Source organism: Collinsella sp. BA40 (assembly GCF_008014645.1).
Lineage (GTDB): Bacteria > Actinomycetota > Coriobacteriia > Coriobacteriales > Coriobacteriaceae > Collinsella.
Window position 1 is genome coordinate 1 of sequence record NZ_VOWY01000002.1, and the last position, 57,671, is coordinate 57,671.

Annotated in this window: 42 protein-coding genes, 2 tRNA genes and 1 pseudogene (1 of these 45 running past the window's edge); 10 read left to right on the forward strand and 35 right to left on the reverse strand. The window is 66.1% G+C overall.

The window, feature by feature from the left end; translation table 11 throughout:
- Positions 1-454 precede the first annotated feature (454 nt).
- The gene (locus E4J93_RS01165) at positions 455-2,206 is read right to left on the reverse strand and encodes a hypothetical protein (protein WP_147587663.1); all 1,752 of its coding nucleotides are present in this window, start codon (positions 2,204-2,206) and stop codon (positions 455-457) included.
- A 283-nt stretch (positions 2,207-2,489) separates the two neighbouring features.
- Positions 2,490-3,530, reverse strand: coding sequence for a branched-chain amino acid aminotransferase (locus E4J93_RS01170; RefSeq protein WP_255431858.1), 1,041 nt, complete (start codon positions 3,528-3,530; stop codon positions 2,490-2,492).
- A 224-nt stretch (positions 3,531-3,754) separates the two neighbouring features.
- Here E4J93_RS01170 and cysE point away from each other — a divergent pair, with 224 nt between their 5' ends.
- A complete protein-coding gene (gene cysE, locus E4J93_RS01175) occupies positions 3,755-4,498 on the forward strand; it encodes a serine O-acetyltransferase (RefSeq protein WP_147587665.1) in 744 nt (247 codons plus the stop codon).
- A gap of 164 nt (positions 4,499-4,662) precedes the next feature.
- Here the strand turns inward: cysE and E4J93_RS01180 are convergent, their stop codons facing one another.
- The 6 genes from E4J93_RS01180 to E4J93_RS01210 all read right to left on the reverse strand — a co-directional run bounded on the left by E4J93_RS01180 (position 4,663) and on the right by E4J93_RS01210 (position 12,086).
- Positions 4,663-6,546, reverse strand: a complete 1,884-nt coding sequence (locus tag E4J93_RS01180; RefSeq protein WP_187231564.1) for an ABC transporter ATP-binding protein — start codon at positions 6,544-6,546, stop codon at positions 4,663-4,665.
- Between the two features lie 61 nt (positions 6,547-6,607).
- Positions 6,608-8,341: an ABC transporter ATP-binding protein gene (locus E4J93_RS01185; RefSeq protein ID WP_147587666.1), complete on the reverse strand. Its 1,734-nt coding sequence runs from the start codon at positions 8,339-8,341 to the stop codon at positions 6,608-6,610.
- A 125-nt stretch (positions 8,342-8,466) separates the two neighbouring features.
- Positions 8,467-8,922 carry a MarR family winged helix-turn-helix transcriptional regulator gene (locus E4J93_RS01190; RefSeq protein ID WP_147587800.1) on the reverse strand — a complete coding sequence of 152 codons (456 nt, stop codon included), beginning with the start codon at positions 8,920-8,922 and terminating at the stop codon, positions 8,467-8,469.
- A 188-nt stretch (positions 8,923-9,110) separates the two neighbouring features.
- Positions 9,111-9,407, reverse strand: coding sequence for a CDP-alcohol phosphatidyltransferase (locus tag E4J93_RS01195; protein WP_147587667.1), 297 nt, complete (start codon positions 9,405-9,407; stop codon positions 9,111-9,113).
- A gap of 228 nt (positions 9,408-9,635) precedes the next feature.
- Complete coding sequence (locus E4J93_RS01200; protein ID WP_147587668.1) at positions 9,636-10,274, reverse strand: DedA family protein; 639 nt, start codon at positions 10,272-10,274, stop codon at positions 9,636-9,638.
- Between the two features lie 753 nt (positions 10,275-11,027).
- The gene (locus E4J93_RS01210) at positions 11,028-12,086 is read right to left on the reverse strand and encodes a YeiH family protein (RefSeq protein WP_147587670.1); all 1,059 of its coding nucleotides are present in this window, start codon (positions 12,084-12,086) and stop codon (positions 11,028-11,030) included.
- A gap of 195 nt (positions 12,087-12,281) precedes the next feature.
- Between E4J93_RS01210 and E4J93_RS01215 the strand changes: the two genes are divergently transcribed.
- The 3 genes from E4J93_RS01215 to E4J93_RS01225 all read left to right on the forward strand — a co-directional run bounded on the left by E4J93_RS01215 (position 12,282) and on the right by E4J93_RS01225 (position 15,552).
- On the forward strand, positions 12,282-13,235 hold the full coding sequence (locus E4J93_RS01215) for a LysR family transcriptional regulator (RefSeq protein WP_255431860.1): 954 nt from the start codon (positions 12,282-12,284) through the stop codon (positions 13,233-13,235).
- A gap of 200 nt (positions 13,236-13,435) precedes the next feature.
- The gene (locus tag E4J93_RS01220) at positions 13,436-14,560 is read left to right on the forward strand and encodes a LacI family DNA-binding transcriptional regulator (RefSeq protein WP_147587671.1); all 1,125 of its coding nucleotides are present in this window, start codon (positions 13,436-13,438) and stop codon (positions 14,558-14,560) included.
- Between the two features lie 128 nt (positions 14,561-14,688).
- Complete coding sequence (locus tag E4J93_RS01225) at positions 14,689-15,552, forward strand: asparagine synthase-related protein (RefSeq protein WP_147587672.1); 864 nt, start codon at positions 14,689-14,691, stop codon at positions 15,550-15,552.
- A gap of 156 nt (positions 15,553-15,708) precedes the next feature.
- Here E4J93_RS01225 and E4J93_RS01230 read toward each other — a convergent pair.
- From E4J93_RS01230 to hypB, 6 genes and pseudogenes are all read right to left on the reverse strand, one after another.
- Positions 15,709-16,743 (reverse strand): annotated as a pseudogene (locus E4J93_RS01230) (ROK family protein).
- Positions 16,744-17,027: 284 nt separating this feature from the next.
- Positions 17,028-17,103, reverse strand: a tRNA-Arg gene (locus E4J93_RS01240).
- Positions 17,104-17,283: 180 nt separating this feature from the next.
- The gene (locus E4J93_RS01245) at positions 17,284-18,636 is read right to left on the reverse strand and encodes a M18 family aminopeptidase (RefSeq protein WP_187231551.1); all 1,353 of its coding nucleotides are present in this window, start codon (positions 18,634-18,636) and stop codon (positions 17,284-17,286) included.
- Between the two features lie 134 nt (positions 18,637-18,770).
- On the reverse strand, positions 18,771-19,130 hold the full coding sequence (locus E4J93_RS01250; RefSeq protein WP_147587675.1) for a hydrogenase maturation nickel metallochaperone HypA: 360 nt from the start codon (positions 19,128-19,130) through the stop codon (positions 18,771-18,773).
- A gap of 144 nt (positions 19,131-19,274) precedes the next feature.
- Positions 19,275-22,070, reverse strand: a complete 2,796-nt coding sequence (locus E4J93_RS01255) for an FAD-dependent oxidoreductase (RefSeq protein WP_187231565.1) — start codon at positions 22,068-22,070, stop codon at positions 19,275-19,277.
- A gap of 244 nt (positions 22,071-22,314) precedes the next feature.
- On the reverse strand, positions 22,315-23,001 hold the full coding sequence (hypB, locus tag E4J93_RS01260; RefSeq protein WP_147587676.1) for a hydrogenase nickel incorporation protein HypB: 687 nt from the start codon (positions 22,999-23,001) through the stop codon (positions 22,315-22,317).
- Positions 23,002-23,174: 173 nt separating this feature from the next.
- Between hypB and E4J93_RS01265 the strand changes: the two genes are divergently transcribed.
- Both E4J93_RS01265 and E4J93_RS01270 read left to right on the forward strand, forming a co-directional pair.
- Positions 23,175-23,807: a TetR/AcrR family transcriptional regulator gene (locus E4J93_RS01265; protein WP_147587677.1), complete on the forward strand. Its 633-nt coding sequence runs from the start codon at positions 23,175-23,177 to the stop codon at positions 23,805-23,807.
- A gap of 137 nt (positions 23,808-23,944) precedes the next feature.
- The gene (locus tag E4J93_RS01270; RefSeq protein WP_147587678.1) at positions 23,945-24,919 is read left to right on the forward strand and encodes a DUF5692 family protein; all 975 of its coding nucleotides are present in this window, start codon (positions 23,945-23,947) and stop codon (positions 24,917-24,919) included.
- 306 nt (positions 24,920-25,225) lie between these two features.
- Here the strand turns inward: E4J93_RS01270 and E4J93_RS01275 are convergent, their stop codons facing one another.
- From E4J93_RS01275 to E4J93_RS01305, 7 genes are all read right to left on the reverse strand, one after another.
- On the reverse strand, positions 25,226-29,164 hold the full coding sequence (locus tag E4J93_RS01275; protein ID WP_147587679.1) for a beta-N-acetylglucosaminidase domain-containing protein: 3,939 nt from the start codon (positions 29,162-29,164) through the stop codon (positions 25,226-25,228).
- Positions 29,165-29,417: 253 nt separating this feature from the next.
- On the reverse strand, positions 29,418-31,367 hold the full coding sequence (locus tag E4J93_RS01280; RefSeq protein ID WP_147587680.1) for an FAD-dependent oxidoreductase: 1,950 nt from the start codon (positions 31,365-31,367) through the stop codon (positions 29,418-29,420).
- A 200-nt stretch (positions 31,368-31,567) separates the two neighbouring features.
- Positions 31,568-32,524, reverse strand: coding sequence for a hypothetical protein (locus E4J93_RS01285; protein WP_147587681.1), 957 nt, complete (start codon positions 32,522-32,524; stop codon positions 31,568-31,570).
- 102 nt (positions 32,525-32,626) lie between these two features.
- The gene (locus E4J93_RS01290; protein ID WP_147587682.1) at positions 32,627-33,769 is read right to left on the reverse strand and encodes a YARHG domain-containing protein; all 1,143 of its coding nucleotides are present in this window, start codon (positions 33,767-33,769) and stop codon (positions 32,627-32,629) included.
- Between the two features lie 104 nt (positions 33,770-33,873).
- On the reverse strand, positions 33,874-34,962 hold the full coding sequence (locus E4J93_RS01295; RefSeq protein ID WP_147587683.1) for a zinc-ribbon domain-containing protein: 1,089 nt from the start codon (positions 34,960-34,962) through the stop codon (positions 33,874-33,876).
- Between the two features lie 82 nt (positions 34,963-35,044).
- Positions 35,045-37,813 carry a CAP domain-containing protein gene (locus E4J93_RS01300; RefSeq protein ID WP_187231552.1) on the reverse strand — a complete coding sequence of 923 codons (2,769 nt, stop codon included), beginning with the start codon at positions 37,811-37,813 and terminating at the stop codon, positions 35,045-35,047.
- Between the two features lie 463 nt (positions 37,814-38,276).
- Positions 38,277-38,353, reverse strand: a tRNA-Met gene (locus E4J93_RS01305).
- Between the two features lie 239 nt (positions 38,354-38,592).
- Here E4J93_RS01305 and E4J93_RS01310 point away from each other — a divergent pair.
- Entirely contained in the window at positions 38,593-39,081 is a 489-nt protein-coding gene (locus tag E4J93_RS01310; RefSeq protein ID WP_147587685.1) for a MarR family winged helix-turn-helix transcriptional regulator, read from the forward strand.
- 142 nt (positions 39,082-39,223) lie between these two features.
- Here E4J93_RS01310 and E4J93_RS01315 read toward each other — a convergent pair whose 3' ends face one another.
- From E4J93_RS01315 to E4J93_RS01340, 6 genes are all read right to left on the reverse strand, one after another.
- On the reverse strand, positions 39,224-39,412 hold the full coding sequence (locus E4J93_RS01315; protein ID WP_147587686.1) for a hypothetical protein: 189 nt from the start codon (positions 39,410-39,412) through the stop codon (positions 39,224-39,226).
- Positions 39,413-39,414: 2 nt separating this feature from the next.
- A complete protein-coding gene (locus tag E4J93_RS01320) occupies positions 39,415-40,299 on the reverse strand; it encodes a cytochrome c biogenesis protein (protein ID WP_147587687.1) in 885 nt (294 codons plus the stop codon).
- Positions 40,300-40,431: 132 nt separating this feature from the next.
- Positions 40,432-41,181 (reverse strand): heme exporter protein CcmB, encoded by a 750-nt coding sequence (locus E4J93_RS01325; RefSeq protein ID WP_255431861.1) that lies wholly within the window; start codon positions 41,179-41,181, stop codon positions 40,432-40,434.
- A gap of 2 nt (positions 41,182-41,183) precedes the next feature.
- Positions 41,184-41,921, reverse strand: coding sequence for an ABC transporter ATP-binding protein (locus tag E4J93_RS01330; RefSeq protein WP_147587688.1), 738 nt, complete (start codon positions 41,919-41,921; stop codon positions 41,184-41,186).
- Positions 41,914-44,085, reverse strand: coding sequence for a heme lyase CcmF/NrfE family subunit (locus E4J93_RS01335; protein ID WP_147587689.1), 2,172 nt, complete (start codon positions 44,083-44,085; stop codon positions 41,914-41,916). Before E4J93_RS01335 ends, E4J93_RS01330 begins: the two co-directional genes overlap by 8 nt.
- A gap of 145 nt (positions 44,086-44,230) precedes the next feature.
- On the reverse strand, positions 44,231-44,902 hold the full coding sequence (locus E4J93_RS01340; RefSeq protein ID WP_147587690.1) for a cytochrome c maturation protein CcmE: 672 nt from the start codon (positions 44,900-44,902) through the stop codon (positions 44,231-44,233).
- Between the two features lie 111 nt (positions 44,903-45,013).
- Here E4J93_RS01340 and E4J93_RS01345 point away from each other — a divergent pair, with 111 nt between their 5' ends.
- Positions 45,014-45,781 carry a type III pantothenate kinase gene (locus E4J93_RS01345; protein ID WP_147587691.1) on the forward strand — a complete coding sequence of 256 codons (768 nt, stop codon included), beginning with the start codon at positions 45,014-45,016 and terminating at the stop codon, positions 45,779-45,781.
- A 123-nt stretch (positions 45,782-45,904) separates the two neighbouring features.
- Here E4J93_RS01345 and E4J93_RS01350 read toward each other — a convergent pair whose 3' ends face one another.
- The 4 genes from E4J93_RS01350 to E4J93_RS08305 form a co-directional block, all read right to left on the reverse strand.
- Positions 45,905-46,573, reverse strand: coding sequence for a hypothetical protein (locus E4J93_RS01350; protein ID WP_147587692.1), 669 nt, complete (start codon positions 46,571-46,573; stop codon positions 45,905-45,907).
- Between the two features lie 111 nt (positions 46,574-46,684).
- Positions 46,685-48,436, reverse strand: a complete 1,752-nt coding sequence (folP, locus tag E4J93_RS01355) for a dihydropteroate synthase (protein WP_147587693.1) — start codon at positions 48,434-48,436, stop codon at positions 46,685-46,687.
- A gap of 171 nt (positions 48,437-48,607) precedes the next feature.
- Positions 48,608-49,360, reverse strand: a complete 753-nt coding sequence (locus E4J93_RS01360; protein WP_147587694.1) for an NAD-dependent protein deacylase — start codon at positions 49,358-49,360, stop codon at positions 48,608-48,610.
- A 12-nt stretch (positions 49,361-49,372) separates the two neighbouring features.
- On the reverse strand, positions 49,373-50,257 hold the full coding sequence (locus E4J93_RS08305) for a PT domain-containing protein (protein ID WP_187231553.1): 885 nt from the start codon (positions 50,255-50,257) through the stop codon (positions 49,373-49,375).
- Between the two features lie 226 nt (positions 50,258-50,483).
- Between E4J93_RS08305 and E4J93_RS01370 the strand changes: the two genes are divergently transcribed.
- Positions 50,484-51,323: an exodeoxyribonuclease III gene (locus E4J93_RS01370; RefSeq protein ID WP_147587695.1), complete on the forward strand. Its 840-nt coding sequence runs from the start codon at positions 50,484-50,486 to the stop codon at positions 51,321-51,323.
- Between the two features lie 133 nt (positions 51,324-51,456).
- On the opposite strand, the gene E4J93_RS01375 is transcribed toward E4J93_RS01370, so the two are convergent.
- Genes E4J93_RS01375 through E4J93_RS01390 form a run of 4 tightly spaced genes read right to left on the reverse strand, consistent with a single transcriptional unit; the run spans position 51,457 to position 56,303 of the window.
- The gene (locus tag E4J93_RS01375) at positions 51,457-52,206 is read right to left on the reverse strand and encodes a DUF6580 family putative transport protein (RefSeq protein ID WP_255431862.1); all 750 of its coding nucleotides are present in this window, start codon (positions 52,204-52,206) and stop codon (positions 51,457-51,459) included.
- Positions 52,187-53,689 carry an ABC transporter ATP-binding protein gene (locus tag E4J93_RS01380; protein WP_147587696.1) on the reverse strand — a complete coding sequence of 501 codons (1,503 nt, stop codon included), beginning with the start codon at positions 53,687-53,689 and terminating at the stop codon, positions 52,187-52,189. Before E4J93_RS01380 ends, E4J93_RS01375 begins: the two co-directional genes overlap by 20 nt.
- The gene (locus E4J93_RS01385; RefSeq protein ID WP_147587697.1) at positions 53,686-54,582 is read right to left on the reverse strand and encodes an energy-coupling factor transporter transmembrane protein EcfT; all 897 of its coding nucleotides are present in this window, start codon (positions 54,580-54,582) and stop codon (positions 53,686-53,688) included. Before E4J93_RS01385 ends, E4J93_RS01380 begins: the two co-directional genes overlap by 4 nt.
- The gene (locus tag E4J93_RS01390; RefSeq protein ID WP_147587698.1) at positions 54,576-56,303 is read right to left on the reverse strand and encodes a hypothetical protein; all 1,728 of its coding nucleotides are present in this window, start codon (positions 56,301-56,303) and stop codon (positions 54,576-54,578) included. The genes E4J93_RS01385 and E4J93_RS01390 overlap by 7 nt, the downstream gene beginning before the upstream one ends.
- A gap of 246 nt (positions 56,304-56,549) precedes the next feature.
- Between E4J93_RS01390 and glmU the strand changes: the two genes are divergently transcribed.
- Positions 56,550-57,671: the 5' portion of a bifunctional UDP-N-acetylglucosamine diphosphorylase/glucosamine-1-phosphate N-acetyltransferase GlmU gene (gene glmU, locus E4J93_RS01395; protein WP_147587699.1), read on the forward strand. Its footprint extends 273 nt past the window's final position; 1,122 of the gene's 1,395 nt are visible here — the first part of the coding sequence; it begins with the start codon at positions 56,550-56,552; its stop codon lies off the right edge, out of view.

A 57,671-nucleotide genomic window follows, 5' to 3' on the forward strand; every position in this document is an offset into this window, starting at 1 on the left:
TCAAGGTACGCGCCGGGCGGTCCTCCTCGGAGCCGCGCGGCGGGGATTAATAATGCCATAGCGCCCGGGGGCCGTCCAGGGCGGCGGCGCTCCTCCACGAGACGTACACAACTGGGTGCCCGGGCGTCCCGGAGGGGCTGCGCTGGCCGCCCCTCCCATGCCGGGGGCTGTTCACAGACAGGGGATCCCCGCGCCCGCTAAACCTTCCCCGCCTAGGAGGTCCCTGGCGGGGCGCCCCGGTGCACGGCGCGACCGGGCCCACGTCGCCGCAGCCCCCTTTATGGCGGAACGGGCGCCAGCAAACGAAAGAAAGGGGCCCTCCCGCCAGGAGGACCCCTTCCGTGGCACCGATGTCGCCATCAGCCGCCTATCTATATATATGAAAAACTCCCGTCTGCGATATTGCACGCAGACGGGAGTTCACTGTAAAGACCCTGCGGCAGCTGACGCCTTGCTACGAATGGTCGGCATCGCCTTCGTCGCGGCCCAGGGCGACGGCCGCGGTACCCGCAGCAGAGAGAACAGTGGCTGCGATAGCCGCCACGCCTGCCATGTCGAACGTCTGCGGCAGCGCCTCTGCCCTAGCGACGTCGCTGGCGTCCGGGGCGGGCTCGGCCGCGATCTGCTGCTCGACCTTGGTCCACTTGGCCGCCACATATATATCAGTGGTGACGGGAGCGCTCGGATCGAACTGCTCGCCATAAGTGCGCGTCGCACGGTCGTACAGATACCAGCCATCAAACGCATAGCCCTCATACACCGGAGCCGCAGGCAGCTGATGCGCATCGGCGAACGCGGCATTGCGTGCAACTACGAACTCGGTATTAGGAGTAAGGGGGTCGTAGTCGTCAAATACCACCGCAAACTGCTGAGCGCTTTCGGGGGCGTCTTCGCCGGACTGTTCGGCTCCCGCACCCGGAACCATCTCGACCTCGGGCGTAGGATCGACTTCGGGCTTCGAGGACCCGGCATCATCGCCTTGGCCCAAGCCCTCGCTCTGGCCAGGAGCGTCGGCATCTCCCTGGTCCGTGGGTCCATTTTCGATGTCACCCGGCGTTCCCTGCAAGTCGTTGTCGTCCTGGGGAAGCTCGGGGAGCACGTCGTTTCCGGGGCCGTTTTGCGGACGCTCGGAATCACCCTCGATAGCACCATGATCCTGGCCATCGCCCTCGGGCGCCTCCGTGTCAGTGGAGCCGTTGCCGGCACCGGCATCCGGGGCCTGATCCGTGGCCCCCTGATCCGTATCGGTATTGGCATCGGGATTCTGGGGCGTCTCCGGCTCATTGGGCGTAGGCGGCACGATGGGAGCCTGCTGCTCGGCCTCGTGCTGCTCGACATATCCAAGGCAGACGCGCTTCTCCTGCTTATAGCGATTCACGTAGCCTGCGGCATACGCATGATTTTTCCCTGCTCCCGAGGAGAAGTAATCGATCACGGCGTCGCATAGCGCGGTGACCATCTCGCGGTCGCTCATGCCCTCGTTAAGCTTGGCCGCAGTGAAGAACTTTTGGACGCCGCCCGAGCCATAGAGGTTGCACATACCCCATGCGAGGCCCTTCACGCAGTCCGCACGGCCGCTGATATCGACGCCGTAGGTCGAAGCGAGCAACCGCTCGACGGGCTTGTAGTAGTTATTGTAGGAATAGCCATCCTGCAGTGCGGCGAATTCCTGGGGGTCCGCGGCATAGGCTGCATGCCATGCATCGTTAGCCAAGCGGCCGATCTCTGTAAGGGCCTTGTTCGCGCTGTCGTAGATAGGAGCCGTCTTCAGTTCGTCGCCGCGCTCGACCACGGCTTGGAACATGCTGTACTTGACCGGGTCGTAGCTATAGACCGACTCGATGAACGGCACGAGCGCATAACGGCGATCGAACTGGTAGTACCCCATCGCGTTATAGCCGTCGCCGTATGAAAAGCCCTGATCGTAGTTGCAATTACTCTCGAACCGCGTGAAATACTTCATCTCGTCCGAGATAGCCGCCACGGCGCGGGTGTCCACCGCGGCGAGCTCTATGGCAACCTGCGACATCGAACCGTTATCGAACTCATCCGTACGATCGAAATCGCTCGGAGCCGGCAGGTTGCGCTGCGCAGCATCCTCCGCCTGGCCGCTCGCGGTGGTAGCAAGGGCGGGAACGCTCAGGCATCCAAACGTAAGCGTGAGCGTGAGTCCTGCGACGACCGCTTTGTTGCGGGGCTTTGCCATGTATCCTCCTTGATCTGATCCCCATGGGATCGAGCGTGCTTAAGAGCGTACCCAGGCCATTTTCCCGGACTGGTGTAGACCAGTATGGCAAGAGGCTCCGTGGCGCACAAGAAACAACCCGGCCCGCTCGAAAAAATCCACGGGCACCTTTCCGAGCGCTGGAACGAGGGGGTTCCGACAGCGGCGTCCAAGCCGGCATGCGAAGCGCGGAGCCTCTTTGAGGCGATGGCCCGAATACCCCGGAACCCCGCATGCCGGCCGCGCGCAATCGAGGCAAGCGCTCTTACGAGCAGATGGTGCGGACCCATCCATGCACGTCCTCGATGGTACCCGCCTGAATGCCCGTGAGCGTCTCGCGCAAGCGCCTCATCACCGGACCAGACGACTCGTGCCCATCCTCGAACACAACGACCGTATCGCCGTCGTGGATTTCGCCCACGGGACTAATGACCGCCGCCGTACCACACAGACCGCACTCGACGAAGGCGCCCGAAACCACCTCGGTCCACGCAACCGGTCGCTCGTCCACCGCGATACCCAGGTCCTGCGCCACCTGCACCAGCGAACGGCGCGTGATGGACGGCAGGATGGAATCGGTGTGCGAGACCGGCACCACCAGCACGCCGTCCCTATCCACGAACAGCACGTTCGCTCCGCCGGTCTCCTCCACGTACGTACGGGACTCCGAATCGAGATACAGGTTCTCGGCATAGCCGGCCGCATGGGCGTCCATACCGGGCTTGAGGCTCATCGCGTAGTTGAGGCCCGCCTTGATGTTGCCCGTACCATGGGGCGCCGCGCGATCATAGGGCGATACGCACAGCTTCACCGCCGTGTCACCGCCCTTGAAGTACGGCCCGACCGGCGTCACAAGGATGCGGAACTGGTACTCGGTCGCGGGTTTGACGCCGATGACGTCGCCCGTGGCGATCATGAGCGGGCGCACGTACAGGGTCGCGCCCGAACCGAACGGCGGAACCCAGGCGGCGTTCGCGCGCACCACCTGCTCGACCGCCTCGACGAACCGGTCCTGTGGAAAGGCGGGCATGACCAGGCGCTCGGCTGAATCGGCCATGCGCTGGGCATTCATATCCGGTCGAAAGCACACGATGCGGCCATCTTGCGTCGTATAGGCCTTGAGCCCCTCGAAGACCTCCTGGCAATAGTGAAAGATTCCCGCGCATTCCGAAAGCGCGATGGTATGGTCGCTCGTCAGGGCCCCTTCGTCCCACGCCCCGTCCTTGTAATTGGACACGTAGCTGTAGTCCGTCTTTCGATAGCTGAAATCCAGGCTCCCCCAGTCCAAGTCCTTCTTCTCCGTCATCACAGGTCTCCCCTTCTCATATATACGGGTGCACGGAACGCGCGCCGCCCGACCAACCGTTGGTGGCCATTCTACCCAGTACGCCCGCGCGCGGCGGCATGCCCTTTATTTTGCTAAAGCTGTTTGCGCACCCGAAACATTCGGCAAGCGCGATGCACGCGGCGCGAGGGCTGAGTTGTTAAACCCTAGTGATTCTCTCGACTTTAGAGACATATGTCGCTACCATGGCTTCATTCGAACGAGCCTATAGAAATCGAGACGCGATGAGCTTTATCACCACCATCCGCGAGGACATCAAGACGGTGCAGTCACACGACCCCGCAGCGCAGAGCGCGCTGGTCATCTTCCTCTCCTATCCCGGCCTGCACGCAAAGTGGGCCCATACCCCCGAACACTGGCTGTGGAACCACGGCATGTGCGGCCTGGCGCGGGTGATGTCGCAGCTCACGCGATTCTTCACCGGCGTCGAGATCCATCCCGCCGCGCAGATCGGGCGCCGCCTCTTCATCGACCACGCCATGGGCGTGGTAATAGGCGAGACCACGGTGGTAGGCGACGACTGCGTTCTATACCAGGGCGTCACGCTGGGAGGCACCGGCAAGGAAACCGGAAAGCGCCATCCCACGCTGGGCGACCGCGTCACGGTGGGCACGGGCGCCAAGGTCCTGGGCAACATCCAGATCGGTGACGATGTCAAAATCGGCGGCAACTCCGTGGTGGTAAAGGACGTGCCGGCCGAATCCACCGTGGTGGGCGTTCCGGGGCGCGTGGTGCGCCGCGCCGGCTGCCGCGTGCTGGGCGACACGCTCGACGCGCGCGACCATCGCGAGAGCATGCCCGACCCCGTGCAAGAGCAATCCCTCATCAACCGCGAGTGCATCGCCGGGAACCAGCGCCGCATCTGCGAACTCGAACGCCAGGTGGCCGAGCTCACCGCGCTCGTGCGGCAGCTCGCCGAAGAGCGATAGCGGCGGTCGCGGCGGGCTGCTCGCCCGGCACCTGCATGTCCGGCGCCAGCCACGCAGATAGGCGTATGCGCCAACAACCAACCCATATGCAACGACGGCGCCCGGAATACACCGGGCGCCGTCGTTTGATGCGGCAGATTACTGTCTTGAAACTCAGGGCGCGCCTACATGAACTGCGAGCGATACAGCTCGGCGTAGGCGCCGTCGGCCGCAAGCAGCTCGGCATGGGTACCCTGCTCGATGATCGTGCCCGACTCCATCACCAAGATGAGGTCGGCATCCACGATGGTGGACAGGCGATGTGCGATCACGAAGCTCGTGCGGCCGTGCATGAGCGCCTCCATCGCACGGACAATCGCCTGCTCGGTGCGCGTATCCACGCTCGACGTGGCCTCATCCAAAATGAGGATCTTGGGGTCGCACAGCATCGCGCGGGCGATGGTGAGCAGCTGCCGTTGGCCCTGGCTGATGTTCTCGGCATCGTTGGCCACGTGCGTATCGTAACCGTGCGGCATCGTGCGCACGAAGAAATCCACATGCGCCGCGCGCGCCGCGCATTCGATCTCGTCGCGGGTAGCATCGGGCTTGCCATACGCGATGTTCTCCGCGATAGTGCCGTCGAACAGCCATGCGTCCTGCAGCACCATACCGAAGTTGCTGCGCAGCTCGCCGCGGTCCATCTGGCGCGTATCGACGCCGTCGAGCGTGATATGGCCGCCGTCGACCTCGTAGAAGCGCATGAGCAGGTTGATAAGCGTCGTCTTGCCCGCACCCGTAGCACCCACGATCGCGATCTTCTGACCAGGCTCCGCCGTGAACGATACGTCGCGCATGAGCGGCTTGTCCGGCGCATAGCCGAAGCGCACATGCTGGAAGTCGATGCGCCCCTGCACCGGGCGGCTCACGTGTGCCGCCAACGCGGGCGCGGGCTCGGGATCGATCTCGGGCTCGTCGAGAATGTCGAACACGCGCTCCACCGAGGCGAGCGCGCTCTGCAGCGTGTTGATGGTCATGGACATCTGCGTAAGCGGCTCGGATGCTTGGTTGATGTACTGGAAGAACGCCTGGAAGATGCCGATGGTGATCTGCCCCGCGATAAGCATGCCGCAGCCGATAACCGCGATGGCCACCTGCGACAGACGGCCGATGAATCGAATGGCCGGGCCCGTGGCGTTGGTGAGGAAGTCGGCGCGGCGGCTCGAATCGGCGAGCTTCTGCGCCAGGTCGTGGATCTCTTCGGAGCTCTGGCGCTCGCGGTTGAACGCACGAATGACCACGCGGCCGCTATAGGCTTCCTCCACGGCGCCCGTGAGATGACCCACCCACTTCTGGCGCTCAGCCGCGAGCTCGAGGTTGCGGCGCGCCGTGAGCTTGGTCACCAGCACCGAAAGCAGCGAGAACGCCAGGAAGACGCAGGCCAGCAGCGGACTGTAGACGAACATCATCACCACGGCGCCGGTCACGCCGCCGATAGCCATGAGCAGGCGCAGCAAGCCGGTCTGCAGCACCTCGGACATCTTATCGAGGTCGTTGGTGGCGCGGCTCACCACCTCGCCGGGACGGTGCGCGTCGAAGAACGCCAACGGCAAGCGGTTCATCTTGGCCGCGAGCTTGTTGCGCAACGACAGGTTGAGCCGCTCGGCAAAGCCGGCCATCACGAAGCACTGCACGGTATAGAAGACCGCTGCAAGCGTCCAGACCGCCAGGTAGACCACGATGGCGCGCCCGCCGGTCTCCCAGCCCACGGTAAACGAGCGGCCCTGCGCGAAGGCATCTTGGATGTTCGCCCACAGGATGTCGATGACGCGCGCCGAAAACGCCGGCGCCGCTACCGAGAACCCCGTGTACAGCACGATGGAGATAAGTACGAGGACGAAGCGCCAGTGCTGATCTTTGGCCTCGTGCCACAGCCGGGCCACCGTGCGCTTGATGTCGCGCGGCACCTCGGGCGCATCGTCGTCGGACCGGGCGCCGTCGGCCCCGCCCGTCGACGCGGGCGATGCCTCCTCGCGGGTCTCCTCCGCATGCGCCGCCGCCTCGCGAACCATCTGCCCTTCCAGTTGCTCGACCTGGTCCAGGCCGTTCATCTTGTCGAATTGCTCCGCCACGTTACTCGCCTCCCTTCATCTGCGAACGAGCGATATCTTGATACACCGCGCAGGTCTCCATGAGCTCCTCGTGCGTGCCCTTGCCCTCGATATGGCCGTCCTTCAGCACGATGATCTGATCGGCATGCAGGATGGTTGAGATGCGTTGGGCGATGATGAGCACGGCCGCGTCGCTCGTCTCGGGAACCAAGGCGCGGCGCAGGGCCGCATCGGTCTTGAAATCCAGCGCGGAAAAGCTGTCATCGAAGATATACAGGTCAGCGCGCTTCATGAGCGCACGGGCGATGGACAGGCGCTGGCGCTGTCCGCCCGAGAAGTTGGCGCCGCCCTGGGCCACGGGCGACTCGAGTCCCTGGGGCAGATCGAACACGAACTCGCTTTGCGCCACCGTGAGCGCGTGGCGCATGGCATCCTCGTCGGCATCCTCGTTGCCGTAGCGAAGGTTGCTCGCCACCGTGCCGGAGAACAGCCAGGCTTTCTGCGGCACGTACGAGATGGCGCCGCGCAGCTCGTGCTGCGGCAGGTCGCGAACGTCGGCACCGCAGAAGCGCACCGCGCCGCCCGTCACGTCATGCAGGCGCAGCAGCATCTTGGCGATGGTCGACTTGCCCGAACCGGTCGAGCCGATGATGGCCGTCGTCTGCCCGCGCTTGCAGGCAAAGCTGAGGTCGTGCAGGGTGTCCTCGTCTGCATCGTCGAAGCGGAAGGAGGCGTGGTCGAACACGGCCACGTCCTCGGACGCGCGGTCCGCCTCCGCAGCACCCGCGCGCTCTCCCGCCCCGTCCACGATCTCGGGCTCAAGGTCGATAACGGCGGCGGCACGATCCAGGCACGCCTTGGCGCGCGGCAGCGTGAGCGCCACGATCTGCGCCATCATAACGAAGAAGAGGATGAGCATCGCGTATTCGAGCACCGCCGTGACGCTGGCGATCTGCATCGCATGCGCGCCCACGCGGTTGCCGCCCAGCCACAACAGGGCGACCTCGGCGATGTTCATGAAGAAGAACGCCGAGCAATCAAGCCCCGCGAACAGCAGGTTCACCTTGATGGCGCGGTCGGCATAGCTCGTGAAGACCTCGTCCAGGCGGCGCTCGGCATGGCGCTCCTTGTTGAAGGCGCGGATCACGCGGGCGCCAACGATGCTCTCGCGCAGCACCACGTTCATGCGGTCGATGAGCTTTTGCAGGCTCATGAAGATGGGCGCCGCCTTGGCCACCGTCACCACGGCGATGGCGAGCACGATGGCCACGACCACCGCCAGCAGGATGCCCATCTGGTAGTCGATCATGCACGCCATGACGATGCCCGCCACCGACAGGAACGGAACGGGCAGCACGAGCTGAATCGTGGCGATGATGGACTGCTGGATCACGTTGGCGTCGTTGAGCGTGCGGGTGATCATGGAGCCCGTGCCGAAGCGCTCGAAATCGCTGCTCGAGAACTGCAGCGACGCGTCGTAGACGGCGTTGCGGATGTCGCGCGCCACGTTGGACGCGAGTTTGGCCGCCAGGTACGCTCCGGTCATGGCGCCGCCGCTCGCCAGCAGCGAGGCGCCCAGCATGGCCAGGCCCCCGCGCACGATGTAGTCGAAATCGCCCGTGCCGATGCCCGTGTTGATCATGTCGGCGAGCATCGTGGGCACCAGCAGCGTGCCCACGTTATCGATGAAGAGCACCAGCAGCGTGACCGCCACCAGCGCACGATAGGGTTTCATGAATCGAAATAGCAGCTTCATACGCATCTCCTCCTTGCGGCGGCGCCAGGCGCTCGCCCCTCCCTCTACCTGCGGGCCATGCCCCGCTGCCGCGCGCGCTGCAGCCGATCGAGCCGAACAGCCCGCAGCCGCGCGGATACGGCGCGCTACCCGCGGCCCTCGTTCATGCTCGTGAACTCGGCGTCGAGCGCCTCGGTGTACTTGTGCGCCAGCTCGAGCAGGGTTGCGCGCTCGTCCGCCGTAAGCGTGCAGAAGGCGCGGCGCTCGGCCTCGATGCCGGGCACGATGTTCTCCTTCGCAAAGACCACGCCGGCGGGCGTGAGCGACGCCTGCTTGCTCTTGCGGCTGCCGGGCTCGAACGAAAGCTCGATGAGCTCGCGCGACTCCAGCGACTTGAGCGCCGAGTTGATGGTCTGCTTGCTGTACGACCAGGCGATGGCGATGCTGCGCAGCGATGCCGTACCACCCGCGCACACCAGCTCGTACAGCATCCAGTACGCGCAGCTCGACAACCCGCAGCTCCGGGCGAACTGCCCGTATAGGCGGTCGGCCGCGTTGTAGAGGTAGTCGAGTTGTGCCGGGCTATCGATATCTGCAGCCAAGGTGCTCCCCTTCTCCCAAACCTTCACGTTTTATCCGATTTCGGACATAGAGCAGAATACTACCGCGCAAGAATCTCGGTCAACAACCTGGCAGAGGTTACGCGACGGCAACAAAAACGGCCCCGGTGCCAGGGCACCAGGGCCGAAAAGGGGGGACGAAGCATGCGCGGGCGCTACTCGGGGCGCACTCAGCCTTCCTGGATGGAGGCGTAGAACGTGGCGTCCGGGAAGAGGTCGTGGACGCTCTTGCCGTCGTGCCACGGCAGCTCGATGAGCTCGGACAGCGTGGTGACGAGCTCGGAGCAATCGCTGAAGCGACCCTTGGGGTTGAGCTTCTCGCAATCCTGCACGCGCCAGTACCCATCGGTGTGGGTGACGTAATACTCATGGCCGTCGACATCCATGAATACGCGGGTCTTGGAGCGCAGATAAGTCAGCAGCTCCTCAAACGAAAACGCAAGGGTATCGTCTGCTTTCAATCCCATGGCTGCCTCCTTGGCGTCAGACGCCCGCACGGGCGTGTGGGTAACTTTGCTTACCTCACAGTTAACGCCCGCGCGCTTACACAATCATGATGAAATTGGCAGACGGTATCCCTGTTCGAGCAACGGTAGCAAGACGCCCGCGAACGTAGCGAGCGGCGCCGAAATTATTCCGGCGCCGCTCGCGTAAGGGCAGCTCATTTAGAGATTTGATGCATGTAGCCGCACGGTTTATTTGGTAGTGTCCTTCTCCTTCATGGCGGGAACGATGCGCTTGACGACCCACCAGGCAATAACGGCGACCGCCGCGACGATGATGACGATCTTCACCACGTCGGAAACCCACTCGGCCTGCGCGGTGACCTGCTCCCAGGCGCCGCCGGCCCAAAAGCCCAGCGTGCACAGGATGGCGTTCCACACCAGCGAGCCCGCCAGCGTGTACAGGGCGAAGCGGACCATGTTCATCTTGGCGGTGCCGGCGGGAATGGAGATGAGGCTGCGTACCACCGGGATGCAACGGCAGATGAGCACGGTGATCTGACCCTTGCGGTCGAACCAGCCGATGGCGCTGGCCACGTCGTCGGACTTGAAGCCCAGCATGCGCATGGGCTTGGTGTCGAAGAAGCCCTCGAGGCGCTCCTGCGACAGCAAGCGGCCGATGCCGTACAGGAAGTAGGCGCCCACCACCGAACCCACGGTGGCGAAGATAATGACACCGGGCAGCGTCATGTCGGTCTGCGTAGCCAGGAAACCCGAAAGCGGCAAGATGAGCTCGCTGGGAATGGGCGGGAAAACGTTTTCGAACAGGATGAGCGCGGCTACGGCAAGGTAGCCGAACTGGCTGATAAACGAGAAGAATGCCTCTTGCATGGATGTGCCTTTCGGTCGATGTGCCCGAAATATGATACGTGCCCCATGCGAAAAGCAGTCCACTTTGACGGAAACATGACAATTCGCCTGCAGACTTACCATATCTGCGACGGTGGCGTTCACCGCTTCGAACAAGGCCCCGCAACGGCCGTGCCGCCAATTGAAACCGCAGCGATTTTGCTGCGGGCCGCGGCCGGCCTCGCCCCCCGCCCGCGCCGGCATAGGGGCCAGCGACGCGCCGTTGCCTCAATTTGCATAAGAGTCCAACGTTCGTGCATGCAAAATTCAGCGCTTTGTCCCAGCAGCGCGCATTCTCGCTCGAGAGCGCAAGGCCATGGCAGCAATTGTCGATTTTGAGTCTTCAAGAGGCCCTGCGGGCGCCGTTCACGAGCGGTGCGAGACGGTTGCGGCCCTCGGCACGGTGGAAAAGCCTGGCTCAACGGCCGCCGGTCCCATCATTCGCTCCATTTTTGTTGTCATATGTTTCTTATTCCTCAGGTTGAGCTTTATTCATAGCGGTTTTCACTCTGCCAAAAGACTCAAAACCTGCATCTAGTGACAACAAGGCCAGAGCCCAATCGAGAACCAGCAAAGACGAGCCGCAATCCGGACCGCTGCAGCACAAAAACAGAGGGGCGGACGGCGCCTGCCGGCGCCGTCCGCCCCTCTGCTGGAACCAAATCCGCCACGCAAGTCCACCCTATCGGATGAATCCTCGCCGCGGCACAGCGGCACGAACCGGTGCGGCCCGCGCTACCAGATGCCCAGCATGCTCTGCATGCCCAGGCTTACCAGCGTGATGGCGATCCAACAGCACAGGCCCATGAAGATGGGCTTGCCGCCGGTCTTTACCAGCTTGACCACGTCGGTGTTGAAGCCGATAGCGGCCATGGCCATGACGATGAAGAACTTCGAGAGCGTCTTGATGGGCGCCGTCACCGCAACGGGTAGCGCGAATACCGTGGTGATGATGCTGGCCAGCACGAAGAAGAGGATGAAGAACGGGAAGATCTTCTTGATATCGAAGGTACCGGCCGCCTGGCCCGTGCCCTCACCTGCCTCTGCGGCGCGCTTGGCCTTACGGACCTGCAGGAACGCAAGTCCCAGCGTGATGGGGATGATGGCGAGCGTACGCGTGAGCTTCACGATGGTGGCGTGGTCGAGCGCGTTGGATCCGGGATGCATGCCGTCCCATGCCGCCGCGGCGGCCGTCACCGAGGAGGTGTCGTTGACCGCGGTGCCGGCGAACAGACCGAAGCCCTCGTTGGTCATGCCGAGCATGCTGCCGAGCGTGGGGAAGATGAGCGCTGCGAGAATGTTGAAGAGGAAGATGACGCTGATGGCCTGCGCGATCTCTTCGTCATCGGCGTCGATGACGGGCGCCGTGGCAGCGATGGCCGAGCCGCCGCAGATGGAGGAGCCCACGCCCACCAGCGTGGAGATCTTCGTGGGAACCTTCATGGCACGATGCAGCACGTAGGATACGACGAGCGACGTGGTGATGGTGGCTACGATGATGGGCAGCGACTTCGCACCGACCTTGGCGATCTCTCCCAAGTTGAGGCCAAAGCCCAGCAGGATGACCGCATACTGGAGAATCTTCTTCGACGTGTACTTGATACCCGCCGAGGTGGCCTCGGCCACGCCCGGACGACGGCGCAGAAGGGTTGCCAGCACCATGCCGATGAGGATGGCGAACACCGGGCCGCCGATAACCTCGAACTGCTTACCCAGCAACCATGCCGGCACGGCGATGACCAGCGCCAACGCGACGCCGCGCCACAGGTCTTTGAAATCCTTGATGAGCTCCATGTTTCCATACCTTTCCGGGGCCGCGCCCCCTGCGTTGCGAGATGGGACCCGCCGTCTCGTCATGGCTGCAGCGCCGCCGGGGGATGGGACGGCGGCGCTGCAGCCACGGCGGGCCACGAGCCGTCTATTCAAGCTAGGCTCTATCGTATGACCACGCTTTATAATGGGAAGTATCGTTTTGATTATCGTTGCATCATGATTTGTTATGAGGCGGATATGCTCGACTATCGCACGCATACTTTTTTAGAGGTCTACCGGCAACGGAGCTTCACGCGCGCGGCCGCGGCACTGCTGATCACGCAGCCCGCGGTGTCGCAGCACATCCGGCAGCTCGAAGCGCACTACGGCTGCGAGCTGTTTTCCAAAACGAGCCGCGGCGTCGAGCCAACGCCTGCGGGCGACCTGCTCTACCAGCGGCTCCTTACGATCGAAAACGACGAGGCGCGCATGCGCGACGAAGCTGCGGCGCTCGCGGCGGGCACGGCGTGCGAGGTTACCGCGGACGCGCCGCTGCACTTCGGCTGCACCCGCACCATCGCCGACTACGTGGCTCCGCGGCTCGTGGCGGCGCACCTGCAGGCGCATCCGCACGCGGAGGTGGCGCTGGTTGCCGGCAACACGCGCGACCTGGTGGCGGCACTCGATCGAGGAGATATCGACTTCGCCCTGGTGGAGGGATCGTTTGATCGCGACCACTTCGCGTTTGCCACCCTTTCGAGCGAGCGATACTGCGCCGTGGCGTCGGGTGCGGCAAGCGGGGTCGCCGTCAAGCGGACGTCGATTCGCGACCTGCTGGGCGAGCGCCTCATCCTGCGTGAAGCGGGGTCGGGTACGCGCGAGATCTTGGAGAAGCACCTGGCGGCACGCGACCTCGCGCTCGGGGATTTCGCGGGCATAGTGGAGCTCGAGAGCATTCCCGCCATCAAAGCGTGCGTGCAGGCAGGCGCCGGAATCACGTTTATGTACCGCGTGGCGGTGGAGGACGAGCTGGCCCGCGGCGAGCTTGTTGACATCACGCCGCGCGACTTCCATATCGAACACGATTTCTGCCTTATCTGGCAGCGCGGAAGCCTGTATGGCCCGCGCTACCGCTCCCTGTGCGATGGCTGGCGCGCCGAGCTGACGCAGTCCGATGCGATGCGCGGATAGGCGCCGAGGTCCGGGTGTCGAAAACGGGGCGCGCCCGACAGGGCACAGGGTGTGCCGAAACCGCTCCGCCGGGGCACAAGCGCTCCAAGATAGCGCCAACACGAGGATGCACGCCGACCGCAGGCTGCAGGGCGCTCCGCCCCACCCGTGGTACACTGGATGCGCTATTGAAACGTATCAATATGGGAGTCGAACGCCCTATGGCACACGTCACCATCCAAGATGTCGCGCGCGCGGCCCACGTCTCGCTGGGCACGGTTTCGAACGCCATCAACCATCCGGGCAAGCTTCGCCCCGAGACCCTCGCGCGCGTACGTGACGCCATGGCCGAGCTGGGCTTTCTACCCAACCAGAGCGCGCGCATGCTGGCCGGTGGCCGCAACGCGTCCTTCGGTCTGGTGCTCCCCCGCCTCGACCACGGCTTTAGCCTGCAGATCGCCAACGGCGCGCACAGCGAAGCGCGGCGCCATGGGTACGGCCTGCTCATAGCCAACGCAGACGAGGACCTCGACCTCGAACAGGACTACCTGCGCTACTTCATGGGCACGCAGATGTCGGGCATCCTCGTGCAACCGCTTACCGGCAAGGACTGGAGCCCACGGGCCGGCGTGCTGCCCATCCCCGTGGTGTACCTCGATACCCATTCCGATCTTCCAGGCTACTTCGTTGCCGCGGACAACGTCGCCCAGGGGCGCCTCATCGCCGAACACGCCATCTCCCTGCGTGCCCGTCGCATCGCCGTGGTGGGACAGGCCGAGGACCCCGCCCTCGAGCGACGCATCGAGGGCGTCCGCGAAGTTGCGCGCAAATATCCGGACGTTGACTTTCAGCATCTCGATGAGGGCGCTTGGAACCTCGCGCGCGACGGCTACATGATCGGCAGCCGTTTGGCAGCCGATCCGGAGGACACGCGGCCGGACTTCGTGCTCGCGCTCACCGACGTCCTGGCGACGGGCGTGATCGCGGGCATCCAGGATGCGGGCCTTGCGGTGCCGGACGATATTGCCGTCGCGGGCTGCGACGGCAACCCCCTGGCCTGGAGCGGCGGCGTCCCGCTCACCACGTGCGCCCCCGCCGGCTACGAGATCGGGCGGCGCGGCGTTCAGTTCCTTATCGAGCAGATCGAGCAGCAGAAGGAGGCGCGGGCCGCCGCGGAACGCGACGCCGAGGCCGCGGTAGCTACAACCTCGCGCGAATCGACGGAAGACCCTTGTCGCCGTTCGCTCGTCCGCCCCTTCCTCCTTGCGCGGCAAAGCACCGTCCGAACGAGCGGCGGCACGAAGCCCGCAGCCCAGCCCGGCCTCGATCTTGGCACGTATCTGTAGGGAGCGGGGCGCCCGCGATGCGCCATGCGCGCATGCACGTCCACCCGTATCGGATGTGTGCACCGCCGCCACGCCGGCCGCCTATCATTTTGCTTTTTTCTGCCAGCGTCATCGCGAAGGAACGCACCATGGCGACCCCTGCATCAACAACAACGCTCCACGACGCCGCGCCCTCCGCGCTCCATCCGAAGCTCGATCGGCTCATGGATCACATCCGGGGCCTTGGATCGATCGGCCTGGGCTTTTCGGGCGGCGTGGACAGCACGTTCCTCGCCGCGGTCTGCGCGCGCTGCGCGTGCGAACGCACCACGCTCTTTCATCTTGATACGCCGTTCGCCGGCACGCCCGAAGCCGAGGCGTTCGAACGCTCGCTCGACATGATCGGCCTGCCCGTGGTGCGCATACCGCTCGACCCCCTGGACGACGAGCGCGTCGCACGCAACGAACACGAACGCTGCTACCACTGCAAGCTGCTCGGCTTTCGCGCCATCGTGCGGGCCGCGGCCGAGCGCGGCATCGACGCCGTGCTCGAGGGCAGCAACGCCGACGACATAGAGGAGACGCGACCGGGCACGCGCGCACTGCGCGAACTGGGAGTGCGCGCGCCGCTACGCGAGCTCGGATGGCGCAAGGCCGAAGAGCGCGCTGTGCTGCGTGCCTGGGAATTCGCAAATTGGGACCTTCCGGCAGGCGCCTGCCTGGCCACGCGCGTGGCGTGCGGAGAGCCGTTGACGCGCGCTGCCCTCGATATCGTGCGCGCCTGCGAGGACGAGCTGCACGCGCTCGGATGCCAGCAGGTGCGTCTGCGCCTGCACGCGGGGAGCTCGCATGTGGCCGCCAGCGAGCGCGACCTCGAGCGGCTGCGCGCCACGGGATGCCCGTCCGGAGTCGACGGCGGCGTCGACCTGGCGCCCGGACTGCTCGCGCGCCTGCGCAGCCTGGGCGCACCCGGCCTCGAGGCGCGCGTCCGCCCGTATCGGTACGGCGCGTAGCGCGCGACACGGGCTCGGTGCTCGGGGACGGGATGGCACCCGGCGGCGTGCAATGGCGCTGAAAAACGGCCCGACCTCGACATGCGAGACCGGGCCGCAAACGCGCGATATGAAACCATGGCGCACCAACGCGCCGACGGGTCGATCGATTCGAGCCTACTCCTCGCCCGCCAGGCTCTCGAGCAGCTGAAACGCCTGGTACGCCGCACCCAGCGCGCCGGCATCGTTGCCCAGCGTGGCACGGCGCAGCACATAGCGGCCGCGGACCGCCGGGAACACGCGCTCGGCCAGGCGCTCGGCGAGCGGCTCCATAAGCAGGTCGCCCGCGTGCGACAGGCCGCCGCCCACGATGACCTCCTGCGGATCAACCACGCACATGATGGATGCCAGGCCGTCCGCCAGATAATCCACCGTGATATCGCGCGCCTGCACCGCGAGGGACTCGCCGGCAGCCACCAGGTCGAACACCTCTTTGCCCTCGGTAAAGCCGCGCGGATCGCCCGCCGCGTCGTACAGGTCGTTGGCCGTCTTCACGAAGCCGGTTGCCGAGCAATAGCACTCGAGGCAGTTGGTCTTACCGCAGCCGCACCGGCGCGTGTCGTGGCCCTTCACGGGCATGTGACCCACCTCGCCGGCGCACCCGTGACGGCCGTTGAGCACGCGGCCGTCCACGATGACTCCGCCGCCCACGCCCGTGCCGAGCGTGACGAACACCGCGGTGCCGTTGCTGCAGGTCTCGTCACCGCCCATCCAGGTCTCGCCCAGAGCGGCGGCGTTGGCATCGTTCAGCAGGGTGACCGGCAGTCCCGTGGCCTCGTGCAGGAGCTCGGCCAGCGGCATCTGAGATCACCCCAGGTTGACGGCGCGCTCGACCATGCCTTCGCACACCGGACCGGGCACGCCCACGCCGATAGCGAGGGCCGCTTCGCCCGTCTGGGCGAGCTCGGCGTTCTTCGCCACGAGCTGCGCCGCGATGTCAGCGGGAATCGAGGCGCCGGCGTCCGCCGTGTTCGTGGGGATCGCCCAGTGCTCGCAGATGGTCCCCGCCTCGTCGATCACCGAGAACTTGATCGTGGTTCCGCCCACGTCGACACCGAACACGCACGCCATGCGTACCATCTCCCCTTTACATGAACGGCCGCGCGCCACAGCGGGCAAGCGGCCGTATCGCCGTTGCAGTATGCGCCCCATTGTATCGCCGCCGTTCTTCGATGCGCGCGATGCATGCCGCGGGCGACGATATGCTTCGGCCAGAGCGCATGGGAACGGACTGCGATCGGTCCCGGCGCCAGGAAAGCGCGCAGAGGAGCCGCGCCGCTCAACGAGGATTCGACCAGTCCATCTGGCCCACCACGGCAAAGCCAACCTGTCGTTCGTTATTTCTTTCACCCCTTTTCACCCCACCGAGATGAAGGAGGAAGGATGAATACAAAAACAGGCCAGAGGAAACACGTCCTCTGGCCTGCGATTTTACATGGTGCCCCCGGGCGGATTCGAACCGTCGACACCCGCTTTAGGAGAGCGGTGCTCTATCCCCTGAGCTACGGAGGCAACTGCGGCGACGTATGTCGCGGCATCTGTGTATTCTAACCGTTTTTCGCACGCAAGAACAGGGCGCACGTCAATCTCCCGAAAGCTCGACTCGACGGTAGTCCAGCGGCGACAGGCCGCGCGGACGGCGGCGGCACGCCGGCTCGAAGCGGCCAGACGGCGGGTCGCTGCCGTCCGTCCTTACGCGCTCACCAGCTCGAAGCCATGCGCCCCGTCGATACGGATATCGGTGCCGAAGAACGCCTGCATCGCGCGAATCGTCAGATCGACGTCGCGCGTGCCCGCCGTCTCGTAGGACGAGTGCATCGCCAGCTGCGGGCAGCCCATGTCGACCGCGTGCATGCTCGCCTGCATGTTCGACAGGTTGCCCAGCGTGGAGCCGCCGGCCATGTCGCTGCGGTTCGCGAAGGTCTGGAACGGCACGTCGGCGCGGCGGCACAGAGCCACAAAGACCGCACGGCTGAACGCGTCGCTGCAATAGTGCTGGTTGGCCGCCTCCTTGATCACCGGGCCGCCGTTGAGGACGCAGCTGTTCTGCGCATCGTGCAGGCTCGGGCTGTTGGGATGCAGCGCATGAGCGTTGTCGCAGCTCACAAGCATCGAGCGCGACAGTGCGCGGCGGTATTCGCCCTCGTCCATATCGAGCGCCGCCATGAGGCGCACAAGAACGTCGGGCAGGAAGGTGGACATGGCGCCCTGCTTGGTGTTGGAGCCCACCTCCTCGTTGTCGAAGCAGCAGTACACCGTCACGCACGCGCTGTTCGCCGCCGTGAGGAACCCTTCGAGCGAGGTGTACGCGCACATGAGGTCGTCGATGCGCGGCGAGGAGACGAACTCGTCGGCCGCGCCCCACACGCGCGCCTGCTGGCGGTTGACGAGGAAGAGGTCGGATGCGAGCACCTGCTCGGGCTCGGCGCCCACGGCATGGGCCACCAGCGCGTCGAGGCTGCCCTCGCCCAACACGCCGGCAGAGACCAGCGGGCAGAGGTCGCCCGCCCGATTGGGGGCGAAGCCGCCGTTCACATCCCTGTTGAGGTGGATCGCCACGCTCGGGATGATGGCGATGTCGCGGTCCAGATGGACCAGATGGCTCATCACCGCGCCGTCCTCCTCGACCAGCGCTCGGCCAGCGATGCCCAGCGGGCGGTCGAACCAGGTGTAGTCCATCATGCCGCCGTACGCCTCGACGTTGAGGCGGCGATACTCGGCGGGGCCGGCAAGCTCGCCCGCGCTCTTGATCTTGAACGTGGGCGAATCGCCATGCGACGCGGCGAGCTGGAAATGGAAGCGGTCGCGTACGGCGAGCGCGCGGGCGCCCACGCGGAAGGCGATGATGCTCGAACCGTTACGCGTGACGTAATACGAGCCGCCGGGCTCCACCTCCCAAGAGGCGCCTTCGGGCAGCTCCGTGAAGCCCACGGCCTCAAGGCGCGCAGCGATGGCGGCCGTCGTGTGGAACATGCTGGGACAGCCCTCGATGAACCGCAGCATATCCTGAGCAGCCTGTACCTCGTGAGCGTCGATGGCCTCCATGCCGTCCTCCTGTCTCGCGCCCGCGCGCGACCCGATGTATGCACCTGGTGCAGTTATACAGCAAAAGCCGCTCGCGCGGGCGCGGGAGCGGCTGAAACGAAGGCCTTCATGCAAGCCGGCGCGCGGCCGGCGCCTTAGACGGGTTCCTCGTCCGGGGTGGCGATCTCCTTGATCAGGGTCTCGTTGCCCTGGAGCAGGTAGGTGCGGTCGCTGCTGCAGCGCGGGCAGATGCGCCCGTGCTCGACGGTGCCGTACGCGGCGCCGCACGCCTCGCACCGCGTGATGGCGGGAATCTCCTCGACCACCAGCTCGGCCCCGCGCATAAGGTCCTTCTTATCGCACGCCCAGCGCCAGCAGTCGGCCAGGTAGTCGGGCAGAATGCCGGACACCTCGCCCAGCTCCAGCGTCACGCTGGACACGCGGTGGATGTTGTTCTGGCGCGCCACGTCCTCGACGCTGCGAATGATATGGAAAACGATGCCGAGCTCGTGCATCAACAACTCCTCGTACAACCTCGCTGCGACGGCATACGCCCAGCCGTCAACTGGCAGATACGCCGGACCGACCCGGGCCGGCGGGACGAGGGTCTCAGAAAAGTGCCTGTCCCTTTTCTGAGACCGGGGTCCCGAAACGGCGGGTTACTTCGATCCCTTTTTTCCGAAGCGGATCTTCATCTCGCGCTTGAGGGCATATTTCGCCAGCGACGGAAGCTTCTTCTCGTACTTCACCATGCGGCTGGCCTCGGGATGCTCGCGATGCAGGTGGATCGCGTCGAACGCGCACTTGGTGGTGCACAGGCCGCAGCCGATGCACTTGTTCTCGTCCACGATGGACGCGCCGCAGCCCAGGCAGCGAGCGGTCTCGGCGCGCACCTGCTCCTCGGTGAAGGTCTCCAGGTACTCGCGGAACGGCTCGGCCTTCTCGCGGGCGTAGTTGTGCACGGCGTCGCCACGGCTGGCGGTGTCGTAGCTCTCGAGCTTCACGTCGTCCTTGTTGAGCTCGCGGTAGGCGCGCGGGTTGCGGCCGATGGTGAGCGTGGCGTCCCGCACGAAGCGATGCAGCGAGACGGCGGCCTCGTGGCCGGCGGCGATGGCGTCGATCGCGAACTTGGGACCGGTGTAGACGTCGCCGCCCACGAAGATATCGGGCTGCGCGGTCTGGTAGGTCTTGGGGTCGGCGACGGCACCCTGGCCGCGGCCGAGCTCGACGGCCTCGCCGTCCAGCAGGTTGCCCCACACGATGGACTGGCCGATGGAGAACACAACGCGGTCGGCCGCGACGGTGCGCAGCTCGCTTTCGTCGTACGTCGGGTCGAAGCGGCCCTCGTCGTTGAAGACGCGCAGGCAGCGCTTGAAGACGATCTCCTTCACGCGGCCGTCCTCGCCGGCGCGGACCTCGACCGGGCCCCAACCGCAGGAGATGTGCACGCCGTCCTCGTTGGCCTCCATGACCTCCTCCGTGCTGGCGGGCATGTCTTCGGAGCTCTCGAGGCAGAACATCTCGACGTGCTCGGAGCCCAGGCGTGCGGCGGTGCGGGCCACATCGATGGCCACGTTGCCGCCGCCCACCACGACGGTGCGGCCGGGCATAGGCTCGGCGGTGCCGCCGTTCTCCTGCTGCTCGGCCACGTGGCGCAGGAAGTCAACGGCCACGGACACGCCCTCGGCGTCCTGGCCGGCGATGCCGGGCAGGCGGCCGCCCTGGCAGCCGATGGCGACGTAGAAGGCCTTGAAGCCCTCCTCGCGCAGCTGGGCGAGCGTCACATCGCGGCCGACCTCGACGCCGTAGCGGAACTCGGCGCCCATCTCGCGGATGATGTCGACCTCGGCCTCGATGACGTCCTTCTCCAGCTTGTAGCTGGGGATGCCGTAGGTGAGCATGCCGCCCGGGCGGTTGCTCTTCTCGAAGACCACGGGCTTGTAGCCCTTCTCGGCCAGGTAGAACGCGCAGGACAGGCCGGCGGGGCCTGCGCCGATGATGGCGATCTTCTCGCCGAAGCCGCCGCTGGTGGACGGCGCCACCACGGGCGGGATGTAGCGGGTCTCGGCGTCCAGGTCGCGCTGGGCGATGAACTTCTTCACCTCGTCGATGGCGATGGCGGCGTCGATGCGCCCGCGGGTGCAGGCGTCCTCGCAGCGGCGGTTGCAGATGCGGCCGCAGATGGCCGGCAGCGGGTTCTCGCGCTTGATGAGCGCCAGGGCGTCGGTGTAGCGGCCCTGGGCGGCAAGCTTGAGATAGCCCTGGACGGCGATGTGCGCCGGGCAGGCCGTCTTGCAGGGCGCGGTACCCGTGTCATAGGTCTCGATTCGGTTCTTGTTGCGGTAGTCCGGGCTCCACTTCTCGGGCCCCCACTTCACCGCGTCCGGCAGCTCCTGCTTGGGATACTCGGGCACCTCGCCCGTGCTGGCCGCGCAGAGCTTCTGGCCGAGCTTCACCGCGCCGGCGGGGCAGACCTCGACGCAGCGCCCGCACGCGACGCACTTCTCGGTCTCGGTGCGGGCAACGTAGGCGGAGCGGGACAGGTTGGGCGTGTTGAACAGCTGCGAGGTGCGCAGGGCGTAGCACACGTTGACGTTGCAGTTGCAGATGGCGAAGATCTTGTTCTCGCCGTCGATGTTGGTGATCTGGTGCACGAAGCCGTTGTCCTCGGCGCGCTGCAGGATCTCGTAGACCTCGTCGCGCGTGATGTAGCGGCCGCGGTCGGTCTCGACGATGTAGTCGGCCATGTCGCCCACGGCGATGCACCAGTCGCTGGGGTCGTCGCCGCAGCCCTGGCCCAGGCGGGCGCGGCTCATGCGGCACGAGCAGGGGCTCGCCGCGTACTTGCCCTCGTACTTATCGAGCCAGTGCTCGATGTGCTCCACGGAGACCGACTGGTTCTCGGTCTCGATGGCCTTCTCCACCGGGATGACGTGCAGGCCCACGCCGCCGCCTCCCATGGGCACCATGGGCGCCGCCTTGGCCAGCGCGTTCTTGGAGGACTGCTCGAAGAACTTGGCCATGACGGGATGCTCGTCGAGCTGGGACTGGCGCATGTTCATGAACTCCGCGGAGCCCGGCACCAGCATGGGCAGAACCCACTGCTTGGTGCGCGTAGGGTTCTCCCAGTTGTACTCGATCAGGCCGATGTAGCTCATCTCGTCCATGAGCTTCTCGAGCGGCTCGGCGTCCATGCCGGTGACCTTCACCATGTCGTCGAGCGTATAGGGCTTGCGCATCTTCATCTTGAGCAGGACGTCGGCCATCTCGTCGGTGGCGGCGGCGTCGAACGCCCAGTACTCGTAGGGCAGCAGCTGGTCGCGCTTGAGCATGCGGTTGGTGCAGTGCTCGCACAGCGCCACGATCTTGGGGCGCGGGTTGTCGGGCAGCGGCGGGACGAACTCGGCGCCGATATCCGGCTCGCAGCAGCTGATGCCGGGGCCGTTCACCACGATCTTTTCGGGCTCTTGGGACATGTACCTCTCCTTATGATTCGCGCGCCGCAGGCGTCGGCGCGTTCTGGAACGGGGGTCTCGAAAAGGGGACAGGCACGAAATCGAGACCTGTCTGCAACGGGTCCGCCGGGGCGAAGCGTGCTCGCGGCAGCGCCGGCGCGCGGTCGACGCGCATCGACGATGGCGCCCGAATCGCGCGCCTCAATTTAGTGCCTGTCCCCTTTTTCGAGGTGCGGTGCGATCGCTAGGCGCGCTTCCAGGCGGCCACGCGCTCGCGCAGCCAGCTGGCCCATGCCTCGATGCCCTCGCCCGTCTTGGCGCTGATGGGGATGATCGTGGCCTCGGGGTTGCGCATGAGGATGTTCTCGCGCACGCGCTCCATGCTGAAGGTGTCGAACACCGGCAGCGCGTCGATCTTGTTGATGAGCACCACGTCGCAGATGCTGAACATGAGCGGGTACTTGAGCGGCTTGTCGTCGCCCTCGGGCACCGAGAGGATCATCGCGTTGGCCGAGGCGCCGGTATCGAACTCCGCCGGGCACACCAGGTTGCCAACGTTCTCAAGGATCGCGAGGTCGACCGGGGCGCCATCGCCCTCGGCCAGCAAGCCATCCAGGCCCTGCTCGGTCATATAGGCGTCCAGATGGCACATGCCGCCCGTATGGAGCTGGATCGCGCGGGCGCCCGTGCCGGCGATGGTGCGCGCATCCACATCGGAATCGATATCGGCTTCCATCACCGCGATCGAAAGCTCGTCGCGCAGCGCCTCGATGGTGCGCGTGAGCGTGGTGGTCTTACCCGAACCCGGGCTCGACATGAGGTTGAGCAGGAAGGTTCCGCGACGCTTGAGGTCGTCGCGCAGTTCGTCTGCCTTGCGATCGTTGTTCGCGAAGACGCTTTCCTTCACTTCGAGAATGCGCACGTCTGCCATGCAGGCTCTCCAATCGGCTACACTTTTCACGCGTGCAGCCGCACCGGACCGGCGCCCCGAACGCGCATATCGTCAGCTGTATGTCAGATTAATATATTGACGTTTCGTCAACATAGGTCAAGACTGTATTCAGCAGGTGAGCCGTAAACGTAAAATGAAAGGACGTGACGGGCATGGCACGCGGATCGGAACCCAATCGCAAGCGCCAGGCGCACGACGCGCGGCGCGAGAAGATCCTGGCCGCCGTCCGGACCGTCTGCGTGCAGGACGGCCTCAGCCGATTGTCGGTTTCCGCCGTCGCCAAGCACGCAGGCTGCACGCGCTCGCTGTTCTACCACTACTTCCCCACCAAGGAGGACGCGTTCGACGCGCTCATCGACGAAAGCATCGACACGTTCGTGGAGCAGCTCGTCGAGTGGAACGCGCAGCGCATCGCCGGCGATATCGAGGGGTCGCTCGACAGCGCGGCCGAGCTGCTCAAGCGCCTCATTCTCAAACGCGACGACGAGTTCTCGCAATCGCTCTTTTCGGGAAGCAACTCGGCGCTGTACGCCAGCTTCGTCCACCGCGTCGCCGACCGCACGGCGCGCTACATCTGCGAGTCCACGGTAGTTGACTTCGCATCGTCGCACGAGGTGCGCATCGACCACCTATACGAAACGTTCTACGTGCTCATCACCGGGCTCATCATGTACGTGCGCACGCATCCCGATGTCGATACGGAGACGATCAAGGACATCGTCGCCAGCACGCTGCATATCGAGGGGTACACGAAGAAGTACCCCGACCGCCGGCCCGAGCGCTAACAACCTGGCGTGCCCCTTTCCAAGATCGCACAAGGCAGCGGGCGCTGACATTTCGTCAACTTTTTGTTGACGGAGTGTCAACGTTGATGGAAACTCAACAATGCGTTGACATACCGTCAAATTAGAAAGGGGAACCCATGTTGTTCCAGGTGTATGGCGAAACCGCCATGTTCCAATGGCTGGGCTGGGTCGCGGTCTTCGCGTGCCTCATCCTTGCCAACGAGGTCGCGCGCCGTTCCAAGGCCGGCGGCATCTTCTGCTTCCTCGCCCTCCCCGCGGCCCTCACGGTCTACTTCATCAGCATCTACGTATGCGCCGGCATGGGCATGGAGTGGGCGCTCAACAACCCCACGTACCTGCATATGAACAGCTGGTTCCACTACGCCAAGCTGTACGCCGCCACGGCGGGCTGCATCGGCTTCATGATGATCAAGTACGACTGGGGCAAGCTCGGTCGAGCCGAGTGGTTCAAGGTGTTCCCCTTCGCCATCGTGGCCATCAACATCCTCATCGCCGTGGTGTCCGATTTCGAAAGCGCCTTCCGCGCGTTCGGCACCACGTGGGTTAGCTCCGAGGGCGTCACGCTCATGGGCGGCTGGCACAACGTGTTCAACGGCGTGGCCGGCCTCATCAACATCCTGTGCATGACCGGCTGGTGGGGCATCTACCGCTCTAAGAAGGGCGACGACATGCTGTGGCCAGACATGACCTGGGTCTTCATCATTGCCTATGACCTGTGGAACTTCTGCTACACCTATAACTGCCTGCCCACGCACGCCTGGTACTGCGGCCTGGCGCTGCTCCTGGCGCCCACGGTGGCCAACTTCTTCTGGAACAAGGGCGGCTGGATTCAGAACCGCGCCAACACGCTGGCCCTGTGGTGCATGTTCGCCCAGGTGTTCCCGATGTTCCAGGACTACAGCGTGTTCTCGGTCGATTCGGTGAACAACCCCCAGATCAACCTGGTTGTTTCCATCATCGCGCTGGCCGCCAACATCGCGGCGTTCGGCTACATCATGTACCGTGCGAAGAAGCTGGGCGTGAACCCGTACAAGCACGAGGTGTTCCGCGGCACGCGCGATTACGAGCAGGCAATGGCACGCGCGGCATAGGCCGCCCCTCGCCCGCGCGGGCAGCCCCGAAAGCTGCCCGCGCCCTCGGATTGGCCCCTCTCAGACCAGCTCTCGGATTAGGGACAGGCACTTTTCCGAGCAGACCGCCGGGGCACTCCGGAACGCGCCCGCAGTCCCCCCCTCTCAGATTAGTGCCTGTCCCTTTTCTGAGCACGTGTGGGGATGAAATGACGAAGAGGCCCCGACGGAACCGTCGGGGCCTCTTCTTGTTACCGGGTGCGCTGGACGGATGATGCCAGCGCACCCACCACGTTGCCGCGGGGATCGAACGTGATCCCGGCAGTCTTACACGAGGTTCTTGTCGGCCATACGATGCAGGAACGCAGCCATGTCGCAGCGGGCGATCTGGTCGTACGGACGATACGTCTTGGAGCCGTCGGCCTCATCGAAGCCGGTGGACACGCCGGAAGCGGCGAGCCACAGCACGGCCTCGCGATGCGGGGTGTCGGCCACGATGTCGGCGAACGAGACGTCGGAGGCATCGTAGGCGGGCTCGCCGGCCATGCGATAGAGGAACGCGGCCATGTCGTTACGGGTGACCTCGGCATAGGGACGGAACTCCGCCGTGCCATCGGCGCCCTTGAAGCCGGTGGAGATGCCCTCGGCGGCAAGCCAGAGGATGGCCTTGCTGTGCGGGGTGCTCTCGTCGACATCGGAGAATGCCGGGGCGCTCTCGACGTCGTACTCGGGCTCGCCGGCCATGCGATAGAGGAACGCGGCCATGTCGTTACGGGTGACCTTCGCATAGGGGCGGAAGCTGAGGGTGCCGTCCTCGTTCTTGAAGCCGGTGGAGATGCCGTTGGCAGCCAGCCAGGCGATGTGCTCGGCGTGATCGGTGTTGTCGTCAACGTCGATGAAGTCGATGGGGTTGACCTTCACGAGCGAGGCAAAGGCCTCGGAGAGCGCCTTCACGGCGTCATCGACCTGCTGCTGCGTGGCGTTCTCGGTGTCGAGCACCTTCTGGGCGTCGGCGCGGACGGCGTCGAACGCCTTCCAGGACGCGCTGGTGTAGTCGGCCTTGTTGAGGTCGGCGCACTTGGCCAGCTCGGCCACAAGCTTGGTGACGTTCACGAGCTTGGCGGCGGCGTCATCGAGCTTGGCGATGGCGGCGGCCACCTTCTCCTGGGTCGCGCCGGCACCGTCGACGAGCGCCTGGGCCTCGTCGCGGGCGGTCTTGAAGGCGGTCCAGCTGGCCTTGGTGTAGTCGGCCTCGTTCAGGCCGGCGTGCTTCTCGAGGGCGGCCTTGAGGTCGGCAACCTTCACGAGCGCGGCAGCCTTGTCGGCGACGCGCTTGGCGGCGGCGTCGACCTGGTCCTGGGAGGCGCGGCCGTTATCGAGCAGCTGCTGGGCCTCGTCGCGGGCCGTCTTGAAGGCGGCCCAGGTTGCCTTGTTGTAGTCGCCCTCGACCAGGCCCTCGTGCTTGGCCAGCTCGGCCTTGAGGGCAGCGGTGTTCACCAGGGCGTCGCGGGCTGCGACGAGCGCGGTGTGGGCGGCGTCGACCTCGTCCTGGGTCTTGTCGCCGCGAGTGAGCAGCTCGGTGGCTGCATCGCGGGCCTCAACGAGCTTGCCCCAGGTGGTGGCGGTGTGGTCGGCCTCGGCCAGGCCGGAGACCTCCTCGAGCAGAGCCTCGAGGTCAGCGGTGTTGGGAGCTACGTACTCGGGCAGCTGCGACACGTCGCCGGTGATGCCGTATGCCTCGAACTCGAAGATACGGGCGGCGGGCCACTGGGTACCCGGGGACACGGCGCGGCGGATGTCGAGCTTGACGTAGCGACCGGCCGTAGGCGTGATGGCATGCTCGGTCACGCCCTTGGTGTTGTTGTCGACATCGACGACCTTGGTGTAGTTACGGCCATCGGTGCTGACGGAGATGGTGAACGAGTGGGTGTTGGCGGATGCGCCCTCGCCACCGGCCTCGGCATGATGGATGCGGAAGCTCGACAGCGTGTAGGTGTCCTTCAGGTCAACGGTCAGCCACTGGCCGCTGTTGCCGGTGGCGCACCACTTGCTGCCCGTGACCAAACCGTCGACGGCCTTCTCGGCGCCCTCGGTAGGAGCTGCGGAGCCGCTCGCCGTCGCATGCTTCTTCAGCGCGAGGTTGTCCATCTTCTCGGGCATGGAATCGACGACGTAAACGACGCTCTTCTTGGACACGGTATCCTCGCCGAAGCGGTTGCGGACCGTAAGCGTCACGTCATAGCGACCGGGCTTCGTGTAGACCACGGTGGGCTCAGCCTCGTTCGAGATGGCCTTGGTGGCACCGGGGAAGCTCCACTCGTACTCGGCAGCAGACGTCGAGCTGGTGTTCGTAAAGGTCACCTCGGTGCCCTTCTGGACCAGCGAGGCGGAGACCTCGAACCCGGCCTTGGGCTCGATCTGGTATGCCAGGGCGTCCTTGATGAAGTAGACCATGCTGCGCTCGGAGACGAGCTTGCCCGCCTCAAGGGCCGACACGGTGCGGTTGAGCTCGGAGGTAAGGCTGTTCACCTTGTCCTGCTCGCCCTTAACCTTGGCGATGACCAGGTCGATGGCCTTGTCGCCCGCCTGGCCCACCTGGCCGAGCTTAGCGACAAAGGAGCTGATGGGGCCGAAGTCGCCACCCGTAAGGGCGTTGGAGGCATCGACCATGGCCTTCATGTCGGCGCGCAGGGCGAGGACGTTCTTGTCCTGGGCGGGATCCTCGGAAACAACCACGGACTTCAGCAGGGCGTCGGCATGTGCCTTGGCCTCCGGGGCGTCGGGGCGACCGCAGGAGAAGGAGCCGCCGAACACCTGCGAGGAATGAAGGGCCAGCGTGCGAACGTGCTCGGCGTGCTCGGGATAGGAGAGCTCGCAGGACGCCTCAAGGGAGGCATCCTCGTCGTAGGCCTGAACGTTCCATGAATAGTCGGCGCCCGTGCCCAGCGTGACGCGGGACAGGCTGGCGCGGCCCATGGGGTTCATGACGAAGTAGCCGATCTTATCGAAGACGGCCTTGTCGATGCCGTGGATGGGGCCCATGGCAAGCTTATCGAGCTGATAGTCGTTGCAGGGATAGTTCCACCAGATAGCAGCGCGGTCTCCGTAGACGCTCGTCATGAACTCGGCGTCCTTGACCGTGATGCCGTCGGGAACGACGGAGCTGCCCGTCCACATCACCTTGATGTCGGGGTCGATCGTCTTGGCGAAGTTGGCGGTATAGGGCTTGGTGCTGGCGCCGTCGAGCATGGCGTTGGAGTCGTACTCGGTGGGAACCGTAGCCAGGGTGCAGGGCTCGGCCTGCTTCTTGATGAACTCCTTGTTGAAACGGTTGAGGAGCTTGGCCTGGCCCACGCCGTCCTTATTGCTGATGTCGTCGAAGAAGATGGCGAAGTCGCGCACGCCGTTGTCGTACATGAGCTTGCACTTGTTGACGAGCGCCTGGAAATCGGACTCGCTCGTGAGGTTGATGGAGTTGCCCGGCGACAGCGCGAACACGAAATCGACCTTGTTGGCCTTGGCCTCCTTGACAAGGGCGACCATCTTGTCCATCTGGTCCTGCGGATAGGGCTCGCGCCAACGATCGCGGTGGAACGGATCCTCCTTCGGCGCGTAGATATAGGTGTTCATCTTGGTCTTGCCGTAGAAGCGCACCTGATTCATGCGGTCCTCCCACGACCAGTCCTCCTTGCCGCGGGCGTAGAAGCCCTCGATGGTGCCGCGGACGGGCAGCGAAGGCTCGTCGGAGATGCGCGCGTTGGGTACGTCCTTGCCCTCGATGAGCTGAGCGAGCGTCTGCGCAGCATAATAGCTGCCGTCGCCGCCGGCACCCGTGAGGACGATGGCCTTGCGCGCGGCGTCGACGCCGAGGACGTAGCCCTCTTCATCGAGCTCGGCCGCGTTGGCCAGACCCATAGCGGTTGCAAGCGCGTCGCGCGCCGAGCAGGCATCGTCGGCCTCGGTGAGGTAGATGGCGGTAGCGCCCTCGGTTGCGCCCTGGGCGGCGGTGCGCTCGGTCACCGTGATGCCCGCATCCTTAAGCAGCTGCTTCACGACGCGCACGGCGTCGGCGTCGGCGACATCAGCGCCGACCAGCTCTACGTTGGAAAGCGACAGGGCGCCATCCTGGTAGGTTGCAGACTTGGGTACCGGGAGCAGCTCCGGCGTGGCACCCGCCGCGTACGCAGCTTCGGCGCCGGCGCCCGAAACCGCTGCAGCGACTGCCAGCGTGAGCGCACCCAGGCCCATGGCCCGTTTGAATCCCATGCCTTCTCCTTTCTGAAAGGTTTACAGACTGTATGCAATGGTAGGTCTGTATGCATGGGAAGCCGTCCGCTTTTAGCGGTACGGCGGCCGTTTGTCGATAAACGGCGAGCGGTGGCTTTCAGGCTCAAAACCACATTAGAGCAGGTCGCTGCCGCAAAATTCAGTCCACACAGGCATGATGGCGGCAAGCTGGCAGCCGCGGCGGCGCACGTCGCCGGATGCATGCGGTATGCATCCGGCGACATATTAGAACCTACAGCGCGCAGGCGGCCTCGTAGCCGGCCTCGATGGCGTCGCGCAGGTTGCCGCACTGCTTGGAGTCGCCCAGCACGTGGCAGGTGAAACCCGCCTCGGCCAGCGCGTCGGCGAGCGCGGCGTTAGGGCGATAGCCCAGCGCCAGGACCAGGGTGTCGGCGCCCTCGATCACATGCTCCTCGCCGTCCTTCTCGTAGGAGATGGTGTCCTCGGTCACGCCCGTGAGCTTGGCCTCGGTGAGCACGTGGACGCCCTTGTCGAGGATGCGGGTCACGAGCACCGCGCGGCCGGCGCCGCCCTCGTTGGCGGCGAGCGTGCGGGTCATCTCGATGAGCGTGACGTCGCGGTTGGACGGTGCCAGGTCGTTGACCAGCGGAGCCAGGTAGTCGGCCGTCTCGCAGCCCACGGAGCCGCCGCCCACGATGACAATCTTCTTGCCCGGGAACGCGCGGCCTGCCAGCAGGTCGTCGGCGGTCATGACCTGCTTGAAGCCCGTCATGAAGCCGGGGACGATGGGCTCGGCGCCGTAGGCCAGGACCACCTCGTAGCCCGCGAAGTCGCGCTGGATGTCCTCGGCCGTGAGCTCGACGCCCATGCGGACGTCCACCCCGGCGTCGGCCAGACGGCTGAACTGGTACTTGATGACGCGGGTGAGCTCCTGCTTCGCCGGCGGGACCGACGCGATGCGCAGCTGGCCGCCGGGCTCCTCCTGCTTATCCACGAGCACCACGTGGTGACCGCGGCGCGCGGCGATGTACGCAGCCTCCATACCGGTAGGGCCGGCGCCGACCACCAGCACGTTCTTCTTCTCGGCAGCCGGCTCGAAGCCCGCCTCGTCGTGCTCGACGTCCGGGTTGACCGTGCAGGCGATGGGCTTGCCGAACATGATGCCGTTCAGGCAGCGCAGGCAGCCGATGCACGGGCGGACCTCCTCGGCGCGCCCCGCAGCGGCCTTGTTGCAGAACTCGGCGTCGCACAGGTTGGCGCGGCCCATCATGCAGATGTCGGCGGCACCGTCCTCGATGAGCTCCTCGGCGATCCACGCCTCGTTGATACGTCCCACGGTGGCCACGGGGATGGTCACGTGCTTCTTGATCTCGCGCGAGAGGGCGGCGTGGCTGGCCTGCTTGGTGCCCGCGGCGGGGATAGCCGAGCCGCGCTTGATGGTGGTGCCGCCGGAGACGTGGATCATGTCGACGCCGGCCTTCTCCAGGCGGCGGGACACGTAGATCATGTCGTTGAGCGTGAGGCCGCCATCGGTGTACTCGTCACCGGAGATGCGCACGTCGATGATGAAGTCCTTGCCGCAGCGCTCGCGGATCTCGGCGATGACCTCCAGCAGGAAGCGCATGCGCGCGTCCAGGCTGCCGCCGTACTCGTCGGTGCGCTTGTTGTACTGGGGCGAGAGGAATCCTCCGAGCATGCCGTGGGCATGGGCGGCGTGGACCTCGACGCCGTCGACGCCGGCCTTCTGCATGCGCTCGGCCGCGTCGCCGAACTGGCGGGTGAGCTCGTGGATCTCGTCGATGGTGATGGGACGCGGCGCCTCGCGGGCGTAGGACGGGCCCACGAAGGACGGGGCGATCAGGCGCGGCGTACCCGGAACGTTGAACGCCATGTACGCAGGATGGAACAGCTGCGGCATGATCTTGGCGCCGTACTGGTGAACCGCGGCGGCGAGCTTTTCCCAGCCGGGGATGAAGGTGTCGTCATAGCAGCACATATCGCCAGGCAGATAGGTATACGTGGGCTCGACGGTCACGACCTCGGTGATGATGAGGCCCACGCCGCCCTTGGCACGCGCCGTGTAGTGATCGATCAGCGCGTCGGTAACATAGCCGTGGTCGGCCAGGTTCGTGGATACGGGCGGCATGAACACGCGGTTCTTAACCTCTTGCGTGCCCACCTTGATGGGGCTGAACAGCATCGGATAGGCCTGGGATTCCATGAATCTCCCCTCTTTCGCAAAGCGAAAACGACAAATGTGCATTTACACACTCAAATACTGTAGCGCAAAAGGGGGAAAGGCGCGGGCGGCCTTCCCTTCCAAGCTGCTCCCAAGGCCGGCAAGGCGCCCCACATGCCGCAGGCCGCAACGGCGGGCGAACGGCGCCAGATGGCGCGACCCGGCGCCGCCGCCCCGCGGCCCTACTCCGCGAGCTTCAGGAAGTGCGGCCCCATAGCGCTCACCTGCATGGGGCGCACGTCGGAAAAGCCACGCAGGTCGTCGACGGCGATAACGACGCGCTGGCCGTCATATTGCTGCCAGGGCACGGACTCTTCCCCGTATCCCAGCACCATGTTCTCGATGGGCAACGCAAAGCGCTCGTGGCTCGTGGGGTCGCCCGATATTCCGGTGCCCTGCGGGCTGCCCTCGACATACAACATCGCAACGCCGCGGGCGCCATACGGAGACGTGCCGTCGGGGTCGTTGGGATCGTAGCCGTGCAGCTCCATCCAGATACCGTGCTCGCGGTCGTACATGCGCACGGTTCCCGTAAACACCTGCTTTCCCTGCGCCTGTGCCTGCGCTGCGGGGTCGTTGCGGCGCTCCGCCTCGGCGACGGCGCCCTCGCGGCGCTTCACGGCCGCGTACCTGAGGCTCGCGGCGCGCGCGGCGTCCATGCCGTCCAGCCCCTTCACGCCGTCGTATGCCGCCGCGATAGCATCGTCATCTGCCTCCAGCGCGGCGACGGGCGCCAAGACGAGCTCGCTTCCAAGCTCGAGACCGCCCTCGGCATCCACCGTCGCGGCGGCGAGGGCCCCCACGATGGAGTAGATCGTGCCATCGGCCGCGATGGGCGAGGACGTCACCGAAATCGAATACGAGCCTTCGGGCAACTGGGCTCCCGAGCCGTCGCCCTGGATCGCATATACCTGGTCGATCGGTACGCCGCTCGCATCGACGCCCTGGACGCGCACGGGCACCGGGGTGCCCGAAGACGTATCCAGGCCCTCGGCGGCAATGGGAATCGACACGGGATGCGCCGGCAGCGATGCCGGGGCGGGGCGCAGCGCGAACACCACCGCGCCCACGGCGAGCATCACCGCGGCGAAGACGGCAACCTGGCCGCCCGATATCTTCATACCCTGCTTCTTTTCCATGGCATTCTCCTTCTCCAACAGCTTTGCGACGATCCAACGAAGCGCGGCCGCGCGCCGGGAGCCAACCGGCTTCGCATGCCCCGGCGAGCCGCGCCGGACGCGCTACCCGTTATAGCCCATGATGTTGCGCGCCGGCGTGCCATCGTCCTTGCACAAGGCGGACGCGATCTGCGCCCCGTTGCGATAGAAGGCAACCGGGTACAGGTACATCCCGCCGCCTTCCCACCACGAGGCACCGCCGACCTCCGGGGTCACGCAATCCAGGCTATCCGGAATGCCAAGAGCCCGGCGCGCCGCCTGCACCGCCGCGTCGCTCAAGCCGGCGGGCGCCGATGAAGAAGCACCGCCGTACTTCTTGTCCTTCTCGACCTTGAGGAGCAGCGCGGCGTTGGCCCGTTCCACGTCGTTGAGCGGGCTGGGCGAAAGCGCGTCGAACTGCTCCGGCGTGTACTGCTGCCGGTACCACGACTGGCTGGCAAAGTACGCCGCGAGCTCCTGATCGGCAAAGCCGCGACCATGGCGCGCGTAGATCTCGTTGCGCGCGATGGAGAGGTCCCACTCGCTCAATCCGGATACCTCGGCCTCGCTGTACAGATGGGTTGCCGACTCGGGCAGCACGTAGTTGTCGGGCGTCGGCTGCTGCGGCGCCGGAGCAACCTCCTGCGGGACGGGCGCGGCGGGTTCATCCTTGGGAGCCGGGCCCTTGGAAATCGTGAGGTCGACCTCGGAGCCCGCGGCGGCCTTCTCGCCGGGCACGGGCGATGCCAGGCTCACCTGGCCCGCCGGATAGTCGTCGCTATACGCCACGGCCACCGCCCCGAGCTTCAGGTTGGCATCGGCAAGCATGCCGGCCGCATCCTCTTGCGTGCTCCCCAGCAATTCGGGCACGGACACCTCGCCCGCAGCAGAGCCCATCGGGGAAGGCGACACGGCCATTCCCACGCCAATGGCGAGCACCAGGCCAGCCGCGGCCCCGAGCACCGCGGGCACGGCGTATTTCCTACGGCCCCCTTTGGCCGCGGGGGCCGCCTCGTCACCGTCCGCGATGGAGCCGTCGTCACCTGCAGCCCCGGAATCATCCGGCGCCGAAGCCGGGGCTTCGGACGCACCGTCCTGCAGAACCTCGCCCGCGGCCTCGCGCTCCTCCCCGCATTCGCCGGCCTCGCATGCGGACGCGCCGCACTTGATACAGAACTTGTCATCGGGCTGAAGCTGCGCGCCGCATTTGATACAGAAGCGTGCCACGCCTACCACCTTTCCTCTACGCCGCCGGCACCGCCGGGGCCTCTTCCACACATCTCGACTCAACAGCGAAAGGGGCCGCGCGGGCCCCTTTCGCCACGTAGGCGCTAGTCCTCGGACTCGCTGCCCAGTTCCTTTTCCACAACCACGCGCGTTACCTCGAAATGATCGACATCGAGGTCGCCGTGATATGAGACCTCAACCTCTTTCGACTCGCCCGGATTGAGATACTCGAAGAGCCGGTCGGTGCAATCGTAGGCAGACGCGACACCGGAGGACCCGCTGCGGCGCGCGATCGAGCCGTCGGCGGCAACGCCGACTGTATACACGCGGGCCATGCGCCACTTGTAGTTGGTCTGGTTGGTGATCCTCACCTTGAGCAGCGGGTTGTTGTAGTCGTTGACCATCATCGTCAGATCGACCTTGTAGTCGTCCTTCTTCAGCTCGGGATATTCCTCGCTGCCGGTACGACTGGCAAAGGCGACCTCGACCCTCACGCTCTCCATATCCTCAAGGCGATACTGCTGCTCGTCGCCGGTGTACGTGCTCTTGTGCGTTCCCACGACCCCGTCGACATCGCAGGGGATGAGCTCGACGGTGCTCTCTCCCGGCAGGACGCGCGGAATGTTGGTCGAGCCGGTCTCGGCGACAACCATGCTGATCTCGTCTTCCTTCAGCTGCTCATCGCCATAGCTGTCAAGCACCTTGTAGGTGCCGTACACCCTGACGATGGCATCCTTCAAAACCTCCCCCGTGTTGTTCTTCATCTTGAAGCGAACACCGGGACGGGCGTACACATCGTCCGCGATAACGACGTCGTCGGCTTCGAGGTCCTCATAGCGAGTCTTAACAAGGTGGTCGCCCCTCGTCTCGTCGCTCGACGCCTTCGAGCCATCTGCCACGTCCTGTTTGGCAGGCGGCTCCTTGGGAGCCAGCGCGCCCGATGCGAAGACCGCGGCACCGCCGCCCACCACGAGCACCAATGCGGCGGCCGCGATCAGCTTGCCCTTACCGCCCTTGCGCGGAGCAGGCTGGGCCTCGTTGTCCCGCACGGCGACATCGGTCTTAGCGTCGACGGGGAGCGTCGGCTCAGACGGAGCGGCATCCTCGGCCACCGGTTCGTTCTTCGTGCCGCACGATGGGCAGAAGAAGGCGTCCTCGGGCAGCTTCTTCCCGCAGTTCTTGCAAAATGCCATGAGTATCTCCCTTCATTGCGGAGGGCTCGACCGCGCTGCAAACGCCATCGGGCCCCTCCGATGATTCCCGTAAAAGCGAGTGCTATCCCTGGCGCTCGCGACGACGATACGCCCCTGCAGCGCCAAGGACCCCCAGACCGGCTGCGGCCATGGCGGCGGCGATGGCAGCATCAAGGTCGCCGGTTGCCGGAATCCTATCCTTGGAGGTATCCGAAGACGCCGCCTCGGCATCTCCCTTGGACTCTTCGGGCTTCTTGGCCGGAGCGTCGGCGTCCGCCGCGCGCGCGGCGTCGCGGGCGGCCTCGAGACGGGCGCGCTCTGCCGTCGCCGCATCGAGCTGCTCTTTAGCCTCGGCAAGCCGGCGCTCCTTGGACTCCAGATCCGCCTCGGCGTCGTCTACGGCGGCCTCGCAGAGACTCAGCGCGGAACGAGCCTCGGACAGCGTTGCCGAAAGATTCCTGACGGCCTTCATGGATTGCTCGACCTCGGCCTTCTTTGCCGCATAAGCAGCCTGGGCCGCATCGAGGTCCGCCTTGGCGCGGTCGTACCTCGTACCCGAATCGGTGATGGCGGCGTATCGGGTCCGAACGGCATCGAGCTCGGACGCCGCCTGGTTCTTGGCGGCCTCGAGCGCGGGCAACTGGGCGCGAGCGTCGGCGAGCTGGGCGCGCTTGGATGCGAGCTGCTGGTTGATGCGGGCCTTCTCGGCTTCGACCGCGCTGCGCACGCGCGCAAGCTCCGCTTCGGCGGCGCGCTTCGACTCGGCGGCACGGGCCTCCTCGGCCTTCGCGGCATCGAGCTTGGCCTTTGCCTCAGCGGTGCCGATATTGGTCTTGGCATGGTCGTCCACGGCCTTGTCCGCCGCAGCCTTGGCGCGGTCGGCGGCGTCGCGGGCGGCCTTCTTGCCCGCCAGGTCCTGGGCCGCGATGCGCGCGTCGACATCGTCGATCTCTTTCAGGAGCTGGTCGATCCGCGCCTGCAGCTGGCTATTGCCGCCACCCTGCTCGATAGCCTTAAGCAGACGGGCGCGGTAGGCGTCGACCGTGTAGATGTTCTCGAGGAGGTTATAGTAAACGGGACGACCATCGAGACCACCGTAGGGGCCGACCTTGTTCTCATCGCGGAACTCCTGGCCCATGACGGGACGGCCGTTGAAGCCGGTCGCGTTCCACGCGGCGCCGGTGACGGTGTAGGAGCCCTCGACGATGTTCTCGTAGTGACCGGTCTGGCCGCCGGAGCCGCCGGGCTGGTAGACCTTGCCCGTGGCGGGGTCGGTCACGGCGTGTCCGAGGGCGTTGGCCTTCTCGTTCCAGTACCAACCCTCGTAGGCGGTGTGGGCGTCGGTGTAGCCGGCATTGATGTTCTCGGCCCAGCCCTGAGCGCCGTGGCTGTGGCTGGCGACGTGCTCGAGCTTGCCGGTCTTCTTGAGGTTGGCCGCAGACCAGTTCGTGTTCATGATGGCGATCGCCATAGCCACGTCGGAGACGTAGAGCTCGGGCAGGCCCTCAGCCTTGCGCAAGGCGTTGCACTCGGCGATGAGGTCGAGAGCCTTCAGCATGTTGCCGATGGCGGATGCGTCATTGGGATCGTTCAGGTTGGTGTACTTGGACAGGACGTCGGACTTGTCACCGTCGATGTATACGTCGCGCCAACCATTGAGAATGTTCTGGGCCATAGCGCCAGGTGCAACATTGTCGACGTAATCAGGCTTGATGCCCCCGTCGTCAACAACACCCTGGTTCTTGATGAACTCGAAGAAGTCGTTAGCGTTCTTGATGGTGCTCTGGCCACCGGTCTCCATCTGCTTGCGCAGCTCGTCGACCTTCTTCTGCTTCTCGGCCTTCTGCGACTCGAGGTCCTTCACCGTCTGGCTCGCGGTCTCGTACGCCGAACGCGCGTTGTCTGCCGCGCGCTTGGCATCGGCCGCGGCCTTCACCAACCGGTCGTACTCGGCCGCCCAGGCCTCATGCCCGCGCAAAGCGTCGTCGTAGACCCGCTGGGCCGCGTCCACGGCGGCATGCGCATCGTCGTGCGCCGTACGCGCATCGGCGGCTTTCTTCTGGGCCGCCGAGAGCTTGTTGTCCTGCACGGCCAAGCGCCCCTCGAGGTCGGTCACCTCGCCGGCCAGGCGGTCCGCCAGGCGCTTGCGTCCGCTATACGCCGAAGCAGCCGCATCGTAGGCGGACTGCTTGCCCGCGATGGCGGCGTCGGCCTGGGCGCGCGCCGTGGATCCCGAGCGCTCGACGGTCTTGTTATAGGCTTTCCGGGCTGCGATAAGACACTGCCGAGCCTGCTCTTTCTCCTCGGTCTGCCACTCTTCGATGGCATCGTATTCGGTCTGCGCGCGCTGCAGCTCGGCGCGGGAGGCGGCGATAGCGCCTCCATCCACGAGCTCCGCAGCAGCCGCATAAGCGTCGCGCGCGCGGCCGTACTCGGTCTTGGCCGCGTCGAGCGTAGATGAAAGCGAAGGCAGGGCGGCGCTGGCAGCGTCAAACACGACCTTTTCCTCATCGAGCCGCACCTGAGCTCGATCCGCCTGGCGCTTGGCCTCGTCATATTCCCGATCGGCCGCGCGCTTGGCGGCAAGCGCTTCATCGTACGCCGCCTGTGCCTCGCGCTTGGCAGCCTCGAGGCCATCGAAATCGGTTGCCGCAAGGAACGCGTCCAGCTCCGCCTGCGCTTTCGCCAAGGCGTCATTCGCTTTCGAAGCACGTGTAGCGGCGGCGCGCACCGCGGCATCCGCGCTGGTCTGCGCCAGGGCCGTTGCCGGGGACAGCACCGAAGGGGCCGCCATAGCGGCGGCCAGCATCACGGCAACCGCGGTCTTCGGGTTCGTCCGCTTGGTGGGCATGGATATCACGTCCCCTTTCATTGATGTGGCGTTCTTGCTCGTCGGCATAGACCTGTTAACCTGTGATTTCGATAGGAAATACACAGTACTATCCTCTAACAGATGTTAACCCTGCATCATTTATCGGGCAACCCACGCGGCGGCCGTTGGGCGAGGCGCCCGCGACGGAGCCCTTGTCTTCGATCTTGCTCATAGATGCTTCCCTCCGAAAACAGCCCGCCCATCCGACGGGCTGCCCACTTTATGTGCTTGTCTATGCATATCAATTGTATAGGACTTGCCTACAGCCTCCATGAGCAAAACCGCCGTCCGCCTGGACTTTTGCGCGGCAGACCGTGAAACTTACTGCGAAGTTGAGGAAGCGCCGTCTCGAGCGCGCCTGAAAAAGGCGTCGAAAGCTTGAGCGCCGATCGCCCTCGATAACAAAAAAGCTCGCCGGCAAAGCCGACGAGCTGCAAGTTCTTGGTCGCGGGGGCAGGATTTGAACCTACGACCTCCGGGTTATGAGCCCGGCGAGCTACCAGACTGCTCCACCCCGCAATGTCTGGACGCACTGTGTGCGCAAGTAAATATAATAGGGTGATCCACGATCTAATGCAAGCACTTTTTCAAACTTTTTTTCGCCTGTGTCAAATTCGGCCAAACTTTTATCATTTTTCGATAAAGTGTTACTGTTTTGGCAGCTTACTCTTTATACAAGGGGCGAAGGCGTATACAATCAAAAACCAATTGTGTTTATATGCAATCATTTTTAATCTGTTAGCTATCTTGGAGGAGCCTTGCCCGTCCAGCCGACCGCGAACGCCACTGCCGACGCTCTGCATCGCGAGGTAATCGAAAAGCTCATCAGCACCCAGCGGTGCTTGCAAAAGTGGCACGCTGCAGTCCAGCAATCGGCCGGATCGCCCGCGTTCAGCCCGCTCCGAGGGCAAGGGCGCGTCCTCTCCCTTCTTGCTCGCAAGACCGAGATGCGCCAGCGCGATATGTGCGAACAGCTGGGCATCCGTCCGCAATCGCTCGGCGAGATGCTCTTCAAGCTTGAAAAGAACGGCCTCATCGAGCGGCGCGCGCTCGATACGGGCAACCATGCGCTATCCGTCCGAATCACCGATAAGGGTCTGGCTCTTGCCACCGACACCGCCGTCGTCCCCAACTTCGACTCGTTCACCGACGACGAGCTGCGCTCCTACATCACGTTTCTGGACCGCACGATGATCGAGCTCAACCGCCATCGCGAGCTGCTCACGAAAACCGAAGCGGCCGAGTAGCCCGCACCCGCCATCCACGAAAGCGCCCGTCGGCAGATAGACCCCTGCCGACGGGCGCTTTCGTAGGCACGCTCATGCATCCACATGACAAAGGGCGCCGCCCCTTTTTGAGGCGACGCCCGGGAACTACCGTAGGGGCTTCCTACTCCTTGCGCTCGCGCTCTTCCAACGCGCGCTTCAGCGCCTCGATGTCCTCGCTCGTGTGCTTGGATTTCTTCCACAGCGAGAACACGTACACGAACAGCGTGAGCCAGATGCCCACATACGCGGCGAGCACGAACGGAGCCGCCGGCAATACGGTCGAATAGACCTCGGAAAGAATCGCATCCATGGTTAGTCCTCCTTGCTCGGGTTCTCGTCATCGGCGCGGGCGGCGACAGCCGACGCGTCGCAGGCAGCTTCGCGCACCACCTCGACCGCGTGCCGCGCGCTCAGGCGCTCGAGCGCCGCGGCCGCCGCGCGCTCGTTCGCACGGGCATCCAGCTCTTCCAGCTGCTCTTTCAGCTCCTCGACCGCCTGGGCATCGCCATGTACGCGCAGCGCATAGCGGTACAGCGCGAAACCGATCATGAGCATGCCGAACAAGCCCAGCAAAAACGGGATCAGCATCATGGGCGGCAGGCCGCTATCGGTGCGGAACACCACCGGATGGATCGACGAGGGCACCAAGCGCGTGATGAAGAACGAGATGGGCGCGTCGATGAACGCGATGATTCCGAAGACCGCGCAGAACCGCGCGCGCTTCTCGGGGTCGTCGATGGCGTTGCGCAGGATGAAGTACCCGATCACCAGCAGCATCAAGATGAAGTACGTGGTAAGCCGCGGCTCCCACACCCACCACACGCCCCACTCGAAGCAGGTCCACAGGTCGCCCGAAATCATGGTTGCCACGATGAAGACGAGCGCGACCTGGGCCGCGACATAGGCGCGCAGGTCGTACGCACGGTCCTTGGTCATGAGGAAGCGCACGCCGTAGTACGCCAGAAACGCCATCACGACGAACGAGGCGATGGCCACCGGAACGTGCAGGTAGAAGATCTTCTGGCTGAGCAGAAGCTTGGTGGTGACCATCTGGCCGGCAATCACCACGGGCTCGGAAAGCTGGGCGCCCTGGACCAGCGGAGCCAGCGTGAACGTCCATACCACGTCCACCGCGGTGAGCACCGCGCCCAGAAGCAGCAACAGCGGAACAAGTCGATCGGCTTTCGATTGCACCATGCTCCCCTTTCTCCTTATAGAACGAAAACGTGCCGCCCGCCCGCGCGAACGGCACGCCCATAGTACCCGAACTCGGCTCGCGCGACCTACCCTGCAAGAGGGTATATCGCCCGCCCGGAGCCTCGCGGCGCGCTAGGCGTCCACCACGAACTCGTAAAGGCCCCAGGCCGCGGCGATCATGACGACGTCGTAGACGAGCGCCACGCCGCACGAGGTCCAGAAGGTCCCCATAGTGCCCTCCACACCCAGAAACGCGCAGGTGGTCGCCGAAACGCAGGCGTAGAGCAGCGGAAAGGCCACGGGAATGAACAGGATGGCCAGCAGCACGTCGCGACCGCGCGTTTCGATGGTCATGGTGGACAGCAGGGTGCCCACGCCGGCGACGCCCACCGTGCCGACAAGCAACGGCACCGCGATGAGCGGGGTCGTTGCCGCGAGCTCGGCGCCCGAGAGGAAGAACAGGAAGAACAGCGGAACGACGACGACCTCTACCGCCAGCAAGAACAGCAGGTTGCTAGTTGCCTTGGCCAAAAAGATCACCGCGCGGTCCACGGGCGCCAGCAGGATGCCCTCCAGGCAGCCCGACTCCGTCTCGTGCCCGAAGCTGCGGTTGAGACCTAGCAGGCTCGTGAAGATCACAAGCGCCCACAGCAGGCCGCCGGCAAACGACACCACCTGGAGCTTATCGCCCACCTGCGCGAGCGCGGCGCCGTAGATGGTGAGCACCAGCAGCGCGTACACGCCCATGGAGGTGAGCATCTCGCGCGTGCGAAGCTCCTGGCGCACATCCTTTGCAAGCAAGGCGCGATACTGGGCCAGCGCACGCGGCGCCCGGCCGCCGGAACCTTTCGCGCAGACGCGCTCGTTCTCGATACGGGACACGGTTACGACACCCCCGTTCCAACGGTTGCGAGGTACAGGTCGCGGAAGGCCGCGGCGTCGACGCGCTCTTTCTCGGCGCACACCACCACGCGGCCGCGCGCCAGGATGAGCGCGTGCGAGCACATGGCGAAGCCCTTCTCGAGGTCATGGCTCACCATTACGAAGGTGCGGCCGTCGCGCACGCGCCCGATGAGCTCGTCGAAGAGCTCGGCCGCGTGCGGGTCGAGGCCCGAATACGGCTCGTCCAGCAAGACGAGCTCGGGGTCGTTCACCAGCGCGCGGGCAATGGAGAGCCGCTGCTGCATGCCGCGCGAGAAGGTGCGCGCGCAGTCGTTGCACCGATGGTCGAGCTCGACCAGGCGCAGCAGCTCGTCGATGCGCGCCTCGTCGACGTCGCCGTACAGCGAGGCGAAGAACCGCAGGTTCTCGCGGGCCGTGAGGTCGCCGTAGAGCATCGGCTTATGCGAGATAAGGCCGATGCGGGAGCGCAGCGAGTCCGGCTCCTCGAGCGCATCGACGCCCAGCAGCGACAGCTCGCCGCGCGTGGGGCGCGAGAGCAGCGCCAGCATGCGCAGGAGCGTGGTCTTTCCGGCGCCGTTGGGACCGAAGATCGACAGGAAGGCGCCGGACGGCACCTCCAGGTCCACGCCATCCAGTCCGCGACGACGGCCGAACTGCTTCACCAGGCCGCGGGCGCTCACCGCGAGCGGGGCCGCGGAACCGTCATGCGCGCTAGCCACGGCGGTCGCCCTTCGCCGATGCGGCAACCGGCTCGGACGATGCGCCCGCTGCGGCGCGCTCGTCGGCTGCCAGCAGCGGCGTGGCGCGGCGCGGCGCGAACGCCAGCACGATGCCCAGCACCGTCACGCCCGCGCCGATCCAGTTGAACAGGATCAACGGGTTGATCTTCACGTTGACGGACAGCGCGCCGTTCGCATTCAGGCCCTGGAACGCCACGAACAGGTCCTCCATGGGGAAGGTGAGCACGCCGGCGTGCAGCGTCTGCTGACCCGTGTTGGAAGCCCTCACCTCCATGGACGGCGCGAGCGTGCCCAGCTGGGCGCCGGTCGACGCGTCCGTCACGGTTAGCGTGACCTCCTTGATGAGGTCGTCGTTCGAATCGGTGTATTCGCGCTGGCCCGCAAACGTCAGCTCGTACGCGCCCACGCGGCCGCTCGTGCCGGGCTTCGCCTCGAGGTCGAGCGTCTGCTCCTGGACGTACATGGACGAGCCAACCAGACCCACCAGCACGATGGCGACGCCCAGATGCGTGAGGTAGCCGCCGGCCTGGGCCGGGGAGCGGCGGAACAGGTTGCAGGTTGCCAGCACCGGGTTCTCGCCCTTGTTGCGCATACGGGCTCGCACGCCGCGCGACAGCAGGTACAGCGAGGACGTGAACAGCAGCGCCGCCGCAGCGAAGCCCAGCACCGTGAGCGCGAAGTAGTACAGCTTGGGACCCTGCTCGACCAGCGCCCGGGCGGCCGGGCCGCCCGCCGCCACGATGGCATCGTACTCGGGCATGAACTTCGTCACGAACAGCGCCATCAGCCCGGCGAACAGCACGGCGCCCGAGACGAGCGGCACGCGCATGGTACGGGCGAACGCCGCACCGTCGGTCTTGCGCCAGCCCAGCATGGGGCAAACGGCCATGAGCAGGCACAGCAGCGTGCCCACCGGACGCGCCACCGCGCTGTAGGCGCCGGCGGGAATCACCTTGCCGCCCAGCGGCATCCACGTGGGCAGCGCGCTGCAGATGGTGAGGTAGGCCACGAGAACGGCGGACACGATCATGACCAGGTTGGTGATGTAGTAGGAACCGTTCTTGGAGACGAGGGACTCGATCTCGTCGTCATCGTCCATCTGGCCGTGGCGATAGAGCAGGCCGATGAGGAAGGCCATGCCCGCCGCAACCATGATGCCCAGGAAGAAATACGTGGACACGGGGTCCTCGGCGAAGGCATGCACCGACTGCACCAGGCCGGAACGCGTGATGAACGTGCCCAGCACCACGAAGATGAAGGTGATGGTGGCGCTGAACATGCTCCAGCGCTTGAAGCAGCCGCGCTTGCGGTAGAGCGTGAAGCTGTGGATGAGCGCCACGCCGGTGAGCCAGCTCATGAGGCTGGCGTTCTCCACGGCGTCCCATGCCCAGAAGCCGCCCCAGCCCAGCACCACATAGGCCCACACGGCGCCCAGCGCCATGCCGATGGTAAGGAAGATGAAGCTGAAGACGGCGTAGCGGTCGCACAGCTCGACCCAGCGGGCGGACAGGTCGCCCGTGATGAGGGCCGCCATGGCGTAGGCGAACGGGATGGTCATGCCGGCGTAGCCGATGAACGTCGCCGGCGGATGCAAGATCATGGCCCAATGCATGAGCAGCGGGTTCATGCCGCCGATCTTGCCGGCCAGCGTGCCGTCGGCGTTGAGGAACTCGGGCGCGGTGGCCATGAACGGGTTGTTGGACTCCGAGAAAACGAGGGTGGCCGCGAACAGCGCCACGATGATCTGCGCGACGGCGAGGGCGCTGCTGGACAGGCCGTCCGTGGCGCGCATGCGCTTCCACGCCACGACGCTGCCGAACAGCGAGATGAGCCAGGTCCACAGCAGCAGCGAGCCCTGGCGGCCCGCCCACACGGCCGATACCTCGTACAGCGGCTTGAGTGCGCTATCGGTATTGGGATAGTTCGACACCACATAGGCCAGGCTGTAGTTCTCCGTCACGAAGCAGGCCAAGATGATGGCGATGCACAGCGTGAGGGCGATGGTGGTGCCGAACACCATGAGGTAGCCGGCGTTGACCAGGCGCTCGCGGCGCCCCTTCACGCCGACCAGCAGCACCGCGGCGCTCAACAGCGCCGCCAGCATGGCAAAGACCTGCAGGCCGTTTCCCAGCATGGAAACCATAGACGTTTCTCCTTGTAGATCGTATGCCGGGTGCACGGGCTCCCGGCGCGGTCACAACGCGGGCGCTTACGGCCCGTCCTGGTATGGAAAGCGCCCGCCGCCGGCATCATCCGGCGCGCGGGCGCGCGAAAGGCGTCGGGCGGGCCTAAGCCTTGATAGACGAATCGATCGAGGGCTGCTCGGTGGCGATGAAGGAGCCGTCGGAATCCAGGTGGCCGGAGATGACCACCGCCGTGCCGTCCTTGATCTGCTCGTCCAAGCCGCCGTCGTACACCACGTCGAGCGTGGCGCCCTGCGACTCGATGGTGAAGCGGTACGCAGCCTGGGCATCGTTGACGGGCCCCTGGACGTAGCCGCACACCTTGGTGTCCTTGAAGAGCATGGTGTCGGCCTGGTCGAACAGGCCCTTCACGGTGAGGGAGCCCTCGGCGCTCTCGTACTTGGAGGGGCATTTGGTCACCATCTCGGTTGCAAGCAGGGTCTTTCCCTCAACGGTGCCGGTGCAGATGGCCACCACGCCCGTACCGAAGGTCGCGGGAAGCGCGCCGTTGTACTGGACCTCGAGCTGATCGGCCCCGGCGTCGTCGCCCTCGGGCTCGATCTTGAAGATGGCCGTAGCCCCCTCGCTGGCAAGCGAGTCCGCCACCACCGAGCCGGAAACCTGGACCTTCTTGCCCTCGTACGAACCGCCCAGGACGTCGGCGATGGAAAGCGACGACGCCGCTCCGCCGGAACCGGCCACGGCGACGATCACGAGCATGGCGATGACCACGATGCCGCCCACGACGACCAGGCGGCGCTTTGCCTTTTTATTCATTTTGCGTCTACTCCGCACCTAGATAGAGGGTCGAATGCAATGATTCAGTATACAATGAGCGCTCGCACTTACCGCAAATCATAAGCAATTGCGACCCAAAATGGAGACACCATGCTGCTTGCCGTAGATATGGGCAACACCCACACCGCGCTGGGCCTTTTCGATGGCGACGACCTCGTTGCCTCGTGGCGCATGCCCACGGACCGCACGTTCACCAAAGACGAGATCCACGTGCGTCTGCAGGGGTATTTCCGTATGTACGAACAGGACCTCGCAAACGTGACGGCCATCGCCTTCGCCGGCGTGGTCCCGCAGCTCGTACGCGAATGGCAGGGCGTGGCCGCGCAGCTGGGCGTCTCCATGCTGCAGGTGGGGGCCGACACTGCCGCGGTCACCCGCATCGACGCGCCGCGCCCCGCCGAGGTGGGCGCCGACCGCGTCGCCAACGCCACCGCGGCCGTGGCGCTCTACGGGGCGCCGAGCATCGTGGTTGATTTTGGCACCGCCACCAACATCGACGTCATCGACGAGCGCGGATACTACATCGGCGGCGCCATCGCGCCCGGTATCCGCATCTCCATGGACGCGCTCACGGCGCGCGCGGCGCGCTTGGCAAGCATCCCGCTCGAGGCGCCCGCGACCACTATCGGCCGCACCACCGTGGAAGCCGTGCAAAGCGGCGCCGTATGCGGAGCCGCCGCTATGGCCGAGGGCCTGGTCGCGCGCATCAAGCGCGAGCTCGGCGCGAGCGACGCGCGCGTCATCGCCACGGGCGGGCTCGCCGCGATGGTCGCAACGTGCACCGACGTCTTCGACGTGCTGGACCAGCAGCTCACCCTGAAGGGCATCCGCGAGATCTACCGCCGCATGCAGGCCTAACCGGCCACCTCGGAAAAGTGCCTGTCCCTAATCTGAGCCTGTCCCCAATCTGAGCAGAGCAATGCTCAGATTGGGGACAGGCACTTTTCCGAGCACGTTGCCAAGCTATGGGATTGCGCGGGCCTAGATGGCGCGGACGATCACGGCCTCGGACGGCAGCTCCTGCTCGGAGCCGTCCGCGGCGGTAATGCAGGCGCGACCCCAGATATCCAGGCCGGTGAACGTGCCCACCGCCACGGGCAAGCCGTTGGGCGAAAGCGCCGCGGCCTTATGGCCCAGCAGCGGAACCAAGTCGAAATAATCGGACAGCACCGGAGCCATAGGGCCGGGCGAGGGGCGCGTTGCAAGCAGCTGCTCCCATGCGGCCACCTTGTGCTCGATGGCGGCAGCCAGCTGAACCCGCAGCTCATCGCGTACCGGCAGCTCCACGCCGGACCGCTCGGCGGCACCGGCGAGCACGGGCATGTCCACGCTCAGCGTCACGCTGGCCGCCGGCCCCGCCTCTCCCGCATGCGCGTGCACGCCCACCTTGCCCATGAACAGGTCGAAGTCGAACGAAGCGGTGTCGGCGCTCATCGCCTCGCGCGGCTTCTCGCCACCCGGCTCGGGCGCCTGGGCGCGGCGCGCCACCAGATCCGCCGGCCAACCGATGCCCACCTGCTTACCCATGCCCAGGCCGTGCAGGTACTCCACCACGCCCATCGCGCACACCTGCGACAGCGCGATGAACTCCATCATCTTCACCTTGGGCGTGAGTTCGAGCTCCACGCACAGCTGGTCGACCTCGGCCATCTTGCACCAACCTTTCCATAGGGCTCCGTCGCCCAACAAATCAGGGCGACCCGCTTGACGCCGGGCCGCCCCTTCGTTTCCAATCGAATGCCGCTCCAACCGGCCGGCGCGCTACATAGAGCCGAGCTCGCCCACCACGTGGCCCACGCGGTCCTCGGGCTCCTTCACGTCAACGCCCTCGTAGCGGAAGAAACGCGCCGGGTCATGCATGAGGTCCTCGAGCGGCACGAGCACGAAGTCGCGCTCGCCCAGATACGGATGGGGCAGACGCAGGCGGTCGCCGCCGTGCACCTCGCCGTCCATCCAGAGCAGATCCAGGTCGATGATGCGCGGGCCGTTGGCGCGCGCGGCGTCCGAACGGTCGCGCCCCATGCGCTCCTCGATCTTGAGCAGCTCGTCCAGCAGGATGAGCGGCGCCAACTCGGTCTTGATCTCTATGACGGCGTTGGCGAAGGCGTCCTGGTCCTCCTCGTACGCGGGCTCGCTCTCGTAGATGCGCGAGCAGCTCGATACGCAGGTCATGGGGATTGCCGCGATGAGCTCCTTAGCGGCGCGGATATTGTCGGTGCGCTTGCCCAGGTTCGACCCGATGGCCACGAACGCGCGGCGCGGCTGCGGACGGGCGATGGCCCAGAAGCCGTTGAGGAACTGCGAGAAGCCCCGTACGTCGTGGACGCGCACGATGTTGGCGCCCAGCTGGATGGCGCCCAGGCACACGCCGTACGTGGCGGCGTCGCGCTCGCGCGCATCGGCCACGCCCGAGACGGCGCCCACGAAGCGCTTGCGGGAGACGGCGCACAGCAACGGATAGCCCAGCGAAGCGAGCTTGGCGGTCTCGCGCTGGATCACGATGTCCTCGTTTGCCTCCTTGCCGAAACCCGGACCCGGATCGATGCAGATGCGCTCGCGCGCCACGCCCGCGTGCATGAGGGCGCGCGCCTGGTCGGACAGGAAGCCCATGACGCGGCGCATGATGGGGGCGGAATCGGGCAGGGTGAAACGCCGGAGCTGCGAGGTGGCGCCGGTTGCGGCGTCGCGGCGGGCCGAGCGCGCCATGATGGCGGCCAGCTCGTCGTTCGCATAGACGCCGCGCTTCTGCTCCTCGGTCTGAGCGGCGGCAGCGGCTACGGCGGCGCGGGCGCTCGACGCGGACGTATCCCGCGGCTCGGCCTCGGGCGCGGACTCGGATGCAGCGGCCTCGGAGCCGTTGGGCACGTCGGAGAACGGAAGCTGGGGCTGCACCAAACCGCCCAGCACGCCGCCCTTGCGGCGCGGGTGGGCGCTCTTGGCAGCGGCGGCAGCCTTCGCGGCGGCCGCGGCCTCGGCCGCTTCGGCGGCGGCGCGGGCCTTTTCGGCAACGAACGCGGCGGCGGAGGTGTCGAGCTGCACGGGCGTATGGCGGCGCTTGGGCTCCTCGGTGAGGTCGCCCGCGTGCATGACGATCACGCCGCAGTCGCTCGAAGCCACGAACTCGACCATCTTGGGATCGGTGAATCCCGTCACATCGTTGACGATGGACGCGCCCACGCGAACGGCGGCCTTGGCCACGTCCACATGGCGCGTATCGATGGAGACGATGGCGCCCTTCTGCGCCAGGGCGCGCACGACGGGCAGCACGCGCTTTGCCTCTTCATCGGCGCTCACCGGGGTGAAGCCCGGGCGCGTGGACTCCCCGCCCACGTCGATGATGTCGGCGCCCTCGTCGAGCATCTTCAGGCCGTGCGCGATGGCGGCATCGGTATCGAAATGCTCGCCGCCGTCGCTAAAGGAATCCGGCGTAACGTTGAGAACACCCATGATGCGGGGACGGTCGAACCGAAGCTCGAACTTTCCGCAACGCCATGTCTTGGTATCGTTTGCCATGAACATCCTTTCGCCTTCATAAAAACTCACTCTATTGTATCCAGCTTCGGCGCCTTACCCCCGAATCAATGAAAACACTGGCGAAAAACGAAGCCGGCCGCCGCGAACGGCAGCCGGCTGCAACGACAGGCGGTTGTGCATCAACCCGAACGGCCGGGGACAAAAAGCGCGCTAGAAGTCGAACGCCTGCGCGATGTCGCACGAGATGAGCACGTCGGCGCGGCCGTCCTGCGCCGTCGCATCGCGATTGACGATCGCAAGGGCGTCTCCCCCGAAATACCGCGTCAGCCCCGCAGCGGGATACACCACCAGCGACGTGCCCCCGATCACGAGCGCGTCCGCCCGGGAGATCTCCTCGATCGCACCTGTAAGCACGCCTTCGTCGAGCGGCTCCTCGTACAGCACCACATCGGGCTTGATCGAGCCGCCGCACACGGGACACGTCGGCACGCCGCGCGCATCCTCGTGCCCGCGCGCCATGATCCACGCGGCGTCGTAGACCGCCCCGCAGGAACGGCAGATGTTGCGGTGCACCGAGCCGTGCAGCTCGTAGACGCGCTGCGAACCGGCCGCCTGATGCAGGCCATCGATATTCTGCGTCACCACCGCGGAGAGCACGCCGGCGCGCTCGAGCTCGGCGAGCTTGACATGGCACCGGTTGGGCCGCGCGTCCGGCGCGATCATCTTCTTCCGATAGAACGCGAAGAACTCCGCTGGATGCGCGTCGTAGAAGGTGCGGGAGAGAATCGTCTCGGGCGGATAGGAAAACTGCTGGTTATAAAGGCCATCCTGGCTGCGGAAATCGGGAATGCCGCTGGCCGTGGACACGCCGGCGCCGCCGAAGAACACCACGCGCTCGTGCGTATCGAACAGGCGCGCCAGCGCCTGCCGCGCCTCGCAGGCATCTGATATGGGTCGGGTCAAGGCTCCTCCTTGTTACCACTCGCGGGGCGAAGCATTTGAGAAGAGATACTCCTCGGGGTCGGCGGTCATGCTCGGCAGCCGCGCCCACGGATCGTCGGCCAGGTCGGTATCGACCGGCCCGTCGACCGGTTCGTCCGCCGGTTCTCCGGCCGGTTCGTCCGCCGGCTCGTCCACAGGTTCCCCAGCTGGTTCGTCGGCTGGTTCGCCGGCCGGTTCGTCCGCCGGTTCTCCAGCTGGTTCGTCAGCTGGTTCGCCAGCCGGTTCGTCGCCCGGGTCGTCGGCCGGTTCTCCATCCAACACGTCATCGGACTCGTCGGCGGGCTCGACATCGGGCTCGTCGGCGTCGTCGAAACAGGCCGTATCATCGTCGAGACCAGCATCCTCGCCGCACGCGCGCTCGTCGGCACCACGGTCCAGGTCGCCTTGATCGTCGGAGGCCGCCTCGGCGCGCGCGGCCAGACGCCACACCGCCGCTGCCGCCGCGCTCAACACAAGCGCGAGCACGCCGAAAAACAAGTCGAACGCCTTGATGAAACCGGCGTCGAACGCGCTATCCGCAACGCCGAACGTCGAGGTTGCGACCCCTGCGAAGATGGCGGCCGCGGGCGCCAGGGCCGCTGCGGCGAAAGCGGACATACGGCGCGGGGCGATGCACGCCCACAGGCCCAGCACCCCCGCCGCCAGGAACAGACCGAACAGCGCCAGGGCGTAGGCGATGATGACGCGCGTCCCATGGACCTCGGCCTCGCTGAACAAGCCGCTGATAACCGCATAATGAATCCCGGCAAGCGCCAGGTACACCAAGCTGGCAGCGATAAGGCACGCGCAGCCCATCTTGATAAGAAACGTCAGACACCGTGTCCAAAGCGCAGCGTCATCCTCGTGCGCCAAACCCATGCGACCATCCCCCGATCGTGCGGTAGCCACTGGTAACGAATCCCGTCGCGCCCCCTGAGGCGCGCGGTTATTCAAGTATAGATGCCGCCCCTTGGGAATAGTCAACAAACTTGCTTGCAATTTTGTCATTTACAGCAAGCCGTTCTATCGTAAGCTATGGCTAACAAAAAACGCCGCGCACCCTGCAACCGCAGGATGCGCCCCTTCGATCTATACGGGAGAACCCATGAGCACCCCCACCCGCACGTACAAGCTCGCCTCGTGGAACGTCAACGGCCTGCGAGCCGTCCTCAAGAAGGATCCGAGCTTCACCGATATCGTCGCCCAGCTCGACGCCGACATCCTGGGTCTGCAGGAAACCAAGCTGCAGGAGGGCCAAGTCGAACTCGATCTGCCCGGATACCACCAGGTTTGGAGCTACGCCGAGCGCAAGGGCTATTCGGGCACCGCGGTGTTCACGCGCGAGGAGCCGCTGTCGGTGCGCCATGCCGACGACGTCCTGCGCGCCGGCCGTCTCGCCGGCCTCTCCGACGACGCCCTCGAGCTGGTAGCCGTCGCCGCCACCGAGGGGCGCGTCTGCGCGCTGGAGTTCGACCGCTTCTGGTACGTGGACGTCTACACCCCCAACGCCCAGAACGAGCTCGCCCGCATCGACACGCGCATGGCCTGGGACGACGCCTACCGCGCGTTCCTCAAAAGCCTCGAGGACGAGACCGGAAAGCCCGTGATCACCTGCGGGGACTTCAACGTGGCGCATGAGGAGATCGACCTTAAGAACCCCAAGAGCAACCGGGGCAACGCGGGCTTCTCGGACGAGGAGCGCGGCAAGTTCTCCGAGCTTCTCGACGCCGGCTTCACCGACACCTGGCGCTCCCTCAACCCCGGCGTGGAGGGCGCGTACAGCTGGTGGAGCTACCGCTTCAACGCGCGCAAGAACAACGCGGGCTGGCGCATCGACTACTTCCTGGTGAGCGACGCCATCGCGTCCAACATCCGCGACGCGCGCATCCGCAACGATATCTTTGGATCCGATCACTGCCCCGTAGAGCTCGAGATCGAACTCTAGCCGCGCAGCCTTGGGCGGAACGCCCGCTGCACCCAGCCTCGCCGAGCAACGCGAAACGCGGCCGCGCACCATCATGGGCGCGGCCGCGTTTCGCAAACGGGCCCACGCGACGCGGGCCGAACCACCATTCCCGTCAGATGCCGTATTTGCGCACGACCCGGCCGATACGCCGGGTCCACGGCGCATAGAGCGCCGCCAGGAACACCGAGGTGGCGAAACCGTGCATGAGGTCGAACGGCAGCGCCATGGCCACGCGCGCCAGCGCGCCCGGCCAGGTAAGCGGGCGGACGTAGGCAACCACGTCGAACGCGTTGATGATCACGCCGTAGAACAGACCCGACAGGAAGCCGAACGGGACGAGCACCGCATAGCGCACGCCGCCATCCGGCTTCTGGAACAACCGCAGGCGCGCCAGAACGCCGCCCAGATAGCCCACGGCTCCCCAGGCATACATCTGCCATGGGGTCCACATACCCTGCCCAAAAAAGAAGTTGCTGGTAAACGCCGCAAGCGCGCCAACCATGAACCCGCTGCGCGGACCCAATGCGGCGCCGGCGATGATGGCTATGGCCGACACGGGCTTGAAATCGGGAATAGCGCCGAACAGGATGCGCCCCGCCGCCGCGAGGCTCGCCAGCACGAGCGTGGGCATGATCTGGCGCAGCGCCGGCTTGCCCGCCTCGTAACCGGCGAAGAACAGCGCGAGCACCAGGCCAACAACGAGCAGCATGACGAGGCCCGCCTGGTCGATACCGCTCAGGCCGGCGGCGACCATGCATCCCGGCACCGCCAGGAGCAGCGGCAGCTCGAGCACCTGAAGGGCCCGCGACGCCCCGCGGGCGAGGCGGGCGGATGCGGGCATGCTAGGGTCGGTAGTAGACATTTCCGGTAAAGAACTCCCCACTCGGTTGCGTACAGGCGATCTGGCCGTCGAACACCATCGACACGTCGTCGGCGACCTGGTTCACGAAGTCGAGGTCGTGCGTGGCCATGAGCACGGTCACACCATGGTCGCGGCACCAGACCAACGCGCGGGCCATCAGCCGGCGCGAAGCCGTGTCGAGCCCCTTGGTGGGCTCGTCCAACAGCAGCAGCTCGGGCTTCACCAGCAAGAGCTTGCCCAACGCCAGCAACTGCTGCTGGCCTCCCGACAAGTCGTACGGATGCAGCGCGGCCGCATGGACGAGCCCCAGGTGCGCGAGCATATCGTCCACGTCCGCGCGACCATAGCGCCCACCGCCCGACCACTCCATAAGCTCGTCGTCCACCGTCTCCTCGGCAAACAGCGCGCGGGGATCCTGCGGCAGCAGCGCCTTGGCCTCCGTGAAGCGCGCCACGGCGCCGCGCTGGAGCCGGCGCGTGCCCGCCAGGAGCGACAGCAGCGTGGACTTGCCGCAGCCGTTGCCACCCACCAGCGCGTGGATCGCACCCGGGCGCACCACGAGGTCGATGCCGCGAAGCACCCATGCGGCATCGCGCCCGTAGCGAAACCACCCGCGAGACACGCTCGCCGCCGGCTGCTCCGCGCGGGCGCGGCGGCTGCCACGTCCAGCGGGGGCACCGGCGGCCGCCCGTTCGAGCTCCGCGCGGACGCCCGGGCGGCCGCCGTCGACGGATTCGAGGAGCCGCGGGCGAACATCGAGCTCGGGCAGGTCCTCGACGGGTGCCAGCGAACCGTCGCGCAGCCGAAACGCGCAGGTCGCGTAATCCAGCATCGCGCGGGGCTGGTGCGTGGCCACCACCACCGTGCAGCCCAGCTCGCGGTTCACGCGGAACAGCGCGTGCAGGAAGTTCTTCTCGGCGATCGGGTCGAGCTGGGCCGTGGGCTCGTCGAGCAGCAGCAGCTCGGGCTTCATAACCAGCGTGGACGCGAGCGCGAGCAACTGCTTGCGCCCGCCCGACAGCGTGTCCGTCTCGCACCGAAACCAATCCTCGATACCGAAGAAATAGCTCGTCTCCGCCACCAGGCGGCGCATCTCGTCCTGCGGCGTGCCCAGATTCTCCAGGCCGAACGCCATCTCGTGCCACACGCTCTCGCAGACGATCTGGTTGTCGGGGTTCTGGAACACATAGCCCACGGTGCGCGCGGACTCCGCCGCATCCATGCCGCACGCGGGGCGCCCGTTCACCAGCACCTCGCCCTCCCGCTCGCCGGCGGGCGCGATCTGCGGCTTGGCCAGGCTCAGCAACGTGGACTTACCCGAACCCGTATCCCCCACCAGTAACGCGAACGAGCCGCGCGGCACCCGCCAGCTCACGTCGCGCAGGACCGGCTCCTCGGCACCGGCGTAGGTGAAGGAGAGGTCGCGTACCTCGAGCGCGCATTCCGCCGCTTCCTCGAACCCCCTCCGGGTTGGCTCGCTCATGCGAACCGCCTCCTTTCGCACAGATGGAGCGCTGCGGGCAGCAGCATCCAAGCGGCATACGGCACGTATCCCCACCAGGGCACCAGCCGACTCATCACGGGAAAAAACGAATACTGCGACGTGGCCGCCCAGGCCAGAAGGCCCACGGCCGCGCCGCCCGCCAGCAAGCCCGCCAGCGCCCAGGCGTCGGCCCGGGTGAAGCGATACCGCGAGAACGTGGTGCGGCGGGGGGCGCCGCCCCATCCGCGGGCCCGCATGGCATCGGCCGTCTCGAGCGAATCCTCCATGCCCCAGCCCATCAACACGCTCGACAGGCGCAGGCGCTCGCGCACCAGCTCCCCACGGGTGCGACCCGGAACGGCCACGGCGCGCTGCGCGGCAAGCACCGCGTCGCCGCGTCGCAGGAACCGCGGGATCAGGCGCATGGTCATCGAGGCCATAAGCGCGATCACGGGTGCTGCGTTGCCGAACAGCGCCATCACCTTATCGAACGACAGCAGCGACGCGGCCGCGCGCAGCCACGACGCGCTCGCGATGAACAGGGCACCCATGGCGGCGCCGTAGCAGAGGCTCTCCAGGTACACCGCGCGCACCCCCAGGCGGAACAGCTCCGTGGAGCCCGACGCCGAGAAGATGGGGTTGAGCAACGCGATCACCGCCACCACGGGCAGCTGCCAGCGCAAGCCCGCCAGCGTCTCGCGCACGCCGCGCGCGCAGCAGCCGTAGGCCAGCGCACCCGCCAGCGAGAGCGCGATGAGGACCGGCTGGAACGAGAACATGGTGAACGCCAGCGTGAACGCCAGGTAGACCGCCGGCACCGCCGGGTGCGCCGTGTCGAACGCGGTGTGCTCGTCCGCCGGCGGCACCGCGTATCCCTCCTCGGACCCTACCATGCGGCGCCGGACCCGCGGTCGAGGTCGTCCCCGTCGTCCTCGCCACGCTGCTCGCGCCACTCGTCCACGCCCTCGTCACGGCGCTGCCTGCCACCGCGGTTGCGGATGAACGCATAGAGGCCGAACGTGGCGGCCAGGAACAGCGCGCCCACGCCCACGCCGGCGCCGTTCGGCAGCGTTATGCCCGCGAGCGCCGATCCCAGGGTGTCGATTCCCTCGCTGCCCCCCACGGGCGTCGCGGCGGAACGGGCCTCGTCGGGAGCGAGGGCCGTAAGCAAGCCGCCCTTCGACCCGTTCGAGGGAGCCGTCGCCAAAAAGAGCGTGCCATCGCGGTTGATCAGCGGCTCCGTGCGCGGTATGGCGCCGGACGGGTTCCACAGCTCAGACGCCGCACACGCCGCATCGGCGCCGTCGACGCCCTCGATCGCCGTAACCGCCCCCGACGCGGCGATGGCGTACAGCGTCACGACCGCATCGCTCGCTCCGCACACCACCGCCAGCAGCGGAGCCGCCGGCGTCGGCAGCTCGCCGCCCACCGGCTCACCAACCTCGCCGGCGCCGATCCGATCTAGCGCAACGTCCAAACAGACCGCCGCGTCCACCGGATCGCCCGGGCGCCGAGCCCAGAAATACGCATGCCCGCGCGCCACCGCCGGGGCGAACGACAGCAGGCGCCAGGGAGCGCTAGCGACGACGAGCGCCGACGTCCCGTCCAGCTCCAGCCGTCCATCGACGGCCCGCAGCAGCGAAACCGATCCCGACGCGTCGCCTACAACCCAGGACGCGGCGACGCGCGGCTCCACGGACAGTCCCGTTCCGCATTCCGCGACGCGGCCCTCGATCGCCCCCGCGAGCATCACCTCGTCCAAAACCTCGCCGGACGCGATGTCAACCAGGCGCGCCGTCGAGCCCCCGTCGAGCAAGAGCAGCCCCTCCCCTGCGGCCATGAGGCGCGGCACGGGCGATGCGGGAGCCCCGGCGCCCACGGGAAGGCGCGCGTTCCAGAAGAGGGAGCCGTCGATGCCGGCGAGCGAGAACAGCTCGATGCCGAGCGCGGCGCCGGATGCATCCAGCGCGACGAGCGCCGCGTGAAGCGCGCCGCCCAAGCTCACCACCTGGGATGACATGCCCCACGACGCGGCGCCCGCGGGAAGGGCGGGTGCCGCGGAGACCCAGGCCGGCGCGAGCTCCTCGTCGAACACCGCCACCTGGCCCGTCTCGAGCACCACCGCCAGGGAGGCCTCCGCGAACACCGGCTGCGCGGCGGCGCAGGCGGGCGCGGGAAGCTCCGCGGCGCCCAGCAGGTCGCCCGTCGCGGCATCGCGGCGCTCGATGGCCGCGCCCGCAAGCACATAGAGCATGGTCTTCTGACCAGATTGGCGCAGGGCGAGCGCATCGGTCGGGGCCGCCAGCCCCGCGGTCCAGGCGACCTCCGGCGAAGCGGGCGCCTTCACGGGCACGGCCCCCGACGCGATGCTATGGCGCGCGGTGCTGGCATAGCCCGCCCACGCGGTATAGGGGCCGTTGAACTCGGCCGAGGTCTCCATCGTCTCGGGCAGCTCCTCGACGGCGGAAGCCGCCTGGGCGCGAGCGGGGGCCGCGAGCATCGAGCCCACCGCCGTCGCAGCGCCCGCCAGGACCGCGCGACGCGTCATGCCGCCATCCACCGCCGCGCAGCCGCCTGCGCGGCGGTCCGCCCGATGCTCCTTCGGATATGCCATGGAGCGACCCCCTCCATCTCCCTGCAAGCGCCGACCGGCGCCCATAGCTTTCTCGTCCCACCATTGTATCCACCGCCGGGCCGCGGCCCGGCCGCGCGGCGCGCCCCGGCCCCGCACGCCGCCAAATCCCTATTGTTTGCGAACGCGCGGCATATGCCGTCCGCGCCACGCGGGCTGCGCTATCATCGAATCGACGTGGCGCTTTCGCGCCGCACGCATTTCCGCACGCCATACGAAGGAGTACGCATGAACGCAACCGCGATCGTTCTCGCTGCCGGCGAGGGTACTCGCATGAAGTCGAACCACGCCAAGGTCTCCCACCAGATCCTCGGCAAGCCCATGATCCGCTGGGTCGTCGACGCCACCATCGCCGCTGGGTGCGAGCGCGTCGTCGTGGTCGTCGGCAGCCACGCCGACGAGGTCCGCGCCATCCTGGCCGACGCCTACGCCGACAGCCCCGTGAGCGTCGAGACGGTCGAGCAGACCGAGCGCCTGGGCACCGGCCACGCCGTGCGCGTCGCGCTCGAGGCAACCGGCATCTCCGACGGCCCCGTGGTGGTCCTCAACGGCGACCTGCCGCTCATCCAGGCCGACACCGTGCGCCTGTTCGCCGAAACGGTGGCAACCGGCGAGCTCGCCGCCACCGTCCTCACCATGACGCCGCCCGATCCCTTCGGCTACGGCCGCATCCAGCTGGATGCCGACGGCGCCGTCGAGCGCATCATCGAGCAGAAGGACTGCACACCCGAGCAGGACGCCGAGCTGCTGGAATGCAACGCCGGCTGCTACGCCTTCGACGGCGCGCTGCTGGCCGCCCACATCGGCGAGGTCACCAACGACAACGCGCAGGCCGAGTACTACCTGCCCGACATGCTCGAGATCCTCAAGCGCCACGGCCACGCCGTGAGCATCTTCCACTGCGAGGACTACCGCGACGGCCTGGGCGTCAACTCCCGCGTCCAGCTCGCCGAGCTCACCGCCATCGCGCGCGACCGCATCAACGAGCGCCTCATGACGGAGGGCGTCACGTTCATCGACCCCGCGCAGGCCTGGATCGGCCCGGACGCGACCATCGGCCGCGACACCGTGGTGTGGCCGCAGACCCACCTCATCGGCACCTGCTCCGTGGGCGAAAGCTGCCAGCTGGGCCCCAACACCCGCCTCACCAACACCCGCGCCGGCAACGGCTGCGTGATCGACGAGACCATCGCCGTCGACGCCGTCCTCGAGAACGATGTCGAGTGCGGACCGCGCGCCTACCTGCGCCCCGGCACGCACATGCTCGACGGCTCCAAGGCCGGCACGCACGTGGAGATCAAGAAGTCCACCATCGGCGAGGGCTCCAAGGTCCCGCATCTCTCCTATATC

Excerpts from the sequence above, each read along its gene's own strand:
- E4J93_RS01265 (WP_147587677.1), top strand. The coding sequence starts at position 23,175 with ATGGCACGCGGATCGGAACCCAATCGCAAGCGCCAGGCGCACGACGCG.
- E4J93_RS01225 (WP_147587672.1), top strand. The coding sequence starts at position 14,689 with ATGGCGACCCCTGCATCAACAACAACGCTCCACGACGCCGCGCCCTCC.
- hypB (WP_147587676.1), bottom strand. The coding sequence starts at position 23,001 with ATGGCAGACGTGCGCATTCTCGAAGTGAAGGAAAGCGTCTTCGCGAAC.
- E4J93_RS01390 (WP_147587698.1), bottom strand. The coding sequence starts at position 56,303 with ATGGCATATCCGAAGGAGCATCGGGCGGACCGCCGCGCAGGCGGCTGC.
- E4J93_RS01375 (WP_255431862.1), bottom strand. The coding sequence starts at position 52,206 with ATGTCTACTACCGACCCTAGCATGCCCGCATCCGCCCGCCTCGCCCGC.
- E4J93_RS01340 (WP_147587690.1), bottom strand. The coding sequence starts at position 44,902 with ATGAATAAAAAGGCAAAGCGCCGCCTGGTCGTCGTGGGCGGCATCGTG.
- E4J93_RS01350 (WP_147587692.1), bottom strand. The coding sequence starts at position 46,573 with ATGGCCGAGGTCGACCAGCTGTGCGTGGAGCTCGAACTCACGCCCAAG.
- E4J93_RS01295 (WP_147587683.1), bottom strand. The coding sequence starts at position 34,962 with ATGGCATTTTGCAAGAACTGCGGGAAGAAGCTGCCCGAGGACGCCTTC.
- E4J93_RS01245 (WP_187231551.1), bottom strand. The coding sequence starts at position 18,636 with ATGGAGGCCATCGACGCTCACGAGGTACAGGCTGCTCAGGATATGCTG.
- E4J93_RS01285 (WP_147587681.1), bottom strand. The coding sequence starts at position 32,524 with ATGGAAAAGAAGCAGGGTATGAAGATATCGGGCGGCCAGGTTGCCGTC.
- E4J93_RS08305 (WP_187231553.1), bottom strand. The coding sequence starts at position 50,257 with ATGGGTTTGGCGCACGAGGATGACGCTGCGCTTTGGACACGGTGTCTG.
- E4J93_RS01210 (WP_147587670.1), bottom strand. The coding sequence starts at position 12,086 with ATGGAGCTCATCAAGGATTTCAAAGACCTGTGGCGCGGCGTCGCGTTG.
- E4J93_RS01215 (WP_255431860.1), top strand. The coding sequence starts at position 12,282 with ATGATTTGTTATGAGGCGGATATGCTCGACTATCGCACGCATACTTTT.
- E4J93_RS01315 (WP_147587686.1), bottom strand. The coding sequence starts at position 39,412 with ATGGATGCGATTCTTTCCGAGGTCTATTCGACCGTATTGCCGGCGGCT.
- E4J93_RS01380 (WP_147587696.1), bottom strand. The coding sequence starts at position 53,689 with ATGAGCGAGCCAACCCGGAGGGGGTTCGAGGAAGCGGCGGAATGCGCG.
- E4J93_RS01385 (WP_147587697.1), bottom strand. The coding sequence starts at position 54,582 with ATGGTAGGGTCCGAGGAGGGATACGCGGTGCCGCCGGCGGACGAGCAC.
- E4J93_RS01335 (WP_147587689.1), bottom strand. The coding sequence starts at position 44,085 with ATGGTTTCCATGCTGGGAAACGGCCTGCAGGTCTTTGCCATGCTGGCG.
- E4J93_RS01185 (WP_147587666.1), bottom strand. The coding sequence starts at position 8,341 with ATGAAGCTGCTATTTCGATTCATGAAACCCTATCGTGCGCTGGTGGCG.
- E4J93_RS01280 (WP_147587680.1), bottom strand. The coding sequence starts at position 31,367 with ATGGAATCCCAGGCCTATCCGATGCTGTTCAGCCCCATCAAGGTGGGC.
- E4J93_RS01180 (WP_187231564.1), bottom strand. The coding sequence starts at position 6,546 with ATGGTTCGCGAGGCGGCGGCGCATGCGGAGGAGACCCGCGAGGAGGCA.
- E4J93_RS01275 (WP_147587679.1), bottom strand. The coding sequence starts at position 29,164 with ATGGGATTCAAACGGGCCATGGGCCTGGGTGCGCTCACGCTGGCAGTC.
- E4J93_RS01165 (WP_147587663.1), bottom strand. The coding sequence starts at position 2,206 with ATGGCAAAGCCCCGCAACAAAGCGGTCGTCGCAGGACTCACGCTCACG.
- folP (WP_147587693.1), bottom strand. The coding sequence starts at position 48,436 with ATGGCAAACGATACCAAGACATGGCGTTGCGGAAAGTTCGAGCTTCGG.
- E4J93_RS01270 (WP_147587678.1), top strand. The coding sequence starts at position 23,945 with ATGTTGTTCCAGGTGTATGGCGAAACCGCCATGTTCCAATGGCTGGGC.
- E4J93_RS01370 (WP_147587695.1), top strand. The coding sequence starts at position 50,484 with ATGAGCACCCCCACCCGCACGTACAAGCTCGCCTCGTGGAACGTCAAC.
- E4J93_RS01345 (WP_147587691.1), top strand. The coding sequence starts at position 45,014 with ATGCTGCTTGCCGTAGATATGGGCAACACCCACACCGCGCTGGGCCTT.
- E4J93_RS01250 (WP_147587675.1), bottom strand. The coding sequence starts at position 19,130 with ATGCACGAGCTCGGCATCGTTTTCCATATCATTCGCAGCGTCGAGGAC.
- E4J93_RS01320 (WP_147587687.1), bottom strand. The coding sequence starts at position 40,299 with ATGGTGCAATCGAAAGCCGATCGACTTGTTCCGCTGTTGCTGCTTCTG.
- E4J93_RS01300 (WP_187231552.1), bottom strand. The coding sequence starts at position 37,813 with ATGCCCACCAAGCGGACGAACCCGAAGACCGCGGTTGCCGTGATGCTG.
- E4J93_RS01170 (WP_255431858.1), bottom strand. The coding sequence starts at position 3,530 with ATGACGGAGAAGAAGGACTTGGACTGGGGGAGCCTGGATTTCAGCTAT.
- E4J93_RS01220 (WP_147587671.1), top strand. The coding sequence starts at position 13,436 with ATGGCACACGTCACCATCCAAGATGTCGCGCGCGCGGCCCACGTCTCG.
- E4J93_RS01195 (WP_147587667.1), bottom strand. The coding sequence starts at position 9,407 with ATGGGATTGAAAGCAGACGATACCCTTGCGTTTTCGTTTGAGGAGCTG.
- E4J93_RS01200 (WP_147587668.1), bottom strand. The coding sequence starts at position 10,274 with ATGCAAGAGGCATTCTTCTCGTTTATCAGCCAGTTCGGCTACCTTGCC.
- cysE (WP_147587665.1), top strand. The coding sequence starts at position 3,755 with ATGGCTTCATTCGAACGAGCCTATAGAAATCGAGACGCGATGAGCTTT.